A 57,671-nucleotide genomic window follows, 5' to 3' on the forward strand; every position below is an offset into this window, starting at 1 on the left:
GTTGATGGTGTAATTAATATGGATTCTCTGTATAACAGAGTATATATGACCATAAAGAAACAAGGAAAAGACTATAAGGAAATGAAACTGCCAATTGCCCAGTTATCATCCGACAGTATTCTGACATCACTGACAAATGGAGAACGAAGACTGTCGATATCACGGCATTCGCTTTCCATTGACGAGATACAGAATGTCATAGAGTTTTTGGAAAAAGTAGAAAATGATGAAATAGAGGGAGTAAACTTCTTAGAATTAAGGGCGTGTGACCAAAGTTGTCCGGGTGGCATTCTGACTTGCAACAACAGATTCCTCACATGTGAACGAATGTTCGCTCGAGCCAAATACGTAGCCGACAAAGAACGCAACGGAGAAATGACACGGCAAAAGGAAGTCGAAGAAGAAAAAACATATCTCATGCGAAATATGAAAGTCGGTAAAATAGAAGCCCGTTCTATGATGACACTCGACAATGACCGTCTCAAAGCATTGGAAAAAATGAAAAGAATTGCAGAATTGAAAAAACTTCTTCCACAAATAGACTGCGGCATCTGCGGTGCTCCAAGCTGTGATGCCCTTGCAGAGGATATTGTCTGCCATAATGCCGAACTTACCGACTGCGTGTTCATCCAGCGCAACCTCGAGGCAAGAGGAAATATGGACCACAACGAGTCTCTAAAAATAATGGAATTGATATGGGGAAGCGAGAAAATCAAGAACTACGTGAAAAACAAATAATATTAACATCATACTTTGAAAATCATATAACCCGACATAATCAAAAATATGATAACATCATAATAATCAAAACAATCTAATTAAGATTTATTCTCTATTCTTTGCTGTTTACGTTTTGCGAAATAATCGAATATAAAGACTATTGCAGCACCTAACAAGGCCATCAACAATGCTATAACAAACTGCTTATTCATTGGTGGAAGCGAAAAATGATAAATCATCATATCCGGAGCAGGAACTTTCCATGGATATACTACCGGAAGACTACCCAACATGAAACCGCTCAACGCAGATAAAGTCGCATCGCGATAATCCCGCATCAATCGTGAAAGAATATATGATATTGTAACAATGCTAACCACGGCCCCAATGCAAAAAGGGAATAAAATGCTCATGCCATGAGCGAAAGTAGATGCCTTAGTCAGGGCCGGAATAGCCTCCGTAACTATAAGCTCATAATTACCCATCAACAACATGAGATGAGAACCTGAGATACCCGGAACCACCATACCTGTAGATCCCACCAAACCGCATAAAACCAAATAAAAAAAGTTATCGTTATGATAAGGATTACTTTTTATTGACAAATAAAATGATATAACTGCACCTATAAGCAGTATAATAATATTTTTGACATTGACTTTATTTATTGTTTTCATTACATATACCACAGATGCCAAAATAAGACCTATGAAAAATGCCCAGCAATATATCTCATATTTCTTAATCACGACCTTAAGAAGCACTGCAGTAAGTATCATACCGGCAAATATACCTAAAAGAAGCACAGACAGAAACTTGATGTCGGTATAACGTGCAAATTCAGAGAACTCTCCTTTGATCAACAACTTAAAAGCTTTTATATTCAACGACTTAACAGAATTGATAAAACGTTCAAAAACACCGACTATCAACGAAATAGTACCGCTCGAGACCGGCAAAACGTTGACAATACCCATGCTTAACCCTTTCAAAAAAAGTATAATATATTGTCGTACAGTCATAATGTGCGTTTTATCATTTCTATTATTCAACAACTTCAAAGAGAAAATGTCATATCATTTTGCAAAGTTAATAAAAAAAATAAATAAATAAAATAATTTAAACGTAAAATCATAAAACTTCTCCGTAACAATCGAAATAATCAGCCTGTATTATCTTTACATCTATAAATTCTCCAATTTCCAACTTGTTATTTTTTTTAGAAACGAGGACCTCGTCATCCACCTCCGGAGAATCATATTGTGTTCTGCCCACATAATAATCACCTTCTGTTCTGTCTATTAAAATTTTTTCTATTTTACCAAGTCGTTTTGAATTAAGTTCCAAAGATATATTCTGTTGAATATCCATAAACTTACTCACGCGAGACTGTTTAACTTCGTCCGATACATCATCTTGAAGTTCAAATGCAGGGGTACCTTCTTCAGCAGAGTAGGCAAAAACTCCGGCGCGTTCAAATCTCATCTCTCTAATAAAATCGCATAGTTCCTCAAACTGCGCATCCGTCTCACCGGGAAAACCTACGATAAAAGTGCTGCGAAAAGCCACATCAGGCACAAAAGAACGCACTTTATTTACAAAAGCTATAGTTTGTTCTCTGTCTATGCCACGACGCATGGCTTTAAGTATAGGAGTACTGATATGCTGAAGCGGCAAATCGAGATAATGACATATCTTTGGATTGTCTCGCATCAGTTCCAGCAACTCATCAGGAAAACCGAGAGGATAACCGTAATGCAGACGTATCCATTGTATTTTTTCAATAGCGCATAGTCTTTCGACGAGTTCTACGATATGAGATTTGCCATCCATGTCATAACCATAAAATGTAAGGTCCTGAGCAATAAGAATAAGTTCCTTAACACCTTTTTCGGCAAGTTTTTCAGCCTCTTGAACCAGAATATCGAGCGGCATCGATTTATGTTCGCCACGAATAATCGGGATAGCACAAAAAGAACAATGGCGATTACAACCTTCTGATATTTTCAGATAAGCATAATGAGAAGGTGTTGAAAGCACCCTTTCGGTACACGGCATCAAAGACAAATCTGATTTCAACAGTTCGGCTGCCACATATTGAACGGGTTCAACACCAAAGAAAGCATCAACTTCATGAATCTCCGATGACAATTCTTTCCTATAACGTTGGGAAAGACAGCCCATGACATAAAGTTTCTTTATTTCGCCACTTTTACGAAGTTCAGCATTTTCTAAAATAACGTCTATCGACTCTTCTTTTGCATCGCCAATAAAACCGCAAGTATTGACAATCACCACGTCGCATGAATCGGCAGAATCATAGACTATGGTATAACGTTCTTTCAGCATAGCTGCCAAATGTTCAGAGTCAACTTTATTTTTAGAACAACCGAGGTTGATGATATTCAATACAGGTTTCTTCATAATAATAATAATTAAACAGACGGTCATGTACGACAAGTACAAAACCGTCCGTCATTTATGATAAAAGACAAAACATATCAATTAAAGAGACTGTTAACAAAGTCATTTCTATCAAATATCTGGAGATGGTCCATACCTTCGCCAACGCCAATATACTTAACAGGTATTTTAAACTGGTCAGATATACCAATTACCACTCCGCCTTTTGCCGTACCGTCGAGTTTTGTCAAAGCGAGAGCATTGACTTCAGTAGCGGCGATAAACTGACGAGCCTGTTCCACTGCATTTTGTCCTGTTGAAGCATCAAGTACCAAAAGCACTTCATGCGGAGCGTCAGGAATAACCTTTTGACAGACCTTTTTAATCTTTGAAAGTTCATTCATCAGATTGACCTTATTATGAAGACGTCCGGCAGTATCGATGATGACGACATCGATATTTTGGGCTATAGCAGACTTGACAGTATCGAAAGCAACAGAAGCGGGGTCTGCACCCATGCCCTGCGACACCACAGGCACTCCTACCCGTTCTGCCCATATCTTCAACTGATCGACTGCGGCAGCACGAAAAGTATCGGAAGCTCCGAGTAAAACACTCTTGCCTGCCTTCTTGAAATTATAAGCCAACTTGCCGATAGTAGTGGTCTTGCCTACACCATTCACACCGACGACTATTATGACATAAGGTTTTTTATCTGCCGGAATGTCAAAATTAGAACCGTCACCGGAATTATTCTCCTGCAACAAAGATGTTATTTCTTCTTTAAGAATATTATTCAACTCATTAGTCCCTACATACTTGTCTCTTGCCACACGAGATTGTATCCTTTGGATTATTTTCAATGTCGTATCCACACCAACATCTGATGACACCAACACCTCTTCCAGATTATCAAGCACCTCATCGTCCACCTTTGATTTTCCCAAAATAGCCTTAGAGATACGATCGAAAACATTATTACGAGTCTTTTCCAACCCTTTTTCAAGGTCTTCCTTTTTTTCTTTATCTTTTTTAAAAAATGAAAAAAGCCCCATAGTTCTTATTTTTATTTATGCAAAGTTACTAATATTTTTTAATATCAAGACAAACAACACCATTTTTTATCAATGCAGCTGACGACAACAATAAAAACAATGATGAAACTCAAGTATTGTTAAACAATTAATACATAAAAGCGCGAAGAAGGTATTATGACGATAACATAAAAATCAACTACGAAACAATAACATTCTATATGAGATAAAACCAAAAAAGCTCTCTCGTCGTAACGAGAAAGCCATAGATTATCATGAATAACGAAGTATTAATTTTTTGAGATAAACTCCTGTGCTGCATCGATAGGAACGATAGTTTCATCGAAATAGTAAGCACCGGTTTTCTCAGATCTTTTCATCAATACGACCTTCGTATATTCTTTACCGGAAGTACGCAATGTAGCAACAACTTTCTTTGCCATAACTATATAATATTATTTAATTTCTTTATGAAGTGTCATTTTCTTAAGGATTGGATTATATTTCATAAGTTCCAATCTTTCCGGGGTATTTTTCTTATTTTTAGTAGTAACATAACGTGATGTTCCCGGAACACCTGACTTCTTCTGTTCAGTGCACTCTAAAATAACCTGGATACGTGCATCTTTAGTCTTTTTTGCCATCTCGATCTCCTTTCAAAATTTGGTTGCAAAGGTACAAAAAACTTTTCAATAATCAATATTTTTGTCTTAAATTTTAATCTTTTGCACCTTTACTTCCATTTTATTGATTTTCAAAAACTTATTATTCTTTATTAATAATAGCGTTAACTATTTTCAATATCTCAGTTTCTTTTTCCATGGCTGCAATCTCGATTTTGGCACCCTGAGCCACCATATTGTCAGCGAACTCGCGGTCATTAATACCTGCAGCATTTATTTTGACATTGAGATAAGCACCCATGACGGCAGTACGGCAGCACATAGCTCCGACGCCAGCATCTGACACCGAGGCAGGATTACCTGTCTTAGCCATTGCCTCAACGACTTCAAAAGCCGAGAATGCCACATTCATAACCTTGAAAGGTATCTCTATTGCATACTTAGATGCTGCCTCCAAAGCCGCTTTGCGAGCGTTTTTCTCTTCTTCCGTCTTCTTAGGCATGCCAAGAGCATCCATAATCTTATTGAATGCATTAGTATCTTCATCGACGAGGAACAGCAGTTGGTCTTTTATAGCCTGACCTTTTTCCGCCCATTTTGAAAATTCCTCCCATCGTTCATCCCAGCCGGCTTTATGTGAAGACAAATTAGCCACCATGGTTCCCAAAGAAGCACCGAGAGCACCGACATAAGCAGATATAGAACCACCGCCGGGTGCCGGACTTTCGCTTGCCGTCTCGTTGGCGAAGCCGGTACATGTCATATCGACAAGACTCTTCTTGTTGTTGTCAGCTATAAGAAATTCAATAACTTTTTCTTTAGGATTGAAAGGTTTCAAGTCATCTAATCCCATTGACTTGATAGCGATTTTCATTATCTCATCTTCGCTGACGCCAAGAGAACGTTGTTGTTTGGCAAGATAATAACGTCCTGCATCAATAAGAACTTTCTTAGGAATAAGGCCCACTATCTCACATCCTGTCACACGTATGCCTCTTTCTGCAGCCTTATTGCAAACCTCTTCAAAACAGACATGAACAGGAGACGCACTTATATCGGTAATATTCATTGACACCTGAGCTATGCCATACTCCTCAATAAACCAGCCTATTGCTTTGGTACCTTTCAAGGTTCCGGGTATCATGACGGTATTTCCGTTTTCATCTTTCACCACTTTATCAGTTACCTTGGGACCCACTCTCATGGGGCGGCCTTTCTCTCTCACATCGAATGCGATAGCATTGGCACGACGTGTGGAAGTAGTATTAAGATTATAATTTATGGCAATGAGAAAATCTCGAGCGCCAACAGCTGTAGCGCCTGTTGTAGCCACATGTGCATCGAATTTACAAGGACCGAAGTCCGGTTTCCAATGTTCGCTGCTGATACGGTCTGCAAGAGCCTCATACTCACCGGCACGGCAGTTGGCAAGATTGCGACGTTCAGCATTAAAAGCCGCACTCTCGTAACAATACACGGGTATATTCAACTCAGTGCCTATGCGATCCGCAAGTTTACGGGCATATTCCACCACCTCTTTCATATCAATATTGGCAACAGGTACCAAAGGGCACACATCGGTAGCTCCGAAACGTGGATGGTCGCCATGATGATTACGCATATCAATAAGCTCAGAAGCCTTCTTCACCACTCTGAAGGCAGCCTCGCAAACATTAGCCGGCTCACCGACAAAAGTTATTACAGTCCTGTTTGTAGTCGCTCCGGGGTCAACATCCAAAAGCTTCACTCCTTCCACCTTCTCTATTTCAGCTGTAATCTGATTAATAATGTTCATATCGCGACCTTCGCTGATATTCGGTACACATTCTATAAGTTGCTTCATAACAGTATATTTTTAATTATTCATTTCTTTTTATCAGACAATTTAACTCCTGTCTTTTGCGTTGCAAATTTAGATATTTTTTTCATATCATTCTGATTTTTCAAATATTAAATATACCTCAACTTTCAATTGTATTTTATAAAATAAAAAACAAAAAGTGGCATCAACCTGAACAATCGGCATACCACTTTTACACATTAAAAAGTATATGAAATAATTGTATTGATTTTCAAAATGCGGCCATATTTTTTATGATATCATTTATTACATAACATAAACAACCATGTCACGAACAGGTTGAAAAATCAACAATCAATTCTGAACGACAGGCAACACAAGACGGAATCCTATATTGGAATCGCATTTAGCCGGAGCATAAAACGACCTGTTCGTGGAACGACAATGTCTCATAGGACTATTCCATGCACCGCCACGACGTACTCGATATATTCTTTTCATGGGTCCTTCCGGGTTGACCTGGGGTTTATCCTTATAGACATCATACCAGTCGCTACACCATTCATATACATTTCCCGACATGTCATAAATACCTAATTCATTAGGTTTCTTACCGGCTACCGGTTGTGTTCCCTGTGTCACACAATTATCGATATACCAAGTCACATCATCTACGTCATCAGAACCGGAATAATCATAACCCTGAGATTCTGCACCTCCCTTTGCCGCATATTCCCATTCAGCCTCAGTAGGAAGTCGGAACGACATACCTGTCAACTCATTAAGTCTTTTGATAAACTTACTGACAGCACGCATTGTAACCATTTCCACCGGATGGTCTTCCCCTACATAACGACTCGGATTCTCTCCCATGATGGCATTCCACAATTTTTGTGTCACCTCACACCTACCTATATAATAATCCGACAGCGTTACATTGTGGACAGGACTTTCTTTATCATAACATTCATAATTATCCGATGGATTACATCCCATGTCAAAAGTACCGCCTTTAACGAACACCATGTCAAAAGTTACATTATTGACTTTGACATTCAACAAAGTATCCTGTGCTCTAACCTGAAAACACACTAAAAGCAACAAAAACGCAATAATTCTTCTCATGATTTTCTTTTATATTTTTAATATAACGTTAAATATCCAAAAATATTCTGAAAATCAAAATATATTTTCAAAATTTCACATTATCATGATAACAAATATCAATCTGCGAATAAAGAAATGATATTCAAAATCACTTCTGCCGCTTTATCCATACTTTCTACGGGAACATATTCCAGTTTGCCATGGAAGTTATGTCCACCAGCAAAAATATTCGGACAAGGAAGACCCATGAAACTGAGGTTTGCGCCGTCGGTTCCGCCACGTATAGGCTGTACTTTAGGTTTCACACCTGCCATCTCCATAGCCTTGACAGCCTTTTCTACAATAAAATAATGTGGTTCAACCTCCTGTCTCATATTATAATACTGATGTTTCAGTTCAAGAGTTACCACATCGCCGTATTTTTTATTAAGAAATGTCACAGCAGCAGTTAGAAGTTCTTTCTTATCCTCAAATTTCTGTCTGTCATGGTCTCTTATAATATAGTTAAGTTCCGTTTCCTCAACACATCCTTTAAAAGAAGTGATATGGAAGAATCCCTCATAGTCAGAAGTAAACTCCGGACGTTGTTCTACAGGTAACATGGCATTGAGTTCCATTGCAACTATCATGGAATTGAGCATTTTATTCTTGGCATAGCCGGGATGTATGTTGGAACCCTGCACATGAACCTTGGCAGCGGCAGCGTTAAAGTTTTCATATTCCAACTCTCCTATTGCACCACCGTCAATAGTATAGGCATAATCTGCCCCGAATTTCTTGACATCGAACTTCGCCACACCTCTGCCTATCTCTTCATCAGGAGTAAAAGCTATTTTTATGTCACCGTGTTTAAACTCAGGATGTTCCATAACATATTGTGCCATATACATTATGGCCGCGATGCCTGCCTTATCGTCTGCGCCGAGCAATGTATTACCGTCAGTTGTGATAATGGTTTTTCCGACATAATCATTCAATTCAGGAAACTCAGACACTTTGAGACAAATGTCCTTATCCGGATTCAGCAATATATCTCCACCACCATAATCACTGATAATCTGAGGTTTGATATCAGCTCCGGAGGCATCCGGTGAAGTATCCACATGGGCTATAAATCCTATAGCAGGCACCTTATTATCAATGTTTGAAGGTATGGAAGCCATGACATAGCCGTATTCATCGAGTTGGGCAGCAACACCAAACTGTTGCAGTTCATCACGCAACATTCTCAACAGGTTATATTGTCTCTCGGTACTCGGTTGAGATTCCGAGTCGGGGTCTGATGTCGTCTCCACAGAGACATATCTCAAAAATTTATCCAATAACTTTTCCATATATTTTAATTTTCAATTTTTGCTCTTTTAGAGTCCCATATCATATAAACGATGATAACAAGATATGCGACGACAGCGAGTATCTCAGCGCCACTGAAATCCACATACATATTGACGCCGGCAAAGCGGAGCAAAGCACTCACCACACCCATGAGTGCGCCACCGGCTATAAAACCTGAAGCTATGAGAGTACCTCTGTCATAACGTGCCTTGTTGACTTTTTCATCTTTGGAACGAGTGCTGACATACCATGATATTGCGCCGCCTATGAGCAACGGCAGGTTAAGGTCAAGCGGAATGAACATGCCAAGAGCGAACGGCAGTGCCGGCACCTTGAATACAGTAAGCACAAGAGCCAAAGCAGCACCAATACCATACAACAGCCATGGAGCACTGCCACCTGACATCATAGGCTCTATGACAGCAGCCATGGCATTAGCCTGAGGCGCCACGAGAGCATTCTCTCCGGTAAACCCGTATGTCTCATTCAAAAGCATGATAACACCTCCTACTGTCGCTGCTGCAACGAGAGTACCTACAAATTTCCATGACTCCTGTTTACGAGGTGTCGTTCCAATCCAATAACCTATCTTCAAATCAGTTATAAAGGCACCTGCCACAGACAATGCAGTACATACCACGCCTCCCATAATGAGAGAGGCGGTCATACCAGCAGACCCGTTAAGACCGACAGCCACCATAACTATAGAAGAAAGTATTAGAGTCATCAACGTCATTCCACTCACAGGATTAGAACCCACTATTGCAATAGCGTTGGCAGCAACAGTCGTAAACAAGAAAGCTATAACACCCACCAACAATATACCTATCAAAGCATGCCACAGGTTGTTTACCACGCCGAAATAGAAAAACAAGAATGTAGCTATCAACGTTAGCACTATACCGACGACTATTATCTTCATCGATATATCGCGCTGAGTACGCACCACTTCTTTGTCGGCTGTTTTACCTCCCTTAAACTCGTTGACAGCGAGACCTACAGCAGATCTTATCACGCCTGAAGATTTTATAATACCTATTATACCTGCCATGGCTATGCCGCCAATACCTATATGGCGGGCATATTCCGAGAAAATCATCTCCGGAGACATCTCACCTATTGTCTGTGTCAATCCGGTACCCATCAGGTCAATAACACTGTTACCCCATATCAGATTCATCAGCGGTATTATGACAAACCATACGAGGAATGAACCGCAACATATTATGAAAGAATACTTAAGACCTATGATATATCCGAGTCCCAGCACAGCTGCGCCAACGTTGACTTTCAACACCACTTTAGCTTTATCAGCCACCATCATACCAAAACCAGAGATACGTGATGTTATCGTTTCTGCCCACCAACCGAAAGTAGATACGATAAAGTCATACAAGCCTCCTATCAAACCACTGACAAGGAGTAATTTGGCGCCACCTCCTTTCTGTTCTCCACTGACGAGCACTTGAGTAGTGGCAGTAGCTTCAGGGAAAGGATATTTGCCGTGCATTTCCTTAACAAAATATCTTCTGAAAGGTATCAAAAACAAAATACCGAGTATGCCACCGAGTAGAGAACTTAGAAAAACCTGCATAAAGTTTACCACTATATCAGGGTATTTTGCCTGCAAAATATACAATGCCGGCAATGTAAAAATAGCACCGGCGACAATAGAACCTGAACAGGCACCAATAGATTGAATAATCACATTCTCTCCTAAAGCATTCTTACGGTGAGTAGCACTCGAGAGACCTATCGCGATGATAGCAATAGGGATTGCGGCTTCAAACACCTGTCCTATCTTCAGCCCGAGGTATGCCGCTGCGGCAGAAAACAGCACTGTCATCAACAATCCTATAGTAACAGACCATGGCGTTACCTCTTTATATTGCTTATCCGGTGACAGGATGGGATGATAATCTTCTCCCGGTTTCAATTCGCGCTGAGCATTTTCAGGCAAACCTACATTTTCATTTTCAATATTTCCCATAACAAAAATTATATTGTTTCGCAAACATACAAAATAAAACACTTCATCCGACATTATCAGAAAAAAATATTGTCATCAAAAAAAGAGAAAAATACATTATCGGATTCCCAAAACATCAGCTGTTTGTTTACTTCATCTTATTCAATAAAAAACAATCTGAAAGGTTTTATGATACTGACAACACAATATTATTTGGCAACAGACTTCATCAAGTTCATTTTCAACAGAAAAACAATGAAGACAGTCGGACCTCCAATATTTCAAAAACAAACAACGATATCACACAATAATGACAGGCAAGATATTAAAAACCATATAGAATTTACGAGTAAATAAAGAATAAAAGAATGATTATCAAAGTTCTATATTATAGAGGTGTATCTTATTATACAGTGTTTTACGGTCAATTTGGAGCAATTGAGCAGCCAAAGTCTTATTACCGCGAGATTTATGCAAAGCTGAAAGTATCTGTTCCTTCTCGTTGCCGGGTTGAAGCGCATAATTTTCCTCTTCCTGTTTAACCGCATCTTTCTGTTGAGAGAATACCGGCAAGTCTTCAGGCATGATTATATCATTTTGAGCAAACAAAACGGAACGACGTATTACATTACGTAATTCGCGAAGATTTCCGCTCCATTTTTGTTGTTTCAATATAGACAAAGCCTCATCAGATATTGAGACTATTGATTTGCCAAGTTCATCATCAGCCTGTTTAACGAAGTGGTAAGCGAACTCCTCAAGGTCTTCTATTCTCTCGCGCAAAGGAGGCACATTAATAGAAAACTCATTAATACGGTGATATAAATCCTGACGGAACCTTCCTTCTTCTATGGCACGTTCAAGATTTTCATTAGTAGCAGCAATTATTCTCACATCCACTTTCACATCTACGACAGAGCCTACGGGGCGCACTTTCTGTTCCTGCAAAGCACGCAACAGTTGTTTCTGGACTTCGTATGGGAGATTTCCTACTTCATCAAGGAAAACGGTACCGCCTTCCGCTTCTTCGAAAACGCCTCTTTTATCCGAAATAGCAGAAGTAAAAGAGCCTTTCAGATGACCGAACAATTCAGAAGGTGCAAGTTCCATGGACAAACTGCCGCAATCCACTGCAACAAAAGGTTTGGAAGCGCGTCTGCTTTTCTCGTGTATCATACGGGCAATATATTCCTTACCTGTACCACTCTCACCGAGAATAAGCACGGAGATATTCGTAGGTGCGACGAGAGACACGTGATTATACACACGTTGCATCACAGCACTGCACCCCGTTATCATTTTTTTATCTTCCATTTTCCTTACAGGTCTCTTTTCATTCTTCTTTTCCTCTTTCTGAAGCAGCGCCATATCGATTTTCTGCTGCAACACACTTGGGTTGATAGGTTTACAAAGATAATCGAAGGCGCCGAGTTTTATGGCATCTACAGCTGTCTGCACATCGCCGTAACCTGTCATGACGATAAAAGGTGTCATTATAAAATTTTCACGCATCCATGTAAGAAGCAGAATCCCGTCTCCATCAGGCAAACGCAAGTCACTCAAAACAAGATTGAAAGCATTGGAAGACAACTCATGTTGCGCCGTTCCCACTTTAGTAACAAGAGACACCAACCAATCATTCTTAACGAACCATGTTTTTAACATGGCACCATAAGAAGCATCATCCTCCAATATAAGAATTCTTTTATACATAATTGTTTTCTGCTCGCTGCAAAGATAAACAATTATTTTATTTAGGGATTAAAAGGAAGTAATTTAATTTAAAGAACATGGATATAAAAAGGTAATCCGACATCGGGCGATGTCGGATTACCGTAAATATTGAAAACGAGCAGAAAAACTTTATTTGGTAACAACAACCAAATATTTTGTCACACTCCAGAAAAGATCTGGATTGGTTATATTGATAGTAGCTACACCGGCGTCAACAACGATGTTGTATGAATTTTCCGGATGGCTTGAGAGAACTGTAATTTTCTTTGCTTCAAAGGTAATCTTATCGAGATCACGTTTGTCAGCCTTTGTAAACAAATTTGTAGGAACATCTTTTCTCAAGACATATTTCTTCGTAAGGATACCGTTATTTTTCAATTCTTTTTTGCTACTGCCGATATAATATACAGTATTCATTTCTGTAATTTGTTCATTGATTTGACGCAATGCATCTTCATGTTTTGAATTCATCTCATTCAAATTTTCGTTCAAATCCGTAACCTGAGTATTTAAACCGGCGATTTGTACATCTTTCTCAGCAATTTGCTCTTGCAATGAAGCTATCATTTGCTCTTTTTCTTCAAGTTGAGCCTGCAACTTCTTAATTGTAGAACGCAAGTTGGCTACGTTTCTATTCGATTTTTGCAATGCATCACTCAAAGAATCCAATTTGGCGCGATTTGCTGCCATTTCTTCTTTAATCTGAAGGAGTTCAGCAGTAAGTTTTTCTCTTTGCGAGCCTTCTACATTCATCATCATGAGACTTTCGGCATCACGAATTGCCTGCAGATTATTCTCAACTTCATTAATAATACCAAGTGCTGCATTGTATTCATTTTCGATGTTTTTGTTTTCTGCAACCAAGTTTTCTTTTTCTGCAAGAAGAGCCTTGTACTTCTTTGATGATTCAACACAAGAACTAAAAACGAGTGCTAATAAAGCAACTGATAAAATTGTTAATGTCTTTTTCATGGGTTATAAATTTTTAAATTAGTTTCCGTTTAACATTTTTATTAGACATCTAAAATCATACCAAACAGAAATTATTTTAAAAATTCTAAAACATTATTGATTATCAGCATATTATAGTTCCACACTTTTCCACATCTCTGTTTTAGTGTGGAAAAGTGTGGAAAACGATCTACACAATTCCACAGATTCACAAATAAAACAACGGCGATGCCTCATAACGTGAGAGCAAATGCACTACAGTATTGCCGAAATCATGAATATTTTTCTCGTTAAGACAATGATGGAAACAACTCATCACCTTGTCCGGACTGTTATTGTTTTCACTCAAATGACAAAAAAAGACATTGTCCCATCTGCGTTTATAATTTTCTATTATGAAAGCACAAGTTTCTTCGTTACCAAGATGCCCGTGCCCGCCCATTATTCTGGATTTCAGCATGTCCGGATATTTGCCATTGAGCAACATTTCCTTGTCATAATTTGTTTCAATGACTACATTGTCGGCTTTTTTCAAAAAACTTTTCACTGCAGGAGTAAGAGTTCCCACATCAGTAGCTATGACTATACTTTTATCTCCATTACTGACAAAAAATCCCAATGAACCCGGAGCATCATGCTCAGTATAAAAAGGTTCTATTCTAAAACAATCAATATTAATAACAGGTGTGACAACCTTACACAGATCCGAATCCATTGTCATATTACATTCTTTTAACATTGAGAAGCATGATTCAGAGGCATAAACAGGAACCTTGCAATATTTAATCAACTGAGGCACACCCTTGACATGATCAATATGAGAATGTGTCAACAATACTGCCTTAACACATTGCAAATCATAACCTATAGCTTTTAAACGAGATTTTATCGTTCTAACACTTATACCGACATCCACGAGTATTCCGCAATCACCGGCACCAATAAAATAACAATTGCCATTACTTCCGCTGTTAATACTGCAAAAAACAAAATCAGACAACAAAGAAAACAGATTCATGAGACAAAAATTCAAAATTAAAAGTGTGATTTTCAATGAAAGATAATAAACATCATATTTAACAATGATTTATTGAATCAACTTTTATCCTCATCAAAATAACCTTTTGAAACTTCTGTCATTTTAGCATAAAACTCATCCACAGTCATACCGGAATTTATATTACGGTTCACCTTTCGAAAGAAACGCATACGACTTTCTCTATCTTTTAAGAACATCAACTTAACTCCATCATCATTTTGGACGAAAGACATGGAATTGTCGATATTCAAAGAACTTGCGACCTTTTTTTCATCAATATTGGCACCTATGAAATTAAAGTTCCAACCTTTCTCTTTACATTTTTTTATCATTTGTGAAACCATTTCATGAGAATATTCTTTTGATGAGTTCTCCATACCGTCGGTGATAATAGTAACTGAAGCTATAGCAAAATCTTCACCTTTCATGGTAACAAAAAGGTCCGACAAAGTAACCCCGACAGCATCATATAAAGGTGTCAATCCATTAGGTATATAATCTTCAATGGTAATATGCGCAGCCTTTTCAACCGGCATGTCTTTTATAATATATCTTGAATATTCAGTCCCGGATTGGAATGAATATATACTGATAAAATGTTCTTGTTTATCTCCGAACTTCTCCTGCAATACTTTAACGGAATCTATCATTTCATTACATCCTGAGACAGTTTGTTCCCAAATGCTATTCATAGATCCGCTTTCGTCCAAAATAATCAAATTGTATATCTTAGTTCTCATAACATATTGGTTTTAATAATATTTCCTACATTTTTTCATCTCTGAATTTTACTTCAGCTTTTTGACAAAGATAATACTTTTTGTGCATAAAAAAATAACAATTGAAAATTTTCAACTTTCATTAAATCCTCAGGTGGCAATTTTATTCTAAAAAATAAAAACAAAGTACTTTTATCATAATGACAAAAATTGTTTTTCTTGTAACATTAACCACAAAATTTCTATATATCATTGATTATAAATCAAATTTCTCTATAATATATTCAACAAAGCATCAATTTTTCAATAAACGCGTTATACAAAAGGGACGACAAACGTTAAAAGACGTATATTTGCAAAAAAAAGATGAATCGTGCGATATTGAAATTAGCGATACCCAATATTATCAGCAATATTACCATACCGTTATTGGGTTTAGTTGACATGATTCTGATGGGGCATCTCGGGTCGGCTATATATATAGGAGCCATATCATTGGGAGGCACAATTTTCAGTGTTTTATATTCTTTTTTCAGTTTTTTGAGAGCCGGTACAACAGGTTTCACGGCACAGTCATACGGCAGAGAGGATAAAATCGAAATATGTTATTCATTATTCCGGTCCATATTGATAGCAATATTAGCATCCATTCTGATAATAAGTCTGCGCAACCCTATCGCATTAATAAGTCTCAGATTGTTACAGGGCAGTGAAGAAATAAAAGAACTTGCCATAACATATTACCATATAAGGATATGGGCTGCGCCTGCCAACATGCTGCTTTATTGTTTCAACGGCTGGTTTGTTGGAATGCAAAACACTAAATTTCCTATGATTACAGCTATAACCATCAACATTTTCAATATCATTTTCAGTGCATTTTTCGTGTTAGCAATGCATCTTGATGTTGAAGGCGTTGCTTTAGGCACAGTACTTGCCCAATATTGCGGTCTTGCATTGACATTGACACTGTTTTTAATAAGATACAGAAACATTCTAATGCCTTTAAATCGCCGGACATTATTGGATTTGAGCAAGATAAAGAGATTTTTCCATGTCAATATCGACTTGATGATCAGGAGTTTTCTTTTGATAATCACCATTGCATTTTTCACCAACCAATCAGCAACTTTAGGAGATAACATATTGGCAGTCAACATGATATTGATACAGTTCTTCTATATTTTCTCATATTTCACCGACGGGTTCGCTTATGCAGGAGAAGCATTGGTAGGACGATATACAGGTGCCAGTGACATCGACAACATAAAAAAAGTCATCAAATTTCTTTTCCTTTGGGGCATCACAATAAGTCTTCCTTTCACCTTAATTTACACACTTTTCCCTGATGTCATAGTACGGCTAATATCCAATGACCCCACCATTACAGAAGCCGTGAAACCTTATCACATTTATATGATTATCATGCCTTTAGCTACTTTTGCCGCATTTTTATGGGACGGTGTATATATTGGAGCCACAGCATCGCGTGCCATACGCAACACCATGATAATATCAACCATATTGGTATTTCTTCCATGCTGGTATTACCTCATGCCAATGTTCGGCAATCACGGATTATGGACATCGTTTTTCGCTTTCATGATAACACGCGGAATATCAATGACTTTAATGGCAAAGAAAAACATCATCACAATAAAAAATTAAAATATGTTCTCATTATCAAAGTCCACATATATAAAAGGAGATCAATGTATAAAAGCGTTGTATCTCGAAAAAAACAGGTCGTTTTTAAGAGATAAAATCAGTGCAAGGCAACTTGCAGTATTCAGTCGTGGCACAAACGTAGGCATATTGGCACGTGACTGTTATCCCGGAGGACTCGACATGTCTCCAAAGTCACCTAAAATGTTTGAAAAAATGATAACAGAAACAATAAGGAACATAAACAATCCCAACGTCAACGTCCTTTATGAAGCTGTATTCAAAAATGATGATACTTTGATAATGTTGGATATCATAGTAAGAGACGGTGACAAGTGGAAAGCCATAGAAGTAAAAAGTTCTACAGCTTTAAGTACCACATATTACAAAGATGCCGCCCTGCAATATTATGTATTGAATGGCTGCGGAATACAGTTGTCTGATTTTCAACTTATGTATATCAACAGCGAATATACGAGACATGACGACATCGACTTAACACAACTGTTCAAGTGTCAGTCTGTATTAAATGACATAAAAACTTATCAAGAAGAAATACGTAACAATATACAAAAATTCAAGACAGCTTTAGGTACGAGTCATTCTCCTGCCATACCAATAGGAGTTCAATGTCATAAACCTTATATTTGCGATTTTCGGGGTCACTGTTGGAAAAACGTGCCAAAAGACAGTTATCTGTTCATGACAGCAATGAACGAAGAGATTTTATTTGAAGAATACAACAATGGTATATGTACCAATGAAGACTTCATAAGACATAACTCTCTCGACAACATTCAGCTTAAACAGATAGAGGCACTAAACAACAACACTTATTATATAAATAAGGTATCGTTCTTAAAAATGTCAGGTAACACAACCGGAAAGATTGCATATCTCAGCATGATGGATTACAACAAGACCATACCTGAGAACGAAGGAGAACATCCATACCAACCGACATTCGATGCTTTTTGCATTTTATATGAAGAAGATGAAAAAACAGTTTATCATTTTTGGGAAAAGACAGAAGAAAACAATAAGGAGGCATACAAGATTTTGGCAGACAGCATAAAGGACTTCGACAAAGTAGTGCTTTTTACACATAATGCAGATGTTTTTCATCAAATTTCCAACGAAAATCTTCCTGAAATAATCGATTTACATGCAGTTTTAATCAAGGCAGACTTCTTTCACAAAAAGATAAGACTGCATTTTACTTTAAAAAATGTTTACGAAGGAATAAAACCAGGCAACAGTATCAATGAACACGAAAGCATGATATTAAACAACAACGACAAACCCTTTATAAAAGAATGCCTCAGAAAAGAAGCAGAAGCAATAAAAGAAATATTCAACGAATGGCAGGAATGACATCTGAGAAATTTGATCATTTTTTGGGGATAATAACCAACTCATTTTATAAATAAGATCAGCATTTATAACATGCAAACTGTAAAAACAATCATAAAATCATGCAATAACTATATGTTTCCAAAAAGGCGCAAAAAACTTCACATCATTTTATCAAGCCCTTATTATCAATCATTTACAGTCATATATCAAAAGTTATCAACATATAATAAATACATCTTGTTTTGTTGTAATTTTGGGGCATGAACATTTCAGATAATAATATAAGAAATAATATAACCAGGAGATATAAAACTGCAAACCAAGCAGCGGATTTGCTCAACATGCAAGGCAGGATTCCGCCTCAGGCTGTTGATTTCGAAGAGGTCGTATTGGGCGCCATGATGCTTGAAAAAGATGCCGTCAACTCCGTCATAGACCTGTTGAATCCTGAAGTATTTTACAAGGAAGCACATCAGACAATATTCTCTGCCATAAAAGAACTGTTCACCAAGTCTGAACCAATAGATATCCTCACTGTTACAAATCAGCTGAAAACCATGGGAGAATTGGAAAGCGTAGGAGGAGCTTATTACATCTCACAGTTGACAAATCGCGTGGTATCGGCTGCCAACATCGAGTATCATGCCAGAATAATCTTGCAAAAATACATACAAAGACAGTTGATACTGATTTCATCAGAAACTATAAAAGATGCTTACGAAGACACCACTGATGTTTTTGATTTGCTTGATAATGCCGAGAACAAATTGTTCCAAATCAGTGAAAACATCTTAAAAAAAAGTCATGACAAGATGCCCGACTTAGTAAAGTTGGCAATCTCTGAGATAGAAGCAGCTAAGAACAGCAATTCCTCATTAAGAGGAGTACCGTCGGGATACACAGAACTTGACAGAATTACCCAAGGGTGGCAGAAGTCGGATCTTATTATTTTAGCGGCACGTCCGAGTATGGGAAAGACGGCTTTTGCATTGAACATGGCACGAAATGCCGCTGTAGAATTCAACAAACCGGTAGCATTTTTCTCATTAGAGATGTCATCAGTGCAACTTGTAACACGTTTAATTTCGAGTGAGACATCGTTGACAGCAGACAAATTGAGAAGCGGCAATTTAGAAGAATACGAGTGGGAACAGTTGTCAAGCAAAGTAACCCCCCTTGTCAATGCCAAGTTGTATATCGACGACACGGCGCAACTTTCTGTTTTCGACTTGAGGGCAAAATGCCGTCGTCTGAAACAACAATACGACATCCAAATGGTCTTCATTGATTATCTGCAACTTATGACTACAAAAGGAGACAAGAATGGTAACAGGGAGCAAGAGATAAGTTCTATCAGCCGCTCACTGAAAAGTCTTGCCAAAGAATTGCAAATCCCGGTACTTGCTCTTTCTCAATTAAGCCGTAATGTAGAGTCGAGAGCCGGCTCCAAGAAACCAATCTTGTCTGACTTGCGTGAGTCCGGTGCCATTGAACAAGATGCCGATGTGGTAGTATTCATTTACAGACCTGAATATTATGGACTTAACGATGATAACAACGAACCCGCCAAAGGCAAGGCCGTAATAAGCATCGCCAAGCATCGTAATGGTAAATTAGGTGAAGTTGAATTAAGGTTTGTGGGACAATATGCACGTTTTGAAGATCCTGAAAGAATGTATAACAAAGTGGACAACAACACTTTTGACATGTTGAGACCCAATAGTGGTTTCAATGTCAGAATAAGTTCCAGAATAAACGACCAAAGCAACTTTGACGACAGTGACAGTTTCGAGTTCAGTCAAGATGAATGAACATCATTCTGCAAATTACAATACTCCATTGCACAACAAGGTATTTGTACACGATAATTTTTAGAAGATAAAAAAATACGAGGTGGCTACGAATCTTTCGATTTGATGCACCCCGTATCAGCAATATATTATAAAATCAATAAAAAGAACGTTTATTTTACTATTATAGTGCCTGTACCAGGAATTGAGAGACTATCAGCATCAGTAATGACAGCTTCATTGCCTGTAGCCTCAACGAAGCGTATTGCAGCACGCATTTTTGGAGCCATGCTCCCTTCGGTGAACTGCCCCTCTTCAAGATATTTCTTAGCCTCAGCCACTGTTATTTTACCGAGTGCCTGTTGATTTTCTTTCTTAAAATTGATATAAGCCTGAGGCACATCCGTCAAGATATAGAAAGCATCAGCTTTAGTATCTATTGCGGTAAGAGAAGAAGCGAGGTCTTTGTCAATGACGGCTTCTACGCCATAGGTATAACCATTTTCTTCTATTACCGGTATGCCGCCTCCACCCACTGTGATGACGATATTACCAGCGTTTGCAAGTTGTTCGACTATATCGATATTCATTATTTTTTTCGGTTGAGGAGAAGGCACCACCTTACGCCAGCCTCTTCCACGCGGGTCTTCCTTAAAGACCGAACCTGTAGTTTCAGCATATTCTTCAGCTTCTTCTTCCGAATAATACGGTCCTACAGGCTTGGTGGGATTAAGAAACATAGGGTCGTTTTTATCTACCACCACCTGTGTCACCATCGTTACAACTCTTCTGTTAATCTTTTCTTCAGCAAGCACCTTTCTAAAACCGAGTTCTATCAGATAACCAATAGAGCCCTGAGTCTCCGATACACAATAATCCATCGGCATAGCTTCAACAGAGAACACCTTTAATCCCGCCTCATGTTGCAACATCACGTTACCGACCTGAGGTCCGTTGCCATGTCCTATTATCAGTTTATCACCTCTTTTAATGAAACTTGCCAATGACTGACATGTCTCAGTAACATTCTGTATCTGTTCTTGATAAGTACCTTTTTGATTACTTCTCAACAAAGCATTTCCACCGAGAGCTACAACAATTAATTTACTCATATATATCTAAATCAATTTCATAAAAAAGAGTGCAAATATAATAAGTTTTTCAATATTTTAATTATTTTTGCAAAAATTTTTAAAAATCTTCTTATGAAAAGATTATGTTTTTATTTCCTATTTACATTAGGTTTCTTTTTGATTTCGTGCAATGACACCATCGAACAAAAGACTGACCAAAAAAGCGATAACAAAGCAGAACAACCTGCTGCCGATGTTGTAAAACCGGTACGAAAACCTGTCGAACAGCCTAAGGACCACAAACCGGGCAAACAAAAAGTTGTTATTAAAGCTAATCAAAAGAAAGATATACAATTTGTCGATGTAACTTTAGAATCGGCTATTGCCGATTTCGACAAAGAAGTGGTTGCTGCAAAAAACTGCGAAGCTCTCATAAGAGCATGTGTCAATTTTGACAAGAAATGCAAACATTTGTGCAGCAACGATGAAAGCCTAACAATACCAATTATTGAAAAACGAGAAGATGTTTATAAGATAAGGCAATTTGTCGAAGAAAAAAGTTCCGCCTTATGTATAACATCACAAATTAAACCGAATAACAAATAATAAATACAATTCACAAAAAATGAGCAATACCGATATTGTTATTGCTCATTTTTTCATCTCAAACGAGACAGAATTTTTCTGCTTATTTTCTATTGTACTCTATTCTGTAACCATTTTGGCTAAGTACAAGAGTTGTCTTCGAAACACTTTCAATCTTCATAGTATCGGAAAACTCTTTTTTGACAGAGCCATTATTAAAACCATTCAATATCAAAAAATCCCCATCTTTCTCCCATGCAGTAAACTCAATAAAGTCCAGATTGACACTTGATGCAGAACCATCCTTATGTAAAATAAATCCCTCTTCCTGTGTCGCAGAAGTTTGAGGTTGAATCCATGTTCCCACCATTGGAGAAGTACATGACATCATCATAAAAGCGATGCATAAAATACCAAATATACGTTTCATAATCAATAATTTATCTTGTTAAAAGAGCTACACCTATTATAATGAAAGCAATGCCTGTCCATTTTATCGAAGATACCATCTCGCCAAGAAAAAACATCGCAAGCAATGTGGTAAAAATATAACTGATACTCGTTAATGGATACACAAGCGACAAATCATAATGTTTCAACATATAGAGCCATAAAAGCATTGCCAACAAAAACGATATTACAGACAGTCCCAACTGCCACGACAAAAAACCTTTCAAATATACCCATTTCAAAGATATTCTATCCACTCTATCCAACCCCATTTTCAGCAACAGTTGTCCTCCTGCAAGGAACAACGATTGTATGAAAGCCATGACTACCAGTTTAAACATAATCCACTATTAGGTTGCAAATTTACAAATTTTTATAAAGTAAAAAATAAAAACAAGATTATTTTATTCAGTTTCCGACAATCCAAGAACATAATCCCAATTTATTTTATCGGGTCAAGATAATAATCTTTCAAAAAAAGCTTATATGATTCAGTATAAGAATGGTCTTCATTACGTATCACAAAATCTTCCACATCTGGTTTTTCGACTTGATATCCGACAAATTGCATATTAACCCTATTAGGATTCTTTCCCATAACAGGTATTATTCTCATCATCTTAAAAAGATTGAATCCATATTGAGAAGCGCAAAGTATAAACCGACTAGACTCTATCATTGGCAATACCACAGATAAACGACCTTTTCGCTTCAACAATGAAGCCACGACTGTCAACAAGTCGGTATAACTCAGCGAACCGGCATGACGAGCAAGTATCTTGCGGGGATTTGAAGGTATATTGTCGCCATAAAAAAACGGAGGATTTGAAATTATCAAGTCGTACTTTCTCTCTGCTGCAGAGGCGAAATTACGTATATCACAATGATATACAGACAGTTGTTTATCCCACACTGAGTTTTTAAAATTGTAATTCGCCTCAATACTCGAAGGTTCGTCAATCTCCACAGCGTCAATGACACCTGGACATCTCGAATCACGTTTTTGAGCAAGCATCAAAGGTATGATGCCACAGCCTGTACCAATGTCGAGAATATCATCATCATCGGAGATATCTGTCCAGCAAGCAAGCAAAACAGCATCAGTACCTATTCTCATAGTGGAATTATGATGAAACAGTCCGAATTTTTTGAACAAGAAAGGTCTTTTATCCATAATCACATGTTGAGATACATATCAATAAGTCCTTCAGGAGCATCAACGACAATACGTTCTGTATCTCTGTCTATTTCTCTTATGATATGTTCATGAACAGGCATCAGAATTTCTTTTCCATCTCTCATAACCTGAATGACAGCCTGAGTAGGATATTCAAACACATCTGCGACGACGCCTACCACGCCAAAATGGATATCTTCCAAAACAAAACCTATCACCTCTCTCCCATAAAATCTGTTGCCGCACAAAACAGGTAACAAAGACAGAGGAAGATACACCGGTTTCCCAACAAAAGATGCGGCCTCTTCAATATTATCCACATCCTGTATGGCAATAAAAAGTTTATTATTGCCGAACGAGACCGATTTCAGAAAATATGGAATCTTAATATCATTGATTTCTATAAGAATATATTCAATATCATTATAGTCGAAATTATCTTTTGCATCTATTCTCAATGTCAATTCTCCTTTGATGCCATGAGTTTTTACGATTTTGCCGAAATAGAAAACATCATCTTTTGCCATAATCACAATTTTATGCAAAGATATAAAAAACGAGCGAGACAGCAATAAAAAAAGCGATTGGACGAGCTTTGATACCATACCGATTCAGCAGATAAAGGCAACTGCTACCCGTCACAATCACTTTTTTATCAAGAGACATCATTAAAATGTCATAATCTTTTTTCTTTGTATTATTTAATAAATACAGGTTTGAAGACAAACATCACATACGCCCAATTATTACAGGCATTATGGTCTCCTCCCTTAAGGTTCTGCAATGTTTTAGTACCAAACATCTGGCTATAGCCCATCACTACACTAGAAGAATTGGATATTCTGTAAGACATTGTCAAATCAAGTTCCACACCGAGAAAGCTATCCATGGTCTTATCGGTAGTACCATTTTCTATAACTGTAGCGGCAGACATAAAACCATGGGCTGTAAGATTCAGTTCGCAACGTTTGCGTGAATACTGAATGTATGCAAATATATCATTGAGACCAACAGAGTTGGCAAAATCGCCATTGGTATTAAAGTAATCCATGTAACCGTTAAACTTGTGAGCTGTAGTATAGAACGGATTAAAAGATCTATTTTTATAATTTTGAGGGTCATCGATGACATCTTTCTGACTCGTACCGGAGAGTAATTCCCAACCGAGTCCGATATTCCAATCGTTACTTACAGCCTTATCGATACCTAAACCAACATAATAAGCTGACAAATCACGGTCGGCAGTATCTTTACCCATAGTATAATAAGCAGAAGCATGAAACATCCAGGTATTCGGAGTGAAAGTCAATCTACCGCCTATAGTCTGATTGAATACATTCTTCGTTTTATCTTTGGGAGTATCGTCAACAATTTCGATATAGTCATACTGATAACCGTTATTAAGGAAAAGCAAGCTCAATTTCATATTATGAGTGAGAGGGGTGTTAAACCATACAAACTGCATTGTCTTGTAATTGTTACGCAGATCGTAATATGAACCGTTGAGCCGTTCTTCCGACTGGTTGTAGGCAATACCGACATCCAAAAACATTCGTCCGCCGTACTTCAACAACAAGACATCATGACTTCTACCCTGCTGTGTCCAATTAGAATTACCGAAAATACGCTGATCATCATAGACAAGTTCCTGACGTCCCACTTTGATGGAGAAATTGTCGGTGATAAACACCTGACCCCAAGCCTGGTGCAACGACATGGTATTTGATGTTTTGAACAACTGAGATTCTGACCCCCAAAGAAAAACATCTTGTATGGAAATACCGAGTTTGACATTATCTTTGGCATAACCAAAATTAATTCTTGTACGTTGAGATGTAAAACCGGCAGGGTCAGAATCTTTATCTGTCAACGTCGAATAACCATGACGGTATTCCATACGAGGTCTTACTTCACCGCTAAGGCTAAACTGTGCATACATTTGTGTCGTCAAAAGCAATGTAAAAAAAGACAACACCGATAACTTTTGTAACAAAGATTTTCCATTCATATTTGTAAATTTTTATGCAAAACAAGATAGATTTAATAATTGTTTAATATTAACAATTTGATAACTAACAATTTATATATTATAATCTATTAAAAGTGATTTTTATCGCTTTATAACAATGATATTTTAAAAAAAAGATGCAATTTTGCACAGTTTCAAAGAAAAACAAACATCATGATATCACATGCATTGGTTCTCATTCTACAACAGACACTTATCATCACAGCATTTGTTCTTGGCATGATGATGATAATAGAATTCATAAATGTAAGGACGAGAGGATTATGGTCTAAGAAACTGCAGGCATCACCATGGATTCAGATTTTAGTCTGTGCCATAATGGGAATCATACCCGGCTGTTTAGGAACATATACAGCAGTGTCATTATATGTGCATCGTGTCGTCAACTTTCCGGCTTTGATGGCAGCATTGATAGCAACCACAGGAGACGAGTCTTTCTTCATGTTTTCACTATTTCCACGTAAAGCACTGATAATAACTGCGATATTGTTTATATTGTCAATAATTACAGGTTTTGTCCTGCAAACGATAATGAAAAACAAATTTGTCGGACTTAAGAAAGAGACATCATTTCCATTGCATGATAACGAACACGAATGCGGACATACACACCATCATATCAAGTCCAACTTTAAAAACATAACTTTTGTAAGAGCATTACTCATCACCGGTTGTGTCGGCATAATATTATTAATAACAGGTGGATTTATAGATGGCTCTCACCAGTTAAGTCTTTTGATGGGAGGACAAAATGAAGAAACAGTCATAGAATCATTCGAAGAACACAATTATTTCAAAGAGAAGACAGCAACAGTAATACATGATGATTATCATCATGATACACATAGTCATCAAGGAAATGGCAAAACACACCATCATGATCATGGCGGTGAAGCCGACTGGATACGTTATACGCTTCTCGTCATGTTTTCCATTATCTTAATCATTGTAATAGTCGCCAAAGAGCATTTCCTCGAAGAACATTTATGGGAACATGTCATAAAAGTGCATCTTCCCAAAATATTTTTATGGACATTCGGTGTTATTGCAGTATTGACAATTTTGAACCAATACATCAACATTCAGGAAGTTGTGTCATCAAACACTATTTTAGTACTGACAATAGCACTATTGGTAGGCATTATACCGCAGTCAGGACCTCATTTGCTGTTCGTATTGCTTTTTGCACAAGGCAGCATACCTGTCAGCATACTTCTTGCCAACTCAATAGTGCAGGATGGGCACGGAGCATTGCCGTTATTGGCTGAATCACGCAAAGCCTTTTTCCTTTCAAAAGGCGTAAGTATTATCATAGGAGCACTTATAGGCATTGCCGGACTAATTTTCGGGTTCTAAAAATATTTTAACGACATATGTAAAAAGCAAAAAATAATGTTAAAAATTCATCTGTAAAAAAATAAAAGGTCATAATATCATTATCAATTTAAAAAAAAATTTAATTTTGTAACAAAAAACGACCTTAATATGAGAATAATACTTTCGACAGATTTCACAGAAGACAATGAAGCACTATTCCCTTACGCCATTGATTTATTAAGGACTATTGGAGGTGAAATAATTGTATTTCATGCATATATGGATCAATGTTTTGTCAGTGACAGCAGTTATCCCGGTAATTTTGAGAATAACAACTTCTTCACAAGCGAGTTTATCACTGAATTGGAAAGCACGGCTCGAGAAGAGATGGAAGAGAAAAAACGTTATCTCACCGACCTGATTAAAGAAGAAAACCTTGATAATATCAGTGTTGAATCTGTCCTCGTTGGCGGAGAGCCGGAAAGTGAATTGATAAGACTTGCAGACATGAAAAAGCCGGACCTCATACTGATGGGAACAAGAGGAAAAGGCAAAAAACGTTTCCTTGAAGGCAGTTTGGCAAAAAGCGTAATGACAAAAATCAAGATACCGTTGCTATCCATCCCAATAGGCTACCACTGGCGTAAAAGTACCGATATACTGTACGCCACTAACTTCGGTAAATTCGACATCTGTATCATAGAACAGATCTTCGAGATATTGAGACCTTACTCGCCTCATATACATGTAGTACATTTTGTCTCACATGACGACAGCACTAAAGAATCATTGCTTATGGAAGAATTGTCAAAAGCCTTTGAGACAAAGGAATATGAAGGAGACATACATTTTCAATTGATACATACCGGTAACCCGGCTGAAGCTCTTAGAATATTCTGTGAACGAAACGACATCAGTCTCACATCATTCGTGGCATATAGAAAAGGATTGTTGGATTATATTTTCCGCGACAAACTCGATAAGGACGATTTCTTCAACCTCGGTCTTCCCATGCTGACATTCAAAGATATTGACTAATTGTCATCACCTAACAATTTGCTCAAGAGAAGAACAAAAAACGTCTTTCGAGAAGAAATATTTAATCAATTGTAAACCGTTTGATTGGGCAACCATTTTTACCATACTCACTATATTGAGCTTTTTCTCATAAGTGTATTTCATAAAAAACATCCCATTAGTTTTTTGTCTAACTATGGGGTTGCAAATCAAACTTGTTAGATAGTTTATTTCATTACTTTGCAAATATAACAGAAATGAAAATGTTGCATTCATGTCCTGATTTTTAACATAGACAATGTGACATTAAAGGGTCAGAACATATAAAACCCTAAGGTGTTTTTATCATTTCATAAAAAATCTTTTTCTTAATTCACTGCGTTTTACTGATTTTTTCCATTATGTGATTTAAAAATAATACCAATCTGGAAACTTAGTTTGATAATATAAAGTTGTATTTTTGTATTTCTCAAACAGGAATCATGAAAACGACAATAATAATAACATCGATATTGACAGTCATAATATTAAGTGTGATAATATTTATCAATCAACCATCATTCGGACGTTTGCCCCGTGGAGAACGCAAAGCAAGAATTGAACAATCGCCAAATTACATGAACGGTGCTTTTCGCAACAGAGAATCAACGATAATGACAACAGAGAAAAGCAGATTAAGGTTGATGACAGATTTTGTTTTAGGTAGAAAAAATGACAACATACGTCCGGACAAGCCATTCCATGTCATCAAAAATGACCTTAAAAAACTGGATAAAAATGAAAATATCATGGTATGGTTTGGTCATTCTTCATATCTTTTACAGATAAATGGTATTGCATTACTTGTTGACCCGGTATTCTACAAAGGCTCTCCTGTCTCTTTTATCAACAAAGCTTTTGAAGGTACCGATGTTTTCAAACCGGACGACATGCCGCATATCGATTATTTAATAATTACACACGACCATTGGGATCATTTGGATTATAAAACAGTAAAAAAACTGCACGACAAAACAGATAAGGTAATATGTCCACTCGGCGTAGGAGAACATTTTGAACGATGGGGATATGATAAAAACATTCTCATGGAATTAGATTGGTATGATTTTATAGCACTTACGGACAACACAAAAATACATTGCATGCCAGCGAGACATTTCTCCGGTCGCGGCTTGAAATCCAATCAGACATTATGGGCTTCGTATGTCATACAATCTTCAGAAGGATGTATTTTCCTCAACGGCGACAGCGGCTATGGCAAGCATTATGCCGAAATTGGAAATATGTTTCCCGACATAGACCTTGCCATTCTTGAAAACGGACAATATAACGAGAATTGGAAATATATTCATACCATGCCACAATATTTGACAAATGAGATTAATGATTTGGGAACCAAAAATATAATTACTGTCCATCATTCCAAGTTCGCCCTATCAACACACCCATGGTACGAACCATTGGATAATGCAAGACGTCTTTCTGAAAATTCCAATGCCAATGTAATTATGCCTGCAATAGGCGAGATAATAAAATTGGATAGCATTTTAAATCATTGATATCAAATAATCAATACACAAATACGATATTTTTTGTCATATCTTAAACTATATTTTTTCAGAAAAAAGACTTTCATGGCAGAATATTTGACTTTTTTTCACATATTTGCAAAAAATTCCCATGTATAATATAAAAAACCATCTCGACCTTTTAGTTGAACGATACAACACAGAAGAATTCATCAAAGACGACCCTGTGCAGTTTCCTCATAGGTACAAAGAAAAACGTGACATAGAAATAGTATCTTTTCTCATTGCCACCATTGCGTGGGGAAAAAGGAGCATGATATTGAACTCATCCAACAGATTATTGAATATCATGGGAGTATCTCCATTCGATTTTATCATGTCCGATGGATACGAAAGACTCGACCCTGCCGCTTGTGTACACAGAACCTTTTTCAACAGAGATTTGATATATTATTGTAAAGGTTTGAAAGACATATATCTAAAATATGACTTCATAGAAGACCTTTTCACTCTCGGTGGAAATCATGATACATGGCAAGGCATACAATATTTCAGAGATGCCATGCAAAAAGCCAATTTTAATGAAAGCAGCAAGCATATCAGCAATCCTTCATGCGAGATGCCCAATAAAGGTTCTGCATGCAAGAGACTGCATCTGGCATTGCGCTGGTTGGTACGTGATGACGGTATTGTGGATTTAGGTATTTGGAAAAAATTCAAACCATCAGATCTGATGATACCTTTAGATGTACATGTTGCAAGAGTCTCGCGTGCAATCAATTTGTTGACTCGCAAAAGCAATGACCGACAAGCTGTAGAACAATTGACTGAGAGACTGCGACAATTCGATTCCGAAGACCCTGTACGTTATGACTTTGCTCTTTTTGCCGTAGAACTTGATGATAACAACACAATTTCTTTAATTTCCAAATAAAAACATTATGCGACACCTTATATTAATAATAACTATAGCCTTAGTAATGCTGTCATGCTCATCGAACGAAATTGTCAAACAAGAGTCAATCAACAACGATTCATTGACAATCAGCACATTAAAAGAATGGAGGGACAGTCATTTCGGAATGTTCATACATTTTGGAGTATATTCCGAACTTGGTGGAATATGGAAAGGTGAGAAGATTCCGTATTATGGAGAACAAATTATGAATCATGCGAGAATCACAATACCAGAATACGAGGAAGTAGCCAAAAAATTCAATCCGGAACAATTCGATGCAGACGCCATCGTTCAACTTGCCAAACGCAACGGCATGAAATACATAGTATTTACGACAAAGCACCATGATGGATTTTGCATGTTTCACACCGAGACTACGGAATACAATATTGTTGATTTCACTCCTTACGGGAAAGATATTGTAAAGGAACTTGCCGATGCATGTCACCGGCACAATATAGGATTGGGATTTTATTATTCCTTACCAGACTGGCATTATCCTAAAGGCATTGAACGTTTGGCGCCAGATGAAAACAGTGATTGTACAGAATATGTCAATCAGGTTTATTCCCCGCTCGAGATTATCACCCCTGAATTGGAGGACTACATCGCTCTGCAACTCACCGAGCTGCTCTCCAACTACGGCGATATCGTCACCATCTGGTTCGACATGGGGTTGTTGAAACCCGAACAAAGCATTCGTTTTCGCAACATAGTGAAGTCTCTGCAACCAAAATGTCTTGTTAGTGGCAGAATCATGAACAACTGCGGCGACTATATGACACTGCCCGACAATGGTGACGTGGCTTATTATGCCAATATCTTTTGGGACAACCCGGCTTCTCTTTACAACACATGGGGTTACAAGTCTTGGATTCAGCGTCCCGAGGTGTCATTACAGACAAAACGGCAAATAGACAGATTGCTGAACACCGTAAGCAACGGCGGAGTATTCCTATTGAACATTGGTCCTGACGGTAAAGGCAATGTGATTGATTACGAGAAAGATGTATTAAACGGCATAGGAGATTTCCTACTTGCCAACCCAGACACTCTAAGCAGAGTAAAACACAACGAGAAAACAAAACCATCAATAAAGCCTGATAATGACATCATCGTTCTGACTGATGATAACGGTACAAAACACGCTGCCATAGACGCCACCGGTTATATAAGCACTCAAACTGATTCATGGCGTTCATGGACAATAGAAACAGACGAAACTGGCGAATATGATGTCTTCGTGATTTATCTCCCTGACAATGAAGATAAAAAATACATATTTCACAATAACAACGACACTATTATACACACCTTGCCGGGTGTTGACAAAATGAAACAGACATCCTATGCCGGAAGAATCGCTATTAATAAAGGTATAAGCGAGTTTATTTTGGACCAATATGAACGTTGTCATCCATTAGAGCCATTAGGACTAAATCTCTACAGTATAATATTGCGAAAAGCCAAGCAATAACACATTTATCTCCAATACAAATCTATAATATAACAATATAGACGAGGTCAACACCCCGTCTATATTAGTTTTTTAAGATAAGACAATTTATTCAGCAGTCTGCAAAGGAGATGCCTGTGTATAAGTACGTGCAGCCAATTCCTTGTCAAACATGTAAAGACCGAAACCATTGTCCTTAATCATTTTCAGACTGTCGATAAGTTTCTGGGCGGTGTCTTCCTCTTCCACCTGCTCATCAATGAACCACTGCATCCTGTTTTGAGTAGCATAATCGTTTTCTTTCATTGCCAAAGCGTTAAGGTCATTGATCATCCCTGTAACTTCTTTCTCATGTTCAAGTGTTGATTCGAAAGCATCAAGAGGTGAATCCCAAGATGTAGGGACAGAGTCTATAGCTTTCAATTCTACTCGACCACCTCTTGAAATCAGATAATTGTAAAGTATTGTTGCATGGTCCTGTTCTTCTTTAAATTGAACCTCAAACCAGTTGGCAATACCACTAAAACCTGCTGAATGGAAATTTGCAGCCATCGACAAATAAAGATATGCTGACCATAACTCAGCATTAATCTGGGCATTAATAGCCTCTTCAATTTTTTTATTCATTTTTTAATGTTTTTTATGATACAAATATATTATTTCTCTTCTTCAATGATATTTTACATACATTTTGCAAAATAAACGATTTTTTTTATCATAAATTATAATTTTTATCATTTTTTATTGTTTAAAATAAAAATCAACTGTCAGAAATAACATTTTTTATATATTTGTAACGAAAAAACAAACAACATGATAGCATTATCTACAAACGACAAGCAACAACTTAAGAGAATTGGCATTACTGAACAACAAATCGAACAGCAAATAAACATTTTTAAGAAAGGTTTTGCATACAGTAACCTCACTGCTGCTGCCACACTTGAAAAAGGTATTATTCGATTTACCGATGATGAGATTGAAAGTCTTGTAAATCAATTTGATGAAGACAAAGAATATTATGACATCATAAAGTTCGTTCCTGCTTCCGGGGCAGCAAGCAGAATGTTTAAAAGTCTGTATTCTTTCATTGACGAGTATAAAGACAAAGATATACCTGATAATTTCTTGAAAAAAGACAAGATCAAACCTGATTCCGTTGAGAACTTCTTCCTTGGCATAAGACATTTTGCCTTTTTTGAAGACTTGAGGAAAGACCTTGCCAAAAAAGGCAAAGATATAGAAGAAATGTTAAAAAACAACGAGTTGGTAGAAATTGCAGAAGACCTGTTGAATCCGGAAGGCTTATCATACGGCAAACTGCCAAAGGCTCTGTTGAAATTCCACAATTATGACAACTATTCACGTTACGCCATAGAGGAACATCTTGTCGAGGCAGCACAATACAGCACCATAACATCTGAAAAAGGTGTCATAGCACAGGTACATTTCACAGTATCAAAAGAACATCTTCCTTTATTCCAAAATACAATCGACAAGTTACTGCCAAAATACGAGAAGATGTTCAATGTAAAATACAAGATAACATATTCAGAGCAAAAACCCTCTACCGATACCATAGCTGTTGATTTAAACAACAAGCCTTTCAGGGACAAAAATGGAGAACTCGTATTCCGTCCCGGCGGACACGGAGCTTTGATACAAAACCTCAACGATTTAAGAAAAGAAATCATTTTCATAAAAAATATAGACAATGTGGTGCCGGACAGGCTGAAAGAGACAACCATAAAATACAAAAAAGTCCTTGGAGGTTATCTTTTCCGTTTGCAGCAACAACTGTTCGAATATCTACTTATGCTTGATGAAGGTGGTCTTGAAAAAGAAGATATTAACGAGATAGTTGGTTTTGCCAAAGACACTCTGATGATCGAAATACCGGAATATTTCGAGACATACAATGCGATAGAAAAAATTGATTTCCTGTACAACAAATTAAACCGCCCCATGAGGATATGTGGCATGGTACGCAACGAAGGAGAACCCGGTGGAGGTCCTTATTTCGTAAAGAATCAGAATGACGAGACGAGTCTTCAAATAGTAGAATATTCTCAGATGAACCATGCCGATGAGAAACAGGAGGAAATTCTTAAAAATGCTACACATTTCAATCCTGTTGACCTTGTTTGCGCGACACAGAACTACAAAGGCAACAGTTTCGACTTGACGGATTACATAGATCATTCTACCGGTTTTATCTCCCAAAAGTCTAAAGACGGAAAAGAATTGAAAGCTTTAGAGCTTCCCGGATTATGGAATGGAGCCATGGCAGACTGGATTACTATTTTTGTCGATGTCCCCATTATCACTTTCAACCCGGTAAAGACAGTGAATGACTTGTTAAGAGAAACACATCAACAATAATTGTCATGAATGCAAAAAAGCCCCAAAAAGGGGCTTTTTTTACAACACTCACTATTAAATTGCTACTTTATTTTTTCAACGATTGCTTTAAAGGCTTCCGGATTATTCAGTGCTAAGTCGGCAAGAACCTTACGGTTAATATCGATATTAGCTTTATGAATTTTACCCATGAAGGTGCTGTATGTCATACCGTACTCATGAGCAGCGGCATTGATACGCACAATCCATAACGATCTAAACTCACGTTTTTTGTTTTTTCTATCACGATAGGCGTATGTCAATCCCTTTTCGTAGGAATTTTTCGCCACTGTCCAGACATTTTTTCGTGCACTGAACTGTCCTTTCGTCTGTTTTAATACTTTTTTGCGTCTCGCTCTTGAAGCGACTGCATTTACTGATCTTGGCATTTTTTTAATTTTTTATTCCGTTAGAGCGCCTCGCTCCTTTCGAGAACTTCTCTGCTCTAACAAGTTAAACAATTTCGTTAATTACATGAGAAGCATTTCTTTTACAGCTTTCAAATTTGCATGTTCGACTATGGTCTGCTGACGTAAATTACGTTTACGTTTAATAGATTTCTTAGTCAAGATGTGACTTTTATAAGCATGCTTTCTCTTAATTTTACCGGTGCCAGTAAGTCTGAAACGTTTTTTGGCAGCGGATTTTGTTTTCATTTTTGGCATTGTTACAAAATATTTTTAAGTTAAAATGAGTGTTCTATTTCTTAGGAGCCACCATCATCATCATTCTTTTTCCCTCAAGTTTAGGCATCGCTTCCAACTTGCCATAATCTTGCAAAGCCTGAGCAAATCTCAACAACATTATCTCGCCTTGCTCTTTATATGCAATAGAACGACCATGGAAAAACACCTCCACCTTCACTTTTGCACCTTCTTCAAGAAATCTTTTTGCATGATTGAGTTTAAACTCGAAGTCATGGTCATCGGTTTGGGGGCCCAATCTTATCTCCTTGACAACGACTTTTGTTGCCTTGGCTTTGATTTCTTTCTGTTTCTTTTTCTGATCAAAAAGGAACTTCTTGTAATCCATCAATTTACAAACCGGAGGGTTTGCATTTGGGGATATTTCCACCAAGTCAAGTCCCATCTCATCAGCAATCTTGAGAGCATCCTTTATAGAATGTATCTCATTGTCAACATTCTCACCAACGACTCTTACCATTGGTGCTGTAATTCTCTCATTTATTCGGTGAGGATCGTCATTTTTTTGTCCTCTTTGGGAATTTTTCCCATTCACTGGCAGTGCTATAATTTGTGTCTCCTATTTTAATTAAACAATTTATTTATTTCACACATCATCTGATGTCTTGTTCTTTTTTCACTTGTTCATTAATCATTTCTATGAAAGCGTCTATTGTCATGAATCCGAGATCTCCTTCTCCATGTTTTCTGACAGACACCATCTCTCCCTTCTCTTCTTTCTCACCCACCACGAGCATATATGGAACTTTTTTCATTTCAGCGTCACGAATCTTACGTCCTATCTTCTCATTTCTGTCGTCCATCAGCACTCTGATATCAGCTTTATCCAATAGAGATTTGACTTCATCGGCATATTGTTGATATTTCTCGCTTACCGGTAATATAATTGCCTGGTCCGGAGCGAGCCACAACGGAAAGTCTCCTCCGCAATGTTCTATAAGCACAGCGACGAAACGTTCCATTGAACCAAACGGTGCACGATGTATCATGACCGGACGATGTTTCTCATTGTCGGCGCCTATATATGTAAGGTCAAAACGCTCAGGAAGATTATAATCCACCTGAATGGTTCCGAGTTGCCATTTACGGCCGAGAGCATCTTTTACCATAAAGTCGAGTTTAGGTCCGTAAAATGCCGCCTCGCCATATTTCACATTTGCAGGTAAGTTTTTCTCCTTGCATGCCTCCACTATGGCTGCTTCCGCCTTTGCCCAATTCTCATCAGTCCCGACATATTTTTCATTGTTGTTAGGGTCTCTCAACGAGATTTGTGCCTCGAAATTATTAAAACTCAATGCTTTGAAGATGATTTCAATAATCTCCATCACTCGTATGAACTCATCTTTGACTTGATCGGGACGACAAAAGATATGAGCATCATCCTGAGTAAACGAACGGACTCTTGTCAAACCGTGCAACTCTCCACTTTGTTCATAGCGATATACAGTACCGAACTCTGCAAGCCGCAAAGGCAGGTCTTTATAAGAACGCGGCTGCCATTTATATATCATACAGTGATGAGGACAGTTCATGGGTTTCAGCAGGTAAAGCTCCCCATCCTCAGGAGTAGTTATAGGTTGAAAACTGTCATGCCCGTAATGATCCCAATGTCCGGAAGTCACATACAGTTGTTTATTACCTATATGAGGTGTCATAACCTGTTCATAGCCATACTGTTTCTGTATCTTTGAAAGGAACTCCTGTAAACGCAAACGCAGAGCCGTACCTTTGGGCAACCACATGGGCAGACCTTTACCTACCATATCGGTAAACATGAACAACTCCAACTCTTTCCCCAACTTACGATGGTCACGTTTCTTAGCTTCCTCTATCAAGGCGAGATATTCGTCGAGTTCTTTTTTCTTCGGGAATGTTATACCATAAACACGTGTAAGTTGTTTACGTTTTTCATCGCCACGCCAATATGCGCCAGCCAAGGATGTAAGTTTTACAGCTTTGATAAAACTTGTGTCAGGAATATGAGGACCTCTGCACAAATCAGTAAATGTTCCTGATTTATAATATGTTATAGTACCATCTTCCAATTCGTTTATCAACTCTTGTTTATAGATATCTCCTTTTTTAGTAAAATAATCCAAGGCTTCTGCCTTTGTGACATCAACACGTTCAAAAACCTGGTTCTGGTGTGCAAGTTCTAACATTCTTTTCTCAATCTTAACCAAATCATCTTCTGTCAGTACCTTATCACCAAAATCTATATCATAATAAAAACCATTTTCTATGCTTGGTCCTATGCCAAACTTCACACCTTCATACAGTTGTTCTATAGCCTCTGCCATAAGGTGGGCAGAAGAATGCCACATGGTAGCTTTGCCTTCCGGATCACTCCATGTATAAAGTTGAATCTCAGCATCCTCCACAACAGGACGTCTCGCATCCCACATAATGCCGTTCACTTTGGCAGACAATACGTTACGTGCCAAGCCATCACTGATGCTCTTTGCTATATCCAAAGGCGTAACACCTGCTTCATATTGTCTGACACTCTTGTCTGGAAATGTTATATTTATCATAATTTCAGTCGATTAAAAAATCATGCAAAAATACACTTTTTTTCAATTACATAATCAACTACTTAACAAGATTTTTTTTATTTTATTTTTTTTATTATTTCTATGGTTACAAAAGGAACCCATTTATGCAAAATTAAATCATAACTTATTATTATTCAATATATTAAAATATACAAGCCACATCAACTGCAAACATATTTCCAAAAATATTTCATAATTTCCATGGAATATTTTCATTTGAAAGAGAAAAAATGAAGCAAAAAACTGCAGATAAGATTCAAAAATGACGCGGTTTGCTTTTTCATCATTCTTTTATCTCGACCTTTTTTAAATTTAAAAGATTTGTAGAGTTGCTGCCAAGACCTGATATTCTGTTATTGACAAAGCGTAGGACTTCATCATAATAAAGTATCACAACCGGAGCATCCATCATCATGACACTATCCATCTGTCTATACATAAAATACCTATCCTTAATATTGTTACACCCAACTGCCACATTGTACAGGCTGTCATACAAAGCATTGGAGTAATATGTATAATTAGGTCCCTGAGGAGTAAAGTTTTCGCTTATGAAAAGCGACAGATAATTCTCTGCATCCGGATAGTCTGCCACCCATGAAGAACGGAAAAACGGCAGGTTTCCTTTAGCACGTCTGTCTCTCAAAACAGCAGGCATCATCTCTTCCACCTCACAATCAATGCCAATCATAGCAACAGAAGACTGTACAAATTTGGCAAGGTCTATATATTCTTTTGTAGCATAAAGTTTCAATTTCTTTCCATACAAGTCATAATCTCTTACAAGGTCGAATGCTTTCTGCAAGTCATATTTGTAACCTATCGTACCCGTAGAATCATAGCCCGGAAGACCTTTAGGGATGATACCGGAATGACCGGGGGTTCCAATGCCGTTTCTAAGATATCTGAGCATATTTTCCCTATCTACTGAATTACTGACAGCCTGGCGTAACGCCTTATACTGTTCTTTCGACATATTTTCCATGTCGTTAATGTTAAATGACAAATATTCAGTATTCAGATATGGTTCTCTGACAAGATAAATCCTGTCATTATATTTGGCACGCAAACGACCGTCTCGTGTAAGAAGTTCATCTTTGTAACGAGAATCTATACCGGACATAAAGTCAAATTTACCCTTGACAAATTCCATAAAAGCCACTTGTTTGTCAATGATAAAACTTATAGACACTGCGTCTATGAAGGGAAGACGTCTCCCATTCTCAAACTCGAAATAATCAGGATTTTTTCTAAAAACGCAACGCACTCCTTCTTTCCAATATTTAAATTTGAAAGGTCCTGTTCCCACCGGATGACGACCGAAGTCATCACCGTAAAATTCTACTGCTTCTCTCGGTACCACAGCAGTATAAAGCATAGAAACAATGCCGAGAAAAGCCGGGAAAGGACGTTCCAACTCCACTACAAAAACACTATCATTCAATGCCTTGAAAGAATATCCATTTTCATCCTGATGTACGGCAGAGAAAATCCATACTCCTGGCGAACTCAACTTTCTATCGACCACTCTGTTAAAAGAAAACACCACATCATCGGCGACGACATTTCTGCTTTTCCCTCCAAAACAACTGTCGTTATGAAAAAAAACATCATCCCGAAGAACGAAAGTATATGTCTTGCCATCATCGCTAATGTACCACCGTTTTGCCAAAGAAGGCACTAGATTCATATCGTCGTCAAAAGCCAACAGAGTGTTATACAATTGATTGCATGCCCAGATATGCGGCAAGTCTTTGGCATAGACAGGATCAAGAGTCAAAATGTTAACCGACTCGTTATATTTGAAAATCCTGTATTCTTCATTATTCTCTTTTTCAGAACATGAAAAAAACAAAAACACCGGAAACAGCAAAAAAAACGCATTTCTCATATCAAGCATCATTAGACATGCAAAAATAATTAATTTCAAAAACATATAAAATGACATTCTAAAGTAGAAAAACATTAACTTTGCAAAAAAATTCATGGAAAACACGACAGATACATACGCAGAAATACTTCTTGAAACGCCAATTTTCACAGGGTGGAAGAAAGAATATCTGACTGCATTTCTCAATCAGTCGCGTTATTATATCAGGTCATACAAAGCCGATAGTTTAATAATGATTCAAGGCAGTGAATGCAGTTATTTGTCTCTTTTGACAGAAGGGAAAGTCAACGCACTGCTGATGAACGACGAAGGCAAACAAGTCATCATAGAAGACATGCAGGCGCCAAGGGCTATAGCCCCGGCAGCCCTTTTCGCGACAGAAAGCCGATACCCTGTTTATATTCAGTCTGTCACAGAGTGCAAGATATTTTATATCGATAAAGCTCAATTTGAAGAACTTATGCATAAAGAAGAAGTCATCATGAAAAACTTCATACGGCTGTTATCCGACAAAAGCATCTTTTTAAGCAAGAAAATAAACACTTTCGCTTTACAGACCCTGAAAGAGCGTCTTGTATCATATCTGAAAAACAACGTAGAGGAAAGGATTACACAGCAAGAATTGGCAAACAGATTAGGAGTAACACGACCGTCACTGTCAAGAGTGTTATCCGAATTGATAAATGAAGGTACCGTATCTGTGGAAAACCGCAAGATTTTCATCAACGACAAGAACAAACGACAATAATGTCCTGAAAAACACAGTCTGTCATAATTGGACAACAAACACAAGGTATTTTAATCTAAATTATTTCAAAAGATGCTGTTGAGCCGAAAAAATACGATTTATACACATTTCCCGCTTTCAGCACATAACAAAAAACACACGTCTTCCCCGCTCGGAAATAAAAAAACATTCTCACACTTAATAAAATCGTTTCATGGAAGTCGTGTTTTATATCATTGTATCATCATCTGAGTTGCAGGTCTGAAACCCGTCACTTTCTTATGCGAATCAATCAGATACTTATTATAATCGAGGTCATTAACATCCTGTTCTTTCTCAAGAGAAATATCAAGCACCTCCATCATGTCGCGAACAAAATGTATCTTGATATTTTTTACATACTCCTCTTTTATATCAAGAAAGTCACGTTTATTATCCAAAGACAATACGACATCCGTCACCTCATTACGTTTAGCAGCGAGCATTTTCTCCTTTACTCCGCCCACCGGCAGCACCTTGCCTCTCAATGTTATCTCTCCCGTCATGGCGAGATTGTCTTTAACTTTACGTTGAGTAAAAGCCGAAGTAAGAGCTGTCAACATAGTAACACCTGCCGACGGACCATCTTTGGGAGTAGCACCTTCAGGCACATGGACATGCACATTCCATTCCTCAAACACCAAAGGATTTATATTCAGTTTATTGGCATGTGCCTTGATAAACTCGTATGCTATGGTAGCAGACTCTCTCATAACATCGCCGAGGTTACCTGTCAGATTCAGCATGCCATGACCTCGGCTCAAACTCACCTCAATAGACAACACCTCGCCTCCAACCGGTGTCCATGCCAACCCCACAGCCACACCGGGCATATCATGTTTGACTACTTCATCATCATGGAAAATAGGTACACCAAGCACATCATTCAAATCTTTCACCGACACCTTTTTATCATATTCCAGACCTGAAGCTATGAACTTCGCCTTGCGACGTACCACGTCGGCAATTTTACGCTCCAAAGAACGCACGCCCGCCTCTCTCGTATAATTGTCTATGATACGCAAGACAATATCCTTACTGAAGTTCACATCAGAAGACCTCAAGCCATGTTCCTTAATCTGTTTGGGGATAAGATGACGTTTGGCTATTTCATATTTCTCTTCACGCAGGTATCCATTCAACTCAATAATCTCCATTCTGTCGCGCAATGCCGGATGAATAGTGGACAGATTGTTAGCAGTAGCGATAAACATCACTTTCGAAAGGTCGTAATCCAATTCCAAGAAGTTATCCGAGAATGTGTTATTCTGTTCAGGGTCAAGAATCTCAAGCAAAGCAGCCTGCGGATCGCCATTAATATTGTTTCCGCTCACCTTATCTATCTCATCGAGTATGAAAACCGGGTTGGAAGACTTGGCTTTTTTAATATTCTGTATGATACGACCCGGCATGGCGCCAATATAAGTTTTACGATGGCCTCTCAACTCCGACTCATCACGCATACCACCGAGTGACATTCTGATATATTTACGGCCCAATGCCTTAGCCACCGATTTACCCAAAGACGTCTTACCTACACCGGGAGGACCGACAAGACATAAGATAGGCGATTTCATGTCATTCTTCAATTTCAATACTGCAAGATGCTCAATAATACGTTCTTTTATCTTCTCCAAGCCAAAATGGTCCTTATCGAGTACTTTTTGAGCATGGTCGAGATTGAAGTTATCTTTGGTAAACTCATTCCATGGCAGTTCTACAAGATATTCAAGGTAATTATGCTGAATGCCATAGTCGGCGACCTGTGGATTCATACGCTGCAATTTCTGCAATTCTTTCTCAAAGACCTGCTTCACCTCCTTGCTCCATTTCTTTTTAGCAGCTTTTTTCTGCAACTCTTTAATATCCAAATCATTAGGAGTACCACCGAGTTCTTCTTGAATAGTCCTCAACTGTTGATTCAACAAGTATTCACGCTGTTGTTTGTCCATATCGGACTTCACCTTATTCTGAATCTGATGTTTCAACTCAATCATCTGCAGTTCGTTATTCAGGACTTCGAGCAAAGCTGTGGCGAATTTGGCAATCTCCATTATTTCGAGCAAGTTTTGTCGTTCTTTCATTGCAGGGACCAAATTGCTTGCCACGAAATTCACCATAAACCATGGACTTTCAATATTTTTTATGGCGAGAGATGCCTCGAACGGCATATTGGAAGACTTCTGCATAATCTTCATTGCCATATCTCTGACAGACTGTATCAAAGCATCAAATTTCTTATCATGAGGAACGGACAAATTTTCTCCGTAAGGATGGATCTTGCCTTTGATATAAGGTTCTGCTTCAATGATATCATCTAAAAAGAAACGTCTTTTACCTTGTATTATGACTGTAGTATTACCGTCAGGCATTTGTAATGTCTTGATAATCTGTGCAACAGTTCCAACAGAAAACATATCCTGCAATTCCGGTTCTTCTATTTCCGCATCACGTTGAGCAATGACACCAATAACCTTACGGTTTTTATATGCATCTTTTACGAGACGTATGGATTTATCACGTCCTACGGTTATAGGCATAACGACGCCCGGAAAAAGAACAGCATTACGAAGCGGCAGAATAGGCAATATCTCCGGGAAGACCTCTTCGTTCATACGTTGTTCATCTTCCTGTGAGAGTAAAGGTATATATTCTGCTTCTGTCTCCACAATATCGCTGACAATTATATCTGGATTAATACGGTTATTCATAATAATTTCAATTTCAAAATATGAATGTCAATAATCATGCCAAAAAAAACCCTTGTCATTACTGGCAAGGGCGAAACTTCATTATGAAAAATTTAACAAACCTTATTTATCCTTATTTTTTCCTGTTTTCCTGAAATTTTTTATACTTGTTGTTAAATTTATCAACACGACCTGCTGTGTCAACAAGTTTCATCTTGCCTGTATAGAACGGGTGTGATGTATTAGATATTTCAAGTTTTACCAATGGATACTCATTCCCATCTTCCCATACTATGGTATCCTTTGTATTAATTGTCGAACGTGACATAAATGCATAATCGTTCGACATGTCTTTGAAAACGACCAAACGGTAATTCTTCGGATGTATGTCTTTCTTCATCGCTTTTTTTACTTTTATTTTGAACTGCAAAATTACAACTTTTACTTATACAAAAGCATATTTTTTCAACTTTTTTTAATTTTTTTACAAAATATTGTAAATCATCATATTAAATATTCAACAAAAATTTCATGGTATCGATACCATCAGCATAATCCATTAAGGATGGAATCTGAGCTTTCCCAAAATCAAATGATCTTTCCATAAAAGCCTTTTCAGTTACAACACATTGTATTTTATCTTCATTAATCTGCAAAAATGACATAACATCTGACAAATTATCATATTCCTTATAATGAAGAATTGACACCGGTGACGCCATAACATCAGACTCCTTGAGAATCAGGAAGCCATTATCATAATGTTTGACATTATTTACCAGACAAACAGCTTTGTTATATTCATAATTGTTAAAATAGCGAGCATGTGTCGCAAGATGTTCATATTTGGAAAATGCGTCGAACATATTTGCAAAATCATAATTTGCCGGCACCAACAGGAAAGATACGGAACGGCAGCCAAGACCAAAATATAGAAATACGTCATCGGCAAGACGTGTAAGGGCATCAAAAGACTCATCACCTCGCAACACTGCTACAGAGTTTCTGTTTTTCCTGATTATATTAGGATATTTTGAGAAATAAAAATCGAAATAACGAGAAGTGTTATTGCTACCTGTGGCAATGACAGCATCGAAGTCGGATATAATATTGTCGGTGAAACAGATAAAATCCGAAAAGCGAGGTTCTATAGTACAAAGCAGATCGGCGAGAGCCGGCAAAAGATAAGGGTCGTTGTGAGATAACTTGCCAATAAAACGGTGTCCCGACATCAGCACACAGAAAAAATCGTGAAATCCCACCAAAGGTATATTGCCTGCCATTATGACACCTATTATTTTTGGAACGATATCAATATTACCATAACGATTAAAAAAATCTTCCATCTCAGACTGCTGCAACATACAGCATATTGATTTTATGGCATTGGATACATTATCCTGAGTAAACCAGACATTATTGTCTGAAGCCGAGACACAAGCCCTGTCAAAAGCCTGTCGTGCCAGTAAAAAACGGGCATCAACATCTTCAATATCAGACTTTAAAACAAGAGCCAATTTACTGAATGCCAACAACTTATCATTTCTATCAAACATAATCGCGTTTTTTTTGCAAAAAAAAAACATTTTTTTCAATAAAACACATTTAATCAATTTTATTTTCTACCTTTGCAACGTGAATAGACAATTATTTACGTATAAACTAACTAAAAAAATATAGTGATGAAAGTAGCTCACAATTTCAACGCCGGACCATGTGTCCTCCCAAAAGAAGCTATCAATGCAGCTATTGAAGCATTGAAAGATTTTGCCGGTACAGGTATGTCAGTAATCGAAGTATCACACCGTTCTAAAGAATGGCAGGCTGTGATGGATGAGACAGAAGCTCTTTGGAAAGAGATTCTCAACATTCCCGATGGATATAAAGTATTGTTCCTCGGTGGTGGTGCATCTACACAATTCCTGATGATACCCATGAACTTCCTCGAGAAGAAGGCAGCATACCTTGAGACAGGTGTATGGGCAAAGAAAGCTCTTAAAGAAGCAAAAGGAATAGGTGATGCATACGCATTGGCATCATCAGCAGATGCGACATTCAACTATATTCCAAAAGGTTGGCAGATTCCTACAGATGTCGATTATTTCCACATCACTACCAACAACACAATTTATGGCACTGAGATACGTCAGGACTTCGACAGCCCTGTTCCGTTGATTGCCGACATGTCATCAGACATCATGAGTCGTCCTGTTGACGTTTCAAAATACACTTGCATTTACGGCGGTGCACAAAAGAACGTCGGTCCTGCCGGTGTTACATTCGTCATAGTAAAAGAAGATGCTCTCGGAAAAGTCAGCCGTTACATCCCTACCATGTTGAATTACAAAACACACGTCGATGACAGTTCCATGTTCAACACACCTCCTGTATTTTCTATCTTCGTAATGAAAGAGACTTTGAAATGGTTGAAAGGAATCGGTGGTTTGACAGTGATGCAAAAAATGAACAAAGAGAAATCAGATTTGCTGTACAACGAGATAGACCGCAACAGCATGTTTGTAGGAACAGTTGCCAACAAAGAAGACCGTTCTGTAATGAATCACTGCTGGGTGATGGCTCCTGAGTACAAAGACAAAGAAGAAGCTTTCATGGCATTTGCCAAAGAGCGTGGCATGGTAGGTATCAAAGGACACCGTTCAGTAGGCGGGTTCCGTGCTTCATTATACAACGCTTGTCCAAAAGCCAGCGTAGAAGCATTGGTACAATGCATGCAAGATTTCGAAAAAGCCAACAAATAATTAATAAAAATAGGTATCATGAAAGTATTAGTTGCAACAGAGAAGCCTTTTGCAAAGGCAGCCGTTGACGGCATTAGAAACATTGTTGAAGAAGCCGGATACACTTTGGCATTGTTAGAAAAATATACCGATGTACAGCAACTTTATGATGCAGTAGCAGATGTCGATGCTTTGATAGTACGTTCCGACAAAGTCACCAAAGAAGTGATTGCACACGCCAAGAACCTGAAAATAGTGGTTCGTGCCGGAGCAGGATTCGACAACCTCGACCTTGCAGCATGTACTGAAAGAGGCATTGTCGCCATGAACACACCGGGACAGAACTCCAACGCCGTAGCCGAGTTGGCTGTAGGTTTCATGGTATATATGGCACGTAACACTTTCAAACCCGGAACAGGCTCCGAATTGAAAGGAAAAAGAATAGGCATACATGCTTACGGCAATGTTGGTCGTCTCGTAGCAGAGAAAGCCAAAGCCTTAGGTATGGAAGTCTGGGCTTTCGACCCATTCGTACCTAAAGAAAACATGGAAGCAGAAGACGTAAAGGTCGCGGAAACAATAGAAGAACTCTATGCCAACTGCAATTACATCTCATTGCATATTCCTGCCAATGACAAGACCAAGAACTCTATCAATTACGAACTTCTTTCCAGAATGCCAAAGGGCGGCTGTTTAGTCAACACCGCTCGTAAAGAAGTCATTGACGAAGCCGGAATGGAAAAACTGCTCGCTGAACGCGAAGACATGAAATACATCACCGACATCGCTCCTTCTAATCAAGACGTTCTTGCTGAGAAATTCGGCAATCGTTTCTTCGCCACTCCCAAAAAACAGGGCGCAGAGACAGCTGAAGCCAACATCAATGCCGGTCTTGCTGCAGCACGTCAGATAGTATCTTTCTTCAAAGAAGGTAATATCAGATTTAAAGTCAATTGATAAACAATACATCAAATCGTCATCTCGCAGTACTGCGAGATGACTGATTTTTAATCTCACAACCCGATTTATACGTATGAGTCAACAGGATAACAAAACACCGACTTTTTTTAAATTTGAAGACCTACGTGTGTATAACAAAGCTGTAGATTTTGTCGTCTTTTTAATGAAACTGTTCGAATCCGATAAAGATACATATTATAACAGACTCATTGAAAATGCTACACTTATTGCCATCAATATAGTCGATGGCTCTGTAAAAAACAAGACACAATTCGTAGAAAAACTTCAAGAAGCAAAAGGAAACATCCGTAAAGTTGTAGTATATACTACTGTCGGGCAACGCAAAGGCCTCATTAGCGATGAATATTATGAAAATATTCGTTTCAAGTTGATAGAACTGACAAAGATGACAGGTGCCTTAATAACATCTCTTCAAAAACACAACGACACTTATCATGTTGAACTTCAACACGATGATGGCTTTGATGAAAACTTAACCTGGTAAATATAACAAATTAAAAAACAATCATCATGTCTATAATAAAACCATTTAAAGGGTATCGTCCTCCTAAAGATATAGTGACAAAATTAGCATCAAGACCGTATGACGTCTTGAACTCAGAAGAGGCACGTGCTGAAGCAGAAGGCAATCCTTATTCACTTCTTCACATCACAAAAGCCGAGATAGACCTTCCAAAAGGTACTGACGAACACAGCCAGGCTGTTTATGACAAAGTAGTCGAGAACTTCAAGAAATTCATAGACAACGGCTGGTTGGTACAAGACAAGGAAGAAAAGTTGTACATTTATGCTCAGACCATGGACGGACGTACACAATACGGCATCGTTGCCTGCGCCCATTCCGACGACTATGCCAAAGGCATAATTAAGAAACATGAACTGACACGTAAGGATAAAGAAGAAGACCGCATGATACATGTACGCATCACCAATGCCAACGTAGAACCTGTGTTTTTTGCATATCCTGCACGTCCTGAAATTGACGCCATAGTCAACAACATAGTGCGCCACCAGACTCCTGAATATGACTTTGTGGCAGACGACGGTTTCGGTCATACCTTATGGACCATAGATGACAAAGCCACCATAGCACGTCTTGTGGAGTTATTCGACAAAGAGGTTCCATATATGTATATAGCCGACGGCCATCACCGCTCTGCTGCTGCTGCCCTCATTGGTCAAGAAAAGAAAGCTAAAAACCCGAACCATACCGGTAAGGAAGAATACAACTATTTCATGACCGTCATATTCCCTGACAATCAACTTAAAGTCATAGACTACAATCGTGTTGTAAAAGATCTTAACGGTTTGTCAAAAGAAGAGTTCCTCAAGGCTCTCGATGAATCTTTCACAGTAGAAAAAATGGGTACCGAAATTTACAAACCCACAAAATTACATGAGTTCAGCGTTTACCTTGACGGAGAATGGTATAAACTCAATGCAAAACCCGGAACATACAACGACAACGACCCAATAGGCGTTCTCGATGTCACCATTCTGTCTAATTTGGTATTAGACAAAATATTAGGCATAAAAGACTTACGTACCGACAAGAGAATCGATTTCGTCGGCGGAATACGTGGTCTAGGCGAATTGAAACGCCGTGTTGACAGCGGAGAGATGAAAGTCGCTTTTGCCTTGTACCCTGTTTCCATGAAACAGATTATCGACATAGCTGACAGCGGCAATATCATGCCTCCCAAGACCACATGGTTTGAACCTAAATTGCGTTCAGGCCTCGTAATTCACACATTGGACTGATTTATTCGATTCAACAAATAATATAGCAGGAAGAGAACGAAATGGTTTTCTTCCTGCTTTTGTTTTCTTACTTTTACATTTCAAACTTTGCCATTGATTATCATAATTAAACAATTAAAACCATTGATATCATGTCAAACTTTTTAATAAATTATAATTATGGTATGAAATACATACGAAATCTCACCCCTTTTGATTATATTTGTTATTTTATAACTAAATATAATTTAACCTAAAAACAATAGTACACATTTTATCGTACAGCCGGAAGTTTAGGTCCCGCCAAGACTTGACAGATTCTAAATTATAGATTTTACGACAATCCATCTCTCCCATTTTATTTTCAATTGCACTTGCCGTTTATCCTATGACATTGAAAAAATAAAAGTGCATAATAATATTTATGCCAATGACAGCGTACCTTTCTACATCAGATCCTTTCCGAATAGAATAAAAAATAGCTTTCTCAAAAAAGTATATCAACATCACTGTTTATAGTATTGCAGATAAGGATTTTATTACATATATTTTAAAAACACTAATTTTTTTTTTACAACAATAACAAATAAAACAGATTTTTTTTGATATTTGCAGAAATAAACAATACGGGTATGGCTGAATTTATTTTCAATCCGAACGACCCTGCTTTGGCTGACACCGGGTTATTCGGTCTCCCTTTTGATGCAGAACAATCTGAAATTGTAATAATTCCCGTTCCATGGGAATTGACAACAAGTTATAACAGAGGCACATTTCATGGTCCGGAGAACGTTTTCGAAGGTTCTTATCAAGTAGATTTATGCAATCACGACTATCCGGATTTATGGAAAAAAGGGATATGGTTGGACGAGTTCCCCAAAGAACTTATAGACCTTCACGAAGCATTAAACGAAAAGAGTCTTATATTGATAGACGATGCAGCTAATGAAGACACAGGCAAAACCGAAGAAGAACTGCAATCGTTCAGAGACGAGATAGAATCGGCATTCAACATCATGTATAAATGGGTAAAAGACAGGGTCTCATATTGGAAATCAAAAGGCAAGAAAGTAGGTTTATTGGGTGGAGACCACAGCATACCGTTATCTTATCATCAACATTTTCATGACAACCATATCAATTACGGAATACTTCATGTAGATGCACACTGCGATCTGAGAAATAGTTTTGAAGGATTCAAATATTCTCATGCATCCATATTTTATAACGTCATGCAATTTGATAATGTGAAAAAGCTTGTTCAGGTAGGCATTCGTGACTATTGTCATGAAGAAAAAGACTTTGTAAAACAGTCTGATGGACGCATAAAAGTGTTTTACGACAGAGAATACAGGAAAAGACTGTTCGAAGGAGACAATTGGAAAGCCATTTGTGAAGAGATAATATATGAACTTCCTGACAATGTATATGTTTCTATTGACATAGACGGTCTTGACCCCAAGTTGTGCCCCAACACCGGAACACCGGTTCCGGGCGGGATGGACTTTGAAGAGTTCATATATCTGCTTAATAAACTCAAACAATCCGGCAAAAACATCATTGGATTCGACTTATGTGAAGTTGCCAATGGCGACAATGAATTCAACGGCAATGTAGGAGCAAGAGTATTATATCAACTTTGCGGAACCATAAACTGAAATTGCAATAAAATAACGATATAACATTTAAAACACATTTCATTATGAGTTTAGACAAATTTTTACAAATATTCGTCACCAAAGAAACAAAATTCTTCCCTCTTTACATAAAACAGGCAGAAAAAATACATCATGCGACCCACACCTTGTTGGAAATGGTCAGGACAGATGATTTCGAGGAACAAAAGATACTTGGAAGACAGATAAAAAAAGACGAGACAGATGGAGACGAGTTGTTTCGCACAATATACAAGGAGTTAAACAACACATTCATAACCCCGTTTGACCGTGAAGATGTACACGAATTAGCGACAAATATGGACGATTTCTTAGACATTATAGAAGATTGTTCCAAGAGTCTGTTAATGTACAAACCCAAAAAGATAGATAAACAAATCATCGAAATAATGAAACTTATGGATGAGAATGCCAAGTATTTAGTTGAAATGACGAATGCCATGACTGACATAAGCAAGAATGCCAATGTAATACTTGTAAAATGCGACAGAATAAAACAGGCAGAACATACAATCGATGATATATATACAGATTATATAAGTCATCTTTTTGAATCGGAGACAGACTACATCGAATTAATCAAGAACAAAAACATCATAGAGACATTTGAAGCAGCGAGCGACACGGCCAAGACTGTATCGGATACCATAAGAACCATAATAATAAAGAAGTCTTAAAATGTTGGAATTCATAGTAATAGCATCATTAGTAATAGCAATAACCATCACATTTCTAAATGGCATGAATGATGCAGCCAATGCCATTTCGACGGTTATAGTGACAAGAGTATTAACGCCAATAAAAGCAGTGATATGGGCAGCATTTTGGGAGTTCATGGCATTTTTCATCTTTAAAGTCACTGTTGCCGAGATGATAGGTGGCGGCATAGTACAGCATGGATACATAAATCCTTACATAATATTTTCTGCATTGATAGGTGCTGTTATTTGGGTTTGGCTGTGCACACATTACGGCATGCCAATCTCTACATCCCAAGCATTAGTAGGAGGCATGATAGGTGCCGTATGGTTCGTTCATGGCATGGATGCTCTTATCATGAGTAACATAATATGGATATTCGCTTTCATAGTGATAGCGCCATTAGCCGGCATCATAGTAGGCTTTTTCATAATGTGTTCAGTATTGTTTATTTGTAAAAACGTAAAAAGAAAGAAGGTAGAAAATGTTTTTAAAAGACTCCAACTGATATCATCTGCAGCTTTCAGTTTAGGACACGGTGCCAACGATGCACAAAAAACGATGGGCATAATAGCTCTCACCATGTTAATAGCTCTGCAGACTACGGATATTTCGGAGACATTAAATAATGTTATAAGTTTCATTTATGATGGTGAAAAAGGATTTTACATACCCAATTCATTGGCAATATTATGTTATGTGATAATATCTGCCGGAATACTTGTAGGTGGGAAAAAGGTTATAAAGACTATGGGTAAAGACATAGCAAGAATGGATAATGCCAAAGGCTTTTGTGCGGAGACATCCGGTGCCATTACGCTAATTATAAGTACAATACTCGGAATGCCTGTCAGTTCCTCTCATACCATGACAGGCTCCATTATAGGAGTCGGACTTACCGATGGTGTCAAATCCGTTAAATGGGTCACTGCCAAAAAGATAATATGGACATGGTTTATGACAATACTGGCACCCATGGTGATTTCAGGACTTATTTATATGTTGATATACAACACTTGTTTAAAATAACGACTGTTTTTTTATCATTAAAGTACAATCGACATATATTGTTGATAAGTTTTAGTCAAAACTGAATCCTTTTAAAGATAAGTTTCTTATTTTTGCATATCGTTTAATGAGTTGTTGATACAAATTGTTTAGGCTGGATTTTGGTACCAGCCTTTTTTTATGGGTAATGAAATACTGTAAAAACATTAATACATCATTATGCCGATTCAACAGATTTTTTTCACGATTAAAAAAAGGACATGCTGTATAAACACTGCACATCCTTTATTCAAATATTTAACGAATTTCAATAAAAGTCAACCAATATTAGTATAAACGGCTTGGACATCCTCATCGTCTTCCACCTTATCGAGGAAAGCCTCTATGCTTACCATTTCTTCATCGGTAAAAGTCACCGGGTTATTGGCAAAACGTTGAAGGTTAGCTTTAATAATATTTATCTTACGGCTTTCGAGAGCTTCGTGCATAGTGCCGTAAGCTGTCCAGTCGGTATAGAGGAACACACCGTCTTCAGATTCATCTATTTCTTCAAGACCTGCGTCGATCAATTCGAGTTCGAGTTCATCTTTATCCATAGAAGCCGGCAGTTCAATTTGAAAAACAGCTTTACGTGTAAACATAAATTCGAGGGAGCCTGTAGGGACTAAAGCACCGCCGTTTTTATTAAAATACGAACGCACATTAGCGACGGTACGTGTAGTATTATCGGTGGCACACTCCACTACGCACAAGACTCCGTGAGGGCCTTTACCTTCATAAACTATCTCTACCATATCAGCGGCATCTTTGCTTGTAGCGCGCTTTATGGCTGCATCTATATTGTCCTTCGGCATATTTTCAGCCTTGGCATTAAGAATAGCCTGACGCAGTTTAGGATTCATATCCGGATCCGGACCACCTTCTTTAGCTGCAATAGTAATAAGTTTGCCCAACTTCGGGAACACCCTTGACATGTGTCCCCATCTTTTCATCTTAGCCGCTTTGCGGTATTCAAAAGCTCTTCCCATAGTTCTTATTTTTTAGCTTGCAAAGATACATAATCATCATCAAAAAATGAAATATTTTACATGAATAATAAAAATTTAGTTAACACAAATGTTAAAATGGCTTCATTCCTCATCTTCCAACTCATCAAGTTCATCAAAACCATCTGCCCATTCTTCATCATAAAACTCCTCTCCCACCAAGTCTTTATCACTCTTCTCTGTAATACCCTTAAACATTTTTTTCATGATATATGCCGGGAAAGGCAAGGCCGAATCAGAATTCGATGATGACAATGCGATGCCTATGCCATCGTTACCCAACTCATTAAGCCAATCAACGAACTCATCGACACCCATGGTAGTAACTGCATAGTCGCACCAATCATCACTGATATTAGACTTTGCTTCCTCTTCTGAAGCCCATACCGGGATAAAAGAATTGCCGTCGCCATCTTCCAACATTGCAAAAAGTCCCGGTTTTGCTTCAAGAAGCCACAATTCTCCTTTTTCTTCTGCAGCTTGTAAAAAAGCCGTAATTTGATTAACATTATCCATCGTATCAAGTATTTAAATTTCATCAAGTTCAAGCCAACGTAATTCCTTCTCATCGACAAGAGCGTCTATTTCGAGCATACGCCGCCCCAATTTCTCAATCTCTGCATAATCAGTAACCGTTTCCAACTTGGCTGTAATATCTTTCTTTTCATTTTCCAACTCAGCAAGTTCAATTGTCAAAGATTCATACTCTTTTTGTTCCTTAAAAGTCTTTTTCCGTTTACGCTCCACAGTACGAGTAACTGTCTTGGACTTTGAAGAAAGCTCAATTTGTGCCAACTCTTTGTTTCTTTCCTCAATCCACTGATGATATTGCGAATAGTTGCCCATAAAACCTTTCACTTCTCCATTACCCTGAAATACAAATAACTGGTCAACAGTGCTATCAAGAAAACATCTATCATGAGAAACTATAAGAAGACAACCTTTATATAATTGAAGAAAATCTTCAAGTTTCTGTAATGTCAATACATCGAGGTCGTTGGTAGGTTCATCGAGAATAAGAAAATTAGGATTTTTTATCAAGACAGTAAGCAGATATAAACGACGTTTCTCGCCTCCGCTCAGCAATTCCACAGGTTGTCCGTGCATTTTATAAGGAAACATAAAATGAGCCAACAGTTGTTCGGCTGTATAGACTTTATCTTTTCCATAATGTATCACCTCTGCTATCTCACGTATTGTATCGAGTATGGACATGCCAGATTTAAAGTTCATACCCTGTTGAGTATAGTAACCATACGTTACCGTCTGTCCTGTCGTTATAGTTCCGCTGTCTGCTTGTTCCGCACCTGTTATCATATTCAGGAAGGTGGACTTCCCTATTCCATTCTTACCAATTATACCAATACGTTCACCTCTCTTAAAAATATAATCGAAATCTTTTAATATGACATTATCGCCATACATCTTGTTGACGTTGTTCATTTCGAGTATCTTACCACCGAGGCGACGCATCTCAAGACCGAATTGTATTTCGTTATCTTCTCTACGCACCTTGGCTTTTTCTTTAAGTTCAAAGAAAGCGTCAATACGTGATTTCGACTTACCCGTCCTTGCCTGAGGTGTGCTGCGCATCCATTCCAATTCATGTTTCAGCAACTGTCCGGCTCTCTCTGCAGCTATACGTTTGTTTTCCTCTCTCTCCCGGCTTTTCCTGACATAATAATCAAAATTACCGTTATGAGTAAATATTGTACCGTCATGCAATTCAAATATTTTATTACAAACTCTGTCAAGAAAATATCTGTCGTGAGTCACCATAAAAATAGTGACATTTGACTGTTTAAGATATTTCTCAAGCCATTCCACCATTTCAATATCCAAATGATTTGTGGGTTCGTCAAGAAACAGCATATCTGGATTGTCGAGCAATACGAGAGCTATTGAAAGACGTTTCACCTGACCACCAGACAAAGTACCTATTTTTTGTTTCAAATCAACGATATCAAAAGTTGACAACAGTTGTTTCAGACGCTGTTCGTATGACCATGCCTGAAGTGAATCCATAGCAGATATTGCCTGTTCCAAACGAGCTTTTGTATTTTTATCATTATCATCGACATGATGAAGAACAGCATCTTCATAATTGCTGATAATCTGCATGACATCGGTATGTCCCTGAGAAATAACATCTTCTATCGTAAGTTCAGGATCAAAATAAGGCGACTGTTCAAGATATCCTATCCTGACATCGCCATTAAATGCTACGGTACCGCTATCGCTCTCCTCTTTGCCGACAAGAATACGCATCATTGTTGTCTTACCACAGCCATTGGGTGCAATCAATGCAGTTTTATCTCCCTTCTCTATGCCAAAACTGATATTCTCAAACAGCAATTTATCGCTATAAGCCTTGGAAATATTATCTACAGACAAATAATTCATACAGCAATCATGCAATTAAATGACAAAGATAATATTTTTTTCTATAACATATCAATAAAAGTTAAGCATACACATTTACATACCTTAAAAGACATTTTTCACCTCAACACTAACCGTAGAAACAATGTCATCAATGAACTTTTCATATCTCAACATGAAAACAATGTTTTTCATGAATCATCAACCCAAAACCAATTATCGAAAACATTTTTCATGTTTTTGAAATTCACTTGCAATGAATAATTCATAACTTTGCATATTAAATGTCAATTACAAATGAATTCAGAAGATTGTTGCAAGATAATGGAAGAAGCCGGAGTAAAGCCGACCTCAATAAGGATACTTGTTTACAAAACCATATCGACATTAAATAACACATTTAATCTCAACGATATAGAAACACTTCTACCATCGGTTGACAAATCAAGTATTTTCAGGGTATTAAGAACTTTTCACAACAATAATTTAATACACAGTATAGACGACGGCAGTGGTTCACAAAAATACTGTTTTTGTCACAAATACGGAAGTTGTAAAACAGAAGACAGACATTGTCATTTTTATTGTGAAACATGTAAAAAGACATATTGTTTTGAAAACGATTTGATTCCATCTATTGTGATACCTAACAATTTCAAAGTCAAAGAGATAAATTACATTATCAAAGGCATTTGTCCAGAATGTCGGAAACATCACGAACAGTAAGCATAATCATATATGCAGACAAAAGCCTTTACGGCGATATGTCTCAATTTTAATATTTGTAATCCCGCATTCAGAGATATTCTTGCGTAATTTACTCATCGTGACTTTTAGACCATTCATGGAATCATTCAATAATCTGTTGTTTTTCTTACATGTATCGATAATATTATCAAAAGAAACAATTTGGTTTTTCTTCTCGAGAAGATACTTTACTATCAAAGATTGAGTCGGTGTCATGGCACAAACTTTCATTCCCTGTTGTAAAGAATTAGAAGTAAAATCAAAAACCACATCATTTATCTTTTTAGATACAAGAACATTATTCTGTTGGCGTGTTTTACCGCGATAAGACAATATCAGATCTATGCGGGCTATCAGTTCACGAGGATCAAAAGGTTTGATAAGAAAGTCTCCACCTCCAATTTGCAATCCATATATCACATCATCGATACTATTATTAGACGACATAAAAATAACGGGAACATTATGACCTTTCATTCTCAGTTCTTCAACAATCTCGAATCCATCTTTTGAAATTCCCGATACATCAACCATAACAATATCTGGAATAACTTTCTCTATTGCATCACAACATGCACATTTATCATTGTATAATGTAGCCTCAATACCCACTGATTCCAAATCCTTTTTAAGAATCATTCCATGTATTTTATTCTCTTCAAATAGCATTACCTTTACCATACATCAATTGTTTCAAATTACACACAAAAAACAATAATATTGCTTATGTTAAAGCAATTAAAATAAATACATCAGTTGTGAATAGACAGTAAAACAATCCATGCTGACGAAACACAAGCAATAAAAATGTTTTTGCAAAATATTAACACTTTAATGAAAGAAAATTAAGAATACTGTAAGCCACATACATTTTTTCCGATGTCATTATTTATAAAAGCAGCCACAATTCTTACAAACAGTGAAATTGATTCTCAAATGTACAATTATTTTGTAATTGAAAATCAATATGGAATAATTCATAATCCTTTCTTTTCGAGGCGCAATTTACAACAATTTTCAATATATTGATGAAACAGACACAATTATTTCTCAAAAAAACGTCATTTTCAAACAAAAGAAAACAAAAACGACCAATATCTTTTATTACAAAAATGAAAAAACGCAAAAACTAAGTAAAACAAGATTATTTTAGTATTTTTGCAAAAAAAAGAAGATGTGTTTACAACTGTTTATCACCTTTTTCAATATAGGGGCATTCACTTTGGGCGGAGGTTATGCCATGCTTGAAATGGTAGAAAAGGCTGTTGTTGACCGCAGAAAATGGATAGACAAGGATGAGTTTTGGGATTTAATCACAGTAGTTCAATCACTTCCAGGGGTTTTTGCTGCCAACACTGCTTTATACGTAGGATATAAAATAAAAGGACTCAAAGGAGCAATAGCAGCATGTTTAGGTGCATTAATACCATCGATAGTAATAATTTTGCTTATCGCCATTTTCTTTACAGATTACAAAAACAGCGAAGTCGTTGAAAGTATTTTCAAGGGGATACGTCCTTGTGTTGTTGCCTTGATACTATCGCCTGCCATCAAGATGTTTTTTTCGTCCAAGACATCATGGTTCAGCATAACATTGCCCATTGTCACTGTAGCTCTGATATGGTGGTGTAAGGTATCGCCGGCATACATCATACTTGCTGCCATTGTTGGAAGTGTAATGTACGCAATATATTCACAAAAGAAGTTACAAAAAAACGAAAAGTCATGATTTATCTTCAATTATGCTGGGTATTCATCAAAATTGGCATTCTCGGGTTTGGAGGCGGATATGCCATGTTGTCGATGATACA

54 protein-coding genes (2 of these 54 cut by a window edge) are annotated in these 57,671 nt (G+C 37.6%); 22 read left to right on the forward strand and 32 right to left on the reverse strand.

The window, feature by feature from the left end; all coding sequences use genetic code 11:
• Positions 1-738 carry the 3' portion of a [Fe-Fe] hydrogenase large subunit C-terminal domain-containing protein gene (locus ACZOVS_RS02290; protein ID WP_483995618.1) on the forward strand. The gene continues 633 nt to the left of window position 1, outside the view, so the window shows 738 of its 1,371 coding nt (coding positions 634-1,371); its start codon lies off the left edge, out of view; the stop codon is at positions 736-738.
• A gap of 80 nt (positions 739-818) precedes the next feature.
• Here the strand turns inward: ACZOVS_RS02290 and ACZOVS_RS02295 are convergent, their stop codons facing one another.
• The 13 genes from ACZOVS_RS02295 to ACZOVS_RS02355 form a co-directional block, all read right to left on the reverse strand.
• Complete coding sequence (locus tag ACZOVS_RS02295; protein ID WP_483995619.1) at positions 819-1,742, reverse strand: DUF368 domain-containing protein; 924 nt, start codon at positions 1,740-1,742, stop codon at positions 819-821.
• 109 nt (positions 1,743-1,851) lie between these two features.
• A complete protein-coding gene (gene rimO / locus ACZOVS_RS02300) occupies positions 1,852-3,144 on the reverse strand; it encodes a 30S ribosomal protein S12 methylthiotransferase RimO (RefSeq protein WP_483995620.1) in 1,293 nt (430 codons plus the stop codon).
• A gap of 77 nt (positions 3,145-3,221) precedes the next feature.
• Positions 3,222-4,178 (reverse strand): signal recognition particle-docking protein FtsY, encoded by a 957-nt coding sequence (gene ftsY, locus ACZOVS_RS02305; RefSeq protein WP_483995621.1) that lies wholly within the window; start codon positions 4,176-4,178, stop codon positions 3,222-3,224.
• A gap of 269 nt (positions 4,179-4,447) precedes the next feature.
• On the reverse strand, positions 4,448-4,600 hold the full coding sequence (locus ACZOVS_RS02310) for a DUF4295 domain-containing protein (RefSeq protein WP_483995622.1): 153 nt from the start codon (positions 4,598-4,600) through the stop codon (positions 4,448-4,450).
• A 12-nt stretch (positions 4,601-4,612) separates the two neighbouring features.
• Positions 4,613-4,801: a 50S ribosomal protein L33 gene (rpmG, locus tag ACZOVS_RS02315; RefSeq protein ID WP_483995623.1), complete on the reverse strand. Its 189-nt coding sequence runs from the start codon at positions 4,799-4,801 to the stop codon at positions 4,613-4,615.
• A gap of 121 nt (positions 4,802-4,922) precedes the next feature.
• A complete protein-coding gene (ftcD, locus tag ACZOVS_RS02320) occupies positions 4,923-6,623 on the reverse strand; it encodes a glutamate formimidoyltransferase (protein ID WP_483995624.1) in 1,701 nt (566 codons plus the stop codon).
• Between the two features lie 312 nt (positions 6,624-6,935).
• The gene (locus ACZOVS_RS02325) at positions 6,936-7,706 is read right to left on the reverse strand and encodes a formylglycine-generating enzyme family protein (protein WP_483995625.1); all 771 of its coding nucleotides are present in this window, start codon (positions 7,704-7,706) and stop codon (positions 6,936-6,938) included.
• A 98-nt stretch (positions 7,707-7,804) separates the two neighbouring features.
• The gene (pepT, locus tag ACZOVS_RS02330) at positions 7,805-9,022 is read right to left on the reverse strand and encodes a peptidase T (RefSeq protein ID WP_483995626.1); all 1,218 of its coding nucleotides are present in this window, start codon (positions 9,020-9,022) and stop codon (positions 7,805-7,807) included.
• Positions 9,023-9,027: 5 nt separating this feature from the next.
• The gene (locus tag ACZOVS_RS02335; protein ID WP_483995627.1) at positions 9,028-11,013 is read right to left on the reverse strand and encodes an OPT family oligopeptide transporter; all 1,986 of its coding nucleotides are present in this window, start codon (positions 11,011-11,013) and stop codon (positions 9,028-9,030) included.
• 354 nt (positions 11,014-11,367) lie between these two features.
• A complete protein-coding gene (locus tag ACZOVS_RS02340; protein WP_483995628.1) occupies positions 11,368-12,705 on the reverse strand; it encodes a sigma-54-dependent transcriptional regulator in 1,338 nt (445 codons plus the stop codon).
• Positions 12,706-12,855: 150 nt separating this feature from the next.
• Positions 12,856-13,698: a Cbp1 family collagen-binding glycoprotein adhesin gene (locus ACZOVS_RS02345; protein ID WP_483995629.1), complete on the reverse strand. Its 843-nt coding sequence runs from the start codon at positions 13,696-13,698 to the stop codon at positions 12,856-12,858.
• Positions 13,699-13,885: 187 nt separating this feature from the next.
• Positions 13,886-14,695, reverse strand: a complete 810-nt coding sequence (locus ACZOVS_RS02350; RefSeq protein WP_483995630.1) for an MBL fold metallo-hydrolase — start codon at positions 14,693-14,695, stop codon at positions 13,886-13,888.
• A 77-nt stretch (positions 14,696-14,772) separates the two neighbouring features.
• Entirely contained in the window at positions 14,773-15,456 is a 684-nt protein-coding gene (locus ACZOVS_RS02355; RefSeq protein ID WP_483995631.1) for a hypothetical protein, read from the reverse strand.
• Positions 15,457-15,801: 345 nt separating this feature from the next.
• On the opposite strand from ACZOVS_RS02355, the gene ACZOVS_RS02360 reads away from it, so the two are divergent.
• The 3 genes from ACZOVS_RS02360 to dnaB all read left to right on the forward strand — a co-directional run bounded on the left by ACZOVS_RS02360 (position 15,802) and on the right by dnaB (position 20,267).
• Positions 15,802-17,103: an MATE family efflux transporter gene (locus tag ACZOVS_RS02360; protein ID WP_483995632.1), complete on the forward strand. Its 1,302-nt coding sequence runs from the start codon at positions 15,802-15,804 to the stop codon at positions 17,101-17,103.
• Between the two features lie 3 nt (positions 17,104-17,106).
• Positions 17,107-18,474 (forward strand): hypothetical protein, encoded by a 1,368-nt coding sequence (locus ACZOVS_RS02365; protein ID WP_483995633.1) that lies wholly within the window; start codon positions 17,107-17,109, stop codon positions 18,472-18,474.
• A 242-nt stretch (positions 18,475-18,716) separates the two neighbouring features.
• Entirely contained in the window at positions 18,717-20,267 is a 1,551-nt protein-coding gene (gene dnaB, locus ACZOVS_RS02370; protein WP_483995634.1) for a replicative DNA helicase, read from the forward strand.
• Positions 20,268-20,419: 152 nt separating this feature from the next.
• Here the strand turns inward: dnaB and arcC are convergent, their stop codons facing one another.
• Entirely contained in the window at positions 20,420-21,358 is a 939-nt protein-coding gene (gene arcC / locus ACZOVS_RS02375) for a carbamate kinase (protein WP_483995635.1), read from the reverse strand.
• A 93-nt stretch (positions 21,359-21,451) separates the two neighbouring features.
• On the opposite strand from arcC, the gene ACZOVS_RS02380 reads away from it, so the two are divergent.
• Positions 21,452-21,925 (forward strand): hypothetical protein, encoded by a 474-nt coding sequence (locus ACZOVS_RS02380; protein WP_483995636.1) that lies wholly within the window; start codon positions 21,452-21,454, stop codon positions 21,923-21,925.
• 82 nt (positions 21,926-22,007) lie between these two features.
• On the opposite strand, the gene ACZOVS_RS02385 is transcribed toward ACZOVS_RS02380, so the two are convergent.
• From ACZOVS_RS02385 to ACZOVS_RS02405, 5 genes are all read right to left on the reverse strand, one after another.
• Complete coding sequence (locus ACZOVS_RS02385; RefSeq protein ID WP_483995637.1) at positions 22,008-22,334, reverse strand: lipocalin family protein; 327 nt, start codon at positions 22,332-22,334, stop codon at positions 22,008-22,010.
• Between the two features lie 10 nt (positions 22,335-22,344).
• On the reverse strand, positions 22,345-22,695 hold the full coding sequence (locus ACZOVS_RS02390) for an EamA family transporter (RefSeq protein ID WP_483995638.1): 351 nt from the start codon (positions 22,693-22,695) through the stop codon (positions 22,345-22,347).
• Positions 22,696-22,796: 101 nt separating this feature from the next.
• Entirely contained in the window at positions 22,797-23,528 is a 732-nt protein-coding gene (locus ACZOVS_RS02395; RefSeq protein WP_483995639.1) for a tRNA1(Val) (adenine(37)-N6)-methyltransferase, read from the reverse strand.
• 2 nt (positions 23,529-23,530) lie between these two features.
• Positions 23,531-24,058, reverse strand: coding sequence for a ribosome maturation factor RimM (rimM, locus tag ACZOVS_RS02400; RefSeq protein ID WP_483995640.1), 528 nt, complete (start codon positions 24,056-24,058; stop codon positions 23,531-23,533).
• A 170-nt stretch (positions 24,059-24,228) separates the two neighbouring features.
• A complete protein-coding gene (locus tag ACZOVS_RS02405; protein WP_483995641.1) occupies positions 24,229-25,539 on the reverse strand; it encodes an alginate export family protein in 1,311 nt (436 codons plus the stop codon).
• Between the two features lie 174 nt (positions 25,540-25,713).
• Between ACZOVS_RS02405 and ACZOVS_RS02410 the strand changes: the two genes are divergently transcribed.
• The 5 genes from ACZOVS_RS02410 to ACZOVS_RS02430 all read left to right on the forward strand — a co-directional run bounded on the left by ACZOVS_RS02410 (position 25,714) and on the right by ACZOVS_RS02430 (position 31,858).
• Entirely contained in the window at positions 25,714-26,916 is a 1,203-nt protein-coding gene (locus tag ACZOVS_RS02410; RefSeq protein WP_483995642.1) for a putative manganese transporter, read from the forward strand.
• A 129-nt stretch (positions 26,917-27,045) separates the two neighbouring features.
• Positions 27,046-27,915, forward strand: a complete 870-nt coding sequence (locus ACZOVS_RS02415) for a universal stress protein (RefSeq protein WP_483995643.1) — start codon at positions 27,046-27,048, stop codon at positions 27,913-27,915.
• A 461-nt stretch (positions 27,916-28,376) separates the two neighbouring features.
• Complete coding sequence (locus tag ACZOVS_RS02420; protein ID WP_483995644.1) at positions 28,377-29,453, forward strand: MBL fold metallo-hydrolase; 1,077 nt, start codon at positions 28,377-28,379, stop codon at positions 29,451-29,453.
• 121 nt (positions 29,454-29,574) lie between these two features.
• On the forward strand, positions 29,575-30,357 hold the full coding sequence (locus tag ACZOVS_RS02425) for a TIGR02757 family protein (protein WP_483995645.1): 783 nt from the start codon (positions 29,575-29,577) through the stop codon (positions 30,355-30,357).
• A 7-nt stretch (positions 30,358-30,364) separates the two neighbouring features.
• Positions 30,365-31,858, forward strand: coding sequence for an alpha-L-fucosidase (locus ACZOVS_RS02430; RefSeq protein WP_483995646.1), 1,494 nt, complete (start codon positions 30,365-30,367; stop codon positions 31,856-31,858).
• Positions 31,859-31,945: 87 nt separating this feature from the next.
• Here ACZOVS_RS02430 and ACZOVS_RS02435 read toward each other — a convergent pair whose 3' ends face one another.
• Complete coding sequence (locus ACZOVS_RS02435; RefSeq protein WP_483995647.1) at positions 31,946-32,464, reverse strand: ferritin; 519 nt, start codon at positions 32,462-32,464, stop codon at positions 31,946-31,948.
• A 186-nt stretch (positions 32,465-32,650) separates the two neighbouring features.
• Here ACZOVS_RS02435 and ACZOVS_RS02440 point away from each other — a divergent pair, with 186 nt between their 5' ends.
• Positions 32,651-34,219, forward strand: a complete 1,569-nt coding sequence (locus ACZOVS_RS02440; protein ID WP_483995648.1) for a DUF4301 family protein — start codon at positions 32,651-32,653, stop codon at positions 34,217-34,219.
• A gap of 62 nt (positions 34,220-34,281) precedes the next feature.
• Here ACZOVS_RS02440 and rplT read toward each other — a convergent pair whose 3' ends face one another.
• The 5 genes from rplT to ACZOVS_RS02465 form a co-directional block, all read right to left on the reverse strand.
• Entirely contained in the window at positions 34,282-34,626 is a 345-nt protein-coding gene (rplT, locus tag ACZOVS_RS02445) for a 50S ribosomal protein L20 (protein ID WP_483995649.1), read from the reverse strand.
• A gap of 81 nt (positions 34,627-34,707) precedes the next feature.
• The gene (gene rpmI, locus ACZOVS_RS02450; RefSeq protein WP_483995650.1) at positions 34,708-34,902 is read right to left on the reverse strand and encodes a 50S ribosomal protein L35; all 195 of its coding nucleotides are present in this window, start codon (positions 34,900-34,902) and stop codon (positions 34,708-34,710) included.
• A 34-nt stretch (positions 34,903-34,936) separates the two neighbouring features.
• On the reverse strand, positions 34,937-35,476 hold the full coding sequence (gene infC, locus ACZOVS_RS02455) for a translation initiation factor IF-3 (protein ID WP_483995651.1): 540 nt from the start codon (positions 35,474-35,476) through the stop codon (positions 34,937-34,939).
• 58 nt (positions 35,477-35,534) lie between these two features.
• Entirely contained in the window at positions 35,535-37,475 is a 1,941-nt protein-coding gene (gene thrS / locus ACZOVS_RS02460) for a threonine--tRNA ligase (RefSeq protein ID WP_483995652.1), read from the reverse strand.
• Positions 37,476-37,779: 304 nt separating this feature from the next.
• Complete coding sequence (locus tag ACZOVS_RS02465; RefSeq protein WP_483995653.1) at positions 37,780-39,387, reverse strand: ABC transporter substrate-binding protein; 1,608 nt, start codon at positions 39,385-39,387, stop codon at positions 37,780-37,782.
• A 94-nt stretch (positions 39,388-39,481) separates the two neighbouring features.
• Between ACZOVS_RS02465 and ACZOVS_RS02470 the strand changes: the two genes are divergently transcribed.
• Positions 39,482-40,135 (forward strand): Crp/Fnr family transcriptional regulator, encoded by a 654-nt coding sequence (locus tag ACZOVS_RS02470; protein WP_483995654.1) that lies wholly within the window; start codon positions 39,482-39,484, stop codon positions 40,133-40,135.
• Positions 40,136-40,347: 212 nt separating this feature from the next.
• Here the strand turns inward: ACZOVS_RS02470 and lon are convergent, their stop codons facing one another.
• From lon to ACZOVS_RS02485, 3 genes are all read right to left on the reverse strand, one after another.
• Complete coding sequence (gene lon, locus ACZOVS_RS02475) at positions 40,348-42,864, reverse strand: endopeptidase La (protein WP_483995655.1); 2,517 nt, start codon at positions 42,862-42,864, stop codon at positions 40,348-40,350.
• Between the two features lie 112 nt (positions 42,865-42,976).
• Positions 42,977-43,243, reverse strand: a complete 267-nt coding sequence (locus tag ACZOVS_RS02480; RefSeq protein WP_483995656.1) for a type B 50S ribosomal protein L31 — start codon at positions 43,241-43,243, stop codon at positions 42,977-42,979.
• A gap of 109 nt (positions 43,244-43,352) precedes the next feature.
• Positions 43,353-44,399, reverse strand: a complete 1,047-nt coding sequence (locus tag ACZOVS_RS02485; RefSeq protein ID WP_483995657.1) for an acyl-CoA reductase — start codon at positions 44,397-44,399, stop codon at positions 43,353-43,355.
• A 126-nt stretch (positions 44,400-44,525) separates the two neighbouring features.
• On the opposite strand from ACZOVS_RS02485, the gene serC reads away from it, so the two are divergent.
• The 7 genes from serC (at position 44,526) to ACZOVS_RS02520 (ending at position 51,706) form a co-directional block, all read left to right on the forward strand.
• Positions 44,526-45,602 carry a 3-phosphoserine/phosphohydroxythreonine transaminase gene (gene serC / locus ACZOVS_RS02490; protein ID WP_483995658.1) on the forward strand — a complete coding sequence of 359 codons (1,077 nt, stop codon included), beginning with the start codon at positions 44,526-44,528 and terminating at the stop codon, positions 45,600-45,602.
• Between the two features lie 18 nt (positions 45,603-45,620).
• Complete coding sequence (locus ACZOVS_RS02495) at positions 45,621-46,538, forward strand: 3-phosphoglycerate dehydrogenase (RefSeq protein WP_483995659.1); 918 nt, start codon at positions 45,621-45,623, stop codon at positions 46,536-46,538.
• A 130-nt stretch (positions 46,539-46,668) separates the two neighbouring features.
• Positions 46,669-47,046, forward strand: coding sequence for a four helix bundle protein (locus ACZOVS_RS02500; protein WP_483995660.1), 378 nt, complete (start codon positions 46,669-46,671; stop codon positions 47,044-47,046).
• A gap of 26 nt (positions 47,047-47,072) precedes the next feature.
• Positions 47,073-48,323, forward strand: a complete 1,251-nt coding sequence (locus tag ACZOVS_RS02505; RefSeq protein WP_483995661.1) for a DUF1015 domain-containing protein — start codon at positions 47,073-47,075, stop codon at positions 48,321-48,323.
• A gap of 611 nt (positions 48,324-48,934) precedes the next feature.
• A complete protein-coding gene (locus ACZOVS_RS02510) occupies positions 48,935-49,960 on the forward strand; it encodes an agmatinase family protein (protein WP_483995662.1) in 1,026 nt (341 codons plus the stop codon).
• 44 nt (positions 49,961-50,004) lie between these two features.
• Positions 50,005-50,655, forward strand: a complete 651-nt coding sequence (locus ACZOVS_RS02515) for a DUF47 domain-containing protein (protein ID WP_483995663.1) — start codon at positions 50,005-50,007, stop codon at positions 50,653-50,655.
• A 1-nt stretch (position 50,656) separates the two neighbouring features.
• Positions 50,657-51,706, forward strand: a complete 1,050-nt coding sequence (locus ACZOVS_RS02520) for an anion permease (protein WP_483995664.1) — start codon at positions 50,657-50,659, stop codon at positions 51,704-51,706.
• A gap of 296 nt (positions 51,707-52,002) precedes the next feature.
• On the opposite strand, the gene ACZOVS_RS02525 is transcribed toward ACZOVS_RS02520, so the two are convergent.
• The 3 genes from ACZOVS_RS02525 to ACZOVS_RS02535 form a co-directional block, all read right to left on the reverse strand.
• The gene (locus ACZOVS_RS02525; RefSeq protein ID WP_483995665.1) at positions 52,003-52,713 is read right to left on the reverse strand and encodes a YebC/PmpR family DNA-binding transcriptional regulator; all 711 of its coding nucleotides are present in this window, start codon (positions 52,711-52,713) and stop codon (positions 52,003-52,005) included.
• A gap of 102 nt (positions 52,714-52,815) precedes the next feature.
• Positions 52,816-53,247 carry a DUF2750 domain-containing protein gene (locus ACZOVS_RS02530; RefSeq protein WP_483995666.1) on the reverse strand — a complete coding sequence of 144 codons (432 nt, stop codon included), beginning with the start codon at positions 53,245-53,247 and terminating at the stop codon, positions 52,816-52,818.
• Between the two features lie 12 nt (positions 53,248-53,259).
• Complete coding sequence (locus ACZOVS_RS02535; protein WP_483995667.1) at positions 53,260-55,134, reverse strand: ABC-F family ATP-binding cassette domain-containing protein; 1,875 nt, start codon at positions 55,132-55,134, stop codon at positions 53,260-53,262.
• 276 nt (positions 55,135-55,410) lie between these two features.
• On the opposite strand from ACZOVS_RS02535, the gene ACZOVS_RS02540 reads away from it, so the two are divergent.
• Positions 55,411-55,839: a Fur family transcriptional regulator gene (locus tag ACZOVS_RS02540; protein WP_483995668.1), complete on the forward strand. Its 429-nt coding sequence runs from the start codon at positions 55,411-55,413 to the stop codon at positions 55,837-55,839.
• Positions 55,840-55,845: 6 nt separating this feature from the next.
• Here the strand turns inward: ACZOVS_RS02540 and ACZOVS_RS02545 are convergent, their stop codons facing one another.
• On the reverse strand, positions 55,846-56,541 hold the full coding sequence (locus ACZOVS_RS02545) for a response regulator transcription factor (protein WP_483995669.1): 696 nt from the start codon (positions 56,539-56,541) through the stop codon (positions 55,846-55,848).
• A gap of 493 nt (positions 56,542-57,034) precedes the next feature.
• Between ACZOVS_RS02545 and ACZOVS_RS02550 the strand changes: the two genes are divergently transcribed.
• Entirely contained in the window at positions 57,035-57,589 is a 555-nt protein-coding gene (locus ACZOVS_RS02550) for a chromate transporter (protein ID WP_483995670.1), read from the forward strand.
• Positions 57,586-57,671, forward strand: the start of a protein-coding gene (locus ACZOVS_RS02555) for a chromate transporter (RefSeq protein ID WP_483995671.1). Its footprint extends 454 nt past the window's final position; the window shows 86 of its 540 coding nt (coding positions 1-86); the start codon lies at positions 57,586-57,588; its stop codon lies beyond the right edge, outside the window. The genes ACZOVS_RS02550 and ACZOVS_RS02555 overlap by 4 nt, the downstream gene beginning before the upstream one ends.

It is taken from the genome of Candidatus Limimorpha avicola, from assembly GCF_056978975.1.

Bases quoted from the DNA above. Each gene is read 5' to 3' on its own strand.
- ACZOVS_RS02295 (WP_483995619.1), bottom strand. From the start codon at position 1,742: ATGACTGTACGACAATATATTATACTTTTTTTGAAAGGGTTAAGCATG.
- rimO (WP_483995620.1), bottom strand. From the start codon at position 3,144: ATGAAGAAACCTGTATTGAATATCATCAACCTCGGTTGTTCTAAAAAT.
- ftsY (WP_483995621.1), bottom strand. From the start codon at position 4,178: ATGGGGCTTTTTTCATTTTTTAAAAAAGATAAAGAAAAAAAGGAAGAC.
- ACZOVS_RS02310 (WP_483995622.1), bottom strand. From the start codon at position 4,600: ATGGCAAAGAAAGTTGTTGCTACATTGCGTACTTCCGGTAAAGAATAT.
- rpmG (WP_483995623.1), bottom strand. From the start codon at position 4,801: ATGGCAAAAAAGACTAAAGATGCACGTATCCAGGTTATTTTAGAGTGC.
- ftcD (WP_483995624.1), bottom strand. From the start codon at position 6,623: ATGAAGCAACTTATAGAATGTGTACCGAATATCAGCGAAGGTCGCGAT.
- ACZOVS_RS02325 (WP_483995625.1), bottom strand. From the start codon at position 7,706: ATGAGAAGAATTATTGCGTTTTTGTTGCTTTTAGTGTGTTTTCAGGTT.
- pepT (WP_483995626.1), bottom strand. From the start codon at position 9,022: ATGGAAAAGTTATTGGATAAATTTTTGAGATATGTCTCTGTGGAGACG.
- ACZOVS_RS02335 (WP_483995627.1), bottom strand. From the start codon at position 11,013: ATGGGAAATATTGAAAATGAAAATGTAGGTTTGCCTGAAAATGCTCAG.
- ACZOVS_RS02340 (WP_483995628.1), bottom strand. From the start codon at position 12,705: ATGTATAAAAGAATTCTTATATTGGAGGATGATGCTTCTTATGGTGCC.
- ACZOVS_RS02345 (WP_483995629.1), bottom strand. From the start codon at position 13,698: ATGAAAAAGACATTAACAATTTTATCAGTTGCTTTATTAGCACTCGTT.
- ACZOVS_RS02350 (WP_483995630.1), bottom strand. From the start codon at position 14,695: ATGAATCTGTTTTCTTTGTTGTCTGATTTTGTTTTTTGCAGTATTAAC.
- ACZOVS_RS02355 (WP_483995631.1), bottom strand. From the start codon at position 15,456: ATGAGAACTAAGATATACAATTTGATTATTTTGGACGAAAGCGGATCT.
- ACZOVS_RS02360 (WP_483995632.1), top strand. From the start codon at position 15,802: ATGAATCGTGCGATATTGAAATTAGCGATACCCAATATTATCAGCAAT.
- ACZOVS_RS02365 (WP_483995633.1), top strand. From the start codon at position 17,107: ATGTTCTCATTATCAAAGTCCACATATATAAAAGGAGATCAATGTATA.
- dnaB (WP_483995634.1), top strand. From the start codon at position 18,717: ATGAACATTTCAGATAATAATATAAGAAATAATATAACCAGGAGATAT.
- arcC (WP_483995635.1), bottom strand. From the start codon at position 21,358: ATGAGTAAATTAATTGTTGTAGCTCTCGGTGGAAATGCTTTGTTGAGA.
- ACZOVS_RS02380 (WP_483995636.1), top strand. From the start codon at position 21,452: ATGAAAAGATTATGTTTTTATTTCCTATTTACATTAGGTTTCTTTTTG.
- ACZOVS_RS02385 (WP_483995637.1), bottom strand. From the start codon at position 22,334: ATGAAACGTATATTTGGTATTTTATGCATCGCTTTTATGATGATGTCA.
- ACZOVS_RS02390 (WP_483995638.1), bottom strand. From the start codon at position 22,695: ATGTTTAAACTGGTAGTCATGGCTTTCATACAATCGTTGTTCCTTGCA.
- ACZOVS_RS02395 (WP_483995639.1), bottom strand. From the start codon at position 23,528: ATGGATAAAAGACCTTTCTTGTTCAAAAAATTCGGACTGTTTCATCAT.
- rimM (WP_483995640.1), bottom strand. From the start codon at position 24,058: ATGGCAAAAGATGATGTTTTCTATTTCGGCAAAATCGTAAAAACTCAT.
- ACZOVS_RS02405 (WP_483995641.1), bottom strand. From the start codon at position 25,539: ATGAATGGAAAATCTTTGTTACAAAAGTTATCGGTGTTGTCTTTTTTT.
- ACZOVS_RS02410 (WP_483995642.1), top strand. From the start codon at position 25,714: ATGATATCACATGCATTGGTTCTCATTCTACAACAGACACTTATCATC.
- ACZOVS_RS02415 (WP_483995643.1), top strand. From the start codon at position 27,046: ATGAGAATAATACTTTCGACAGATTTCACAGAAGACAATGAAGCACTA.
- ACZOVS_RS02420 (WP_483995644.1), top strand. From the start codon at position 28,377: ATGAAAACGACAATAATAATAACATCGATATTGACAGTCATAATATTA.
- ACZOVS_RS02425 (WP_483995645.1), top strand. From the start codon at position 29,575: ATGTATAATATAAAAAACCATCTCGACCTTTTAGTTGAACGATACAAC.
- ACZOVS_RS02430 (WP_483995646.1), top strand. From the start codon at position 30,365: ATGCGACACCTTATATTAATAATAACTATAGCCTTAGTAATGCTGTCA.
- ACZOVS_RS02435 (WP_483995647.1), bottom strand. From the start codon at position 32,464: ATGAATAAAAAAATTGAAGAGGCTATTAATGCCCAGATTAATGCTGAG.
- ACZOVS_RS02440 (WP_483995648.1), top strand. From the start codon at position 32,651: ATGATAGCATTATCTACAAACGACAAGCAACAACTTAAGAGAATTGGC.
- rplT (WP_483995649.1), bottom strand. From the start codon at position 34,626: ATGCCAAGATCAGTAAATGCAGTCGCTTCAAGAGCGAGACGCAAAAAA.
- rpmI (WP_483995650.1), bottom strand. From the start codon at position 34,902: ATGCCAAAAATGAAAACAAAATCCGCTGCCAAAAAACGTTTCAGACTT.
- thrS (WP_483995652.1), bottom strand. From the start codon at position 37,475: ATGATAAATATAACATTTCCAGACAAGAGTGTCAGACAATATGAAGCA.
- ACZOVS_RS02465 (WP_483995653.1), bottom strand. From the start codon at position 39,387: ATGAGAAATGCGTTTTTTTTGCTGTTTCCGGTGTTTTTGTTTTTTTCA.
- ACZOVS_RS02470 (WP_483995654.1), top strand. From the start codon at position 39,482: ATGGAAAACACGACAGATACATACGCAGAAATACTTCTTGAAACGCCA.
- lon (WP_483995655.1), bottom strand. From the start codon at position 42,864: ATGAATAACCGTATTAATCCAGATATAATTGTCAGCGATATTGTGGAG.
- ACZOVS_RS02480 (WP_483995656.1), bottom strand. From the start codon at position 43,243: ATGAAGAAAGACATACATCCGAAGAATTACCGTTTGGTCGTTTTCAAA.
- ACZOVS_RS02485 (WP_483995657.1), bottom strand. From the start codon at position 44,399: ATGTTTGATAGAAATGATAAGTTGTTGGCATTCAGTAAATTGGCTCTT.
- serC (WP_483995658.1), top strand. From the start codon at position 44,526: ATGAAAGTAGCTCACAATTTCAACGCCGGACCATGTGTCCTCCCAAAA.
- ACZOVS_RS02495 (WP_483995659.1), top strand. From the start codon at position 45,621: ATGAAAGTATTAGTTGCAACAGAGAAGCCTTTTGCAAAGGCAGCCGTT.
- ACZOVS_RS02505 (WP_483995661.1), top strand. From the start codon at position 47,073: ATGTCTATAATAAAACCATTTAAAGGGTATCGTCCTCCTAAAGATATA.
- ACZOVS_RS02510 (WP_483995662.1), top strand. From the start codon at position 48,935: ATGGCTGAATTTATTTTCAATCCGAACGACCCTGCTTTGGCTGACACC.
- ACZOVS_RS02515 (WP_483995663.1), top strand. From the start codon at position 50,005: ATGAGTTTAGACAAATTTTTACAAATATTCGTCACCAAAGAAACAAAA.
- ACZOVS_RS02520 (WP_483995664.1), top strand. From the start codon at position 50,657: ATGTTGGAATTCATAGTAATAGCATCATTAGTAATAGCAATAACCATC.
- ACZOVS_RS02525 (WP_483995665.1), bottom strand. From the start codon at position 52,713: ATGGGAAGAGCTTTTGAATACCGCAAAGCGGCTAAGATGAAAAGATGG.
- ACZOVS_RS02530 (WP_483995666.1), bottom strand. From the start codon at position 53,247: ATGGATAATGTTAATCAAATTACGGCTTTTTTACAAGCTGCAGAAGAA.
- ACZOVS_RS02535 (WP_483995667.1), bottom strand. From the start codon at position 55,134: ATGAATTATTTGTCTGTAGATAATATTTCCAAGGCTTATAGCGATAAA.
- ACZOVS_RS02540 (WP_483995668.1), top strand. From the start codon at position 55,411: ATGAATTCAGAAGATTGTTGCAAGATAATGGAAGAAGCCGGAGTAAAG.
- ACZOVS_RS02545 (WP_483995669.1), bottom strand. From the start codon at position 56,541: ATGGTAAAGGTAATGCTATTTGAAGAGAATAAAATACATGGAATGATT.
- ACZOVS_RS02550 (WP_483995670.1), top strand. From the start codon at position 57,035: ATGTGTTTACAACTGTTTATCACCTTTTTCAATATAGGGGCATTCACT.